This is a genomic window from Streptomyces sp. AC512_CC834, from assembly GCF_019049325.1.
GTDB lineage: Bacteria > Actinomycetota > Actinomycetes > Streptomycetales > Streptomycetaceae > Streptomyces.
On the sequence record NZ_JAGMUO010000016.1, the window covers coordinates 1 to 57372 of the forward strand.

The following is a 57372-nucleotide window of genomic DNA, read 5'->3' on the forward strand; positions in this document are numbered from 1 at the left end:
TCGATCACACCGATCACGGGGTGGACGAGCCGTTTGCGGTCCTCGCGTCGGAAGGCCACCTCGTGGTCGGCCCACAGCGCGGCGAACTCGGGGGAGACTCCTCGCGTAACCCGGCATGGTCCCCGGGGTGGCGGTCCACCGCCTGCACGGCGTCGGCGAGTCGCTCCAGGACCGCCGACATCTGCTCCTCGGTGACGATCAGCGGCGGCAGCAGGCGTACGACGTCCACGATCAGGCCGCGGCGCAGACACTCCCGCCGGACGGCGGCGGCGAGTTCGGCAGCGGAGCCCGGACGGGCACCGTGGGGACGGTCGTCAGGGCCGTCCGGTGCCACCAACTCGACGCCGGCCATCAGGCCCCGCCCCCGCACGTCGCCGACGCACGCGAACTCCCCGGCCAGGGAGCGCAGTCGGGCCAGCATCCGGCCGCCCAGTGCGGCGCGGCGTGCTCGGCGAGGCGGTGCTCGCGGACATGGGCAAGGGTGGCCGCGCCCGCGGCCAGCGCGAGTTGGTTGCCGCGGAAGGCACCGGCCCCGGGTTCCCCTCCGCGCGGGGCGTCCCGGTCGTACAGGTCGTCGCGGTGGACGAGCGCGGCCAGCGGCAGGCTGCCGCCGATCGCCCCGGAGAGAACCAGCACGTCGGGGGTGACTCCGATGTGTTCGACCGCCCAGTAGGCACCGGTCCGCCCGACGCCCGTCTCGGTCTCGGTCTCGGTCTCGGTCTCGGTCTCGTCGACAATGAGCGGGACGGCCCGTTCGGCCGTGCCGCTCCGCATGCGCCGGATCCAGCCGTCCGGCGCGGGAAGCACCCCGCCCTCGCTCCGGACCGGTTCCAGGATCAGGCCGGCGGGCGGCTCCTCACCCGGCCGGTGGTCCTCAATGCCGGAGCCGCTCACGCCGAACGGGCGGTGCCGGTCCGGCGGATACGGCAGACGTACGAGCCGTGGTCCGCCGTCGTCGCCCGGCTCCGCGCACGCCTCGCACGCCTCGCGCGTCGCGCCGGGACAGGCGTCGGTGAAGGAGATCACCCGGGTCCGTCCGGTGGCGGCGCGCACCAGTGCGACGGCGCCGGCGACCGGGTCCGTTCCGGACGGGCCGCAGAACCGCACGCGCGCGTGATCGGCGAGTCCGGGTGGCAGGGTGCGCAGCAGTTCGGCGACGAAGGCGTCCTCGACGGGCGTGGTGAGGTCCATGACCTGCAAGGGGGCGCCCGAGTCGAGGACCCTGCGGATCGCCTCCAGCACGACGGGGTGGTTGTGCCCCAGGGCCAGGGTTCCCGCGCCGGAGACGCAGTCCAGGTAGCGGCGGCCGTCGGCGCCCTCGATGGTGAGTCCCCGGGCCCGGACCGGTACGACCGGTAGGGCGCGCGCGTAGGTGCGCGCAGCCCCCTCACGCGCCGACTGGCGCCTCACGGCGCCCTCCCGCGCGGTGCACGCCCGCGCGGACGTCTCGGCCGTGAGCCCCCTCCCCCCGGCCGGCCCGGCGTTCCCGCCTGCGGACGCACATACCCCGTACGCGGACTCCACCACGGCTCGTCGACCTCCCGCCGCCCGGACGCGATGCGACGTACCGGGCGCTCCCGGCACGGGGGACCGCGTCCGGACAGCAGGCCCCCCACCGCTACCAACCGCGGACCGTTCACCGGGTTACGGCCGGCCGGAAGATCCTTGCCGGAACGGGGATTTCGCCGTCCGGTCCGGCGCCGCGGCCCGGCCTTCCGGAACGTCGGGCGCCGCGTGCCAGGTCAGACGGCTGTATCCGAACCGTTGCCGTTCCGTCGGAACTCCCCCACAGCGAACTAATAGTGTGTGGTGCCGTTCCAGGTCACCGCCGCACGGCGGCTCGGCCGCGGCACCACGTTCGTTCACAGCAGGGGGAATCAACACCATGCGATCCATACGGCCGTCGTTCACCACGCGCGGGAACCGGCGCGGCCGGCGCGGAACCTCCTCCGCGGCCGCCGCCGTGGCGCTCGTCTCGGCGCTCGCGCTCACCGCCACGGCGTGCGAGGACGGCGACCCCGAGGCGGGCGGCGACGCCTCGGCCTCCGCGTCCGCCGCGGACGACGCCAAGGGCGGGATCCAGATCCCGGACCACATCAAGGACAAGCTCAAAGAACACGGGATCGACGTCGACGACTGGAAGAACGGCGCCTGGAAGAACTGGAACAAGGACGACTGGCTGCGTGAGGCGCAGGACTTCGTCAACCCGATCATCGAGGACCTGTGGGACCCGGACCGGATGCGGGATGCCGAGGAACCGGACCAGGAGGTCGACGACAGCGACATCTCGGGTGACCAGGGAGTCACCGACCCGGAGCCTGCGCCCGTCGACGCACAGGCCGTACCGGCGAAGTACCACGACAACGCCGCCACGGCGGGCAAGCTCCTCTTCGACTCCCCCAAGGGCTCGATGGTCTGCTCGGCGACGGTCGTGGCGGACCCGGCCCATCCCGGCAAGTCCAACATGGTGTGGACGGCCGGTCACTGCGTGCACGCCGGCAAGAGCGGCGGCTGGTACCGCAACATCGCCTTCGTCCCGTCGTACAACGACGCGGACATGTCGACCGAGGAACTGCAGAACGCCACCAAGGAGGAGCTCGCTCCCTACGGTGTGTGGTGGGGGGACTGGGCGCAGACCTCGGACCAGTGGATCGAGCAGGGCGGTGCGACGGGCGGTGACGGCGCCTCGTACGACTTCGCCGTGATTCATGTGACGCCGGAGAAGGGCAGCGGCGGCAAGTCGCTGGAGGAGACGGTCGGCTCGGCACTGCCGGTGGACTTCGACGCGCCCGCCGTGCCGGAGATCGAGAGCATGAAGGCGATCGGCTACCCGGCCGCGCCGCCCTACGACGGTCAGAAGCTGTACCAGTGCGACGACAAGCCCGGGCGGCTGTCGATCAACGCCTCCGACCCGACGATGTACCGCATCGGCTGCACCATGACGGGCGGTTCGTCCGGCGGCGGCTGGGTCGCCACCGGTTCCGACGGCAAGCCGGCGCTGGTGTCCAACACGTCGATCGGCCCGGTGACGGCCGGCTGGCTGGCCGGTCCGCGCCTCGGCAAGGAGGCCAAGGGCGTGTTCGACGCGGTGAGCGGCAAGTTCACCGGCCAGTGATCCCGTACCGGGCGCCGCGCTGAATCAGCGGTGAGTGAGGGTGGGGTGCGTCGGTGCAGGGCCGACGCCCCGCCGCACGTTCCGTGACATTCATAGACATTCACGGATTCCCATAGATGCCATAAATACCCATAGATACCCATAGTTGTTCATAGAGATTCATACGTTTCAACGGGGGTCGTCGCACCATGCGTTCCACACCTACGTCCGCCGCGCCACGGCGCCGGCGGCGCACCGTACTCGTCGCCACCGGCCTCGTCACCGTCCTGACGCTCACCGCGACCGCCTGCGGGTCGGAGAAGGACGAGGCGGACGCCAAGCCCAGTGGTGGCACCTCCCAGGCCGCCGACACCGGTGACGCCGGTGCCGGCGGTGGCGACGGTGGCGGGGGCGGGCTCCCGGCCGGCCTCGCGGACCGGCTCAAGGAGCACGGCATCGACGTCGACCGGTGGAAGGACGGCGGCTGGAAGAACTGGGACGAGGACAAGTGGCTCAGTGAGGCCAAGGACTTCATGAACCCGGTGATCGAGGGCCTGTGGAAGCCGGACCGGATGCAGTCCGCGAAGGCGGCCGACAAGACGGTCACGACCAAGGACGCGGCCGCCGACCAGGGGGCCACCGATCCGGAGCCGGCGCCCGTCGAGGCCGTGGCCGAGAAGACGCCGTACCACGAGAACGCCGCCCCGGTGGGCAAGGTCTTCTTCGACTCCCCCGAGGGCTCGATGGTCTGCTCCGGCACCGTCGTCAAGGACGTGAACCACCCGGGCAAGTCCAACCTGGTGTGGACGGCGGGCCACTGCGTGCACGCCGGTGGGGGCGGCGGCTGGTACCGCAACATCGCCTTCGTCCCGTCGTACAACGACTACGGCAAGTCCGAGGCGGGGCTGGCGAACGCGACCACCACCGAGATGGCCCCGTACGGCACCTGGTGGGCCGACTGGGCGTCGACCTCGGACCAGTGGATCCAGGGTGGCTCGGAGAGCGGCGGTGACGGGGCCGCGTACGACTACTCGGTGCTGCACGTGCAGCCGGAGCAGGGCGGCAAGTCGCTGGAGGAGACGGTCGGCGCCGCGCTGGAGGTGGACTTCTCCGCGCCGTCGGCGACGGAGGTGTCCAGCATGGGTGCCTGGGGCTACCCGGCCGCGCCGCCGTACAACGGCCTGGAGATGTTCAAGTGCGTCGACCGGCCCGGCCGGCTGTCGCTGCGCCCGTCGCTGCCGACGATGTACCGCATCGGCTGCACCATGACCGGTGGTTCGTCGGGCGGCGGCTGGTTCCGGGTGGTGGACGGGGAGACGAAGCTGGTCTCCAACACCTCGATCGGCCCGCTGGAGAACACCTGGCTGGCGGGTCCGCAGCTCGGCAGTGCGGCCGAGGCGCTGTACCAGAACATGAGCGAGACGTACGGCGGTCGGTGAAGCGCACGTGACGAGGGTCCGTCCCCTGCCGCGGCAGGGGACGGACCCTCGGTCGTCGGCCCTACGGCCGCGCGGGGCGCCCTCGGTCTCAGGCGAGCGGCGCCGGAACGTACGGCGTGAGCTCCGCCGCCAGTTCCTCGTGCACCCGCACCTTGAGCAGGGTGCCCTCCGGGGTGTGCTCCTCGGAGATCACCTCACCCTCGTCATGGGCGCGGGCGACCAGCTTGCCGTGCGTGTACGGCACGAGCGCCTCGATCTCGACCGAGGGACGCGGCAGCTCGTTGTCGATCAGCGCGAGCAACTGGTCGATGTTCCGGCCGGTGCGTGCCGAGACGGCGATGGCCCGCTTCTCGACCCGCAGCAGCCGCTGGAGCACCAGCGGGTCGGCCATGTCGGCCTTGTTGATCACGACGATCTCGGGTACGCCGGTGGCGCCGACGTCCCTGATCACCTCGCGCACGGCGGCCAACTGCTCCTCCGGGACGGGGTGCGAACCGTCGACCACGTGCAGGATCAGGTCGGACTCGCCGACCTCCTCCATCGTGGAGCGGAACGCCTCGACCAGGTGGTGCGGCAGATGCCGGACGAAGCCGACGGTGTCCGCCAGGGTGTACAGACGGCCGCTCGGCGTCTCCGCGCGGCGCACGGTCGGGTCGAGGGTGGCGAACAGCGCGTTCTCCACCAGCACGCCCGCGCCGGTGAGGCGGTTGAGCAGCGAGGACTTTCCGGCGTTGGTGTAGCCGGCGATGGCGACGGAGGGCACCTTGTGGCGCTTGCGCTCCTGACGCTTGATCTCGCGGCCGGTCTTCATCTCCGCGATCTCCCGGCGCATCTTCGCCATCTTCTCGCGAATCCGGCGCCGGTCCGTCTCGATCTTGGTCTCACCGGGACCACGGGTGGCGAGGCCGCCGCCCTTGCCGCCGCCCATCTGCCGGGACAGGGACTGACCCCAGCCGCGCAGTCGCGGCAGCATGTACTGCATCTGCGCGAGCGCGACCTGCGCCTTGCCCTCTCGGGACTTGGCGTGCTGGGCGAAGATGTCCAGGATCAGGGCGGTGCGGTCGATGACCTTGACCTTGACGACGTCCTCGAGGTGGATGAGCTGACCCGGGCTCAGCTCACCGTCGCAGATGACGGTGTCCGCGCCCGTGTCGAGGACGACCTCCCGCAGCTCCTCGGCCTTGCCGGAGCCGATGTAGGTGGCGGCGTCCGGCTTGTCGCGGCGCTGGACGACGCCGTCGAGCACGAGCGCGCCCGCCGTCTCCGCGAGAGCGGCCAGTTCGGCCAGCGAGTTGTCCGCGTCCTGCACGGTGCCCGAGGTCCACACGCCGACGAGGACGACCCGCTCCAGGCGGAGCTGGCGGTACTCGACCTCGGTGACGTCCTCGAGCTCGGTAGACAGGCCCGCCACCCGGCGCAGAGCGGCACGGTCGGAGCGGTCGAACTGCTCGCCGTCCCACTGCGGGTCGGTCTCGTGGTTCCAGGCGACGTCCTCTTCCATCAGGGCATCGGCCCGGAGGCCCTCGGGATAGGTCTGCGCGAGACTCTTGGTGTCCTGGGAGGGGGAAGAAGAGGAGGTCATTGGATCCTTACGTAGCTGGGAACGGGCCGACGCGGCACTTGTACCGCGACGCTCTGTACAACGTACGAGCCGCCGGGGAGATTCCCGCGGCCCGTACCACGCCGTCCCGAAGATGGTCGCACGGCACGGGCCGTCTCGTCATCGGCTTATTCCCCGTGTGCCTTCTGGGCAGCGGGCGCCTGGTCGGTGGCGGTCGGTTTCCAGTCCGGGTGGCCGGGCATCGGCGGGGTCTTCTCGCCGTACAGCCAGGCCTGGAAGAAGTCGCCCAGGTCGCGGCCGGAGATCTCGGCGGCGAGCCGGACGAAGTCGGAGGTCGTGGCCGTGCCGTCCCGGTGGCGGCCGACCCAGGCCGCCTCGAGGCGCTCGAAGGCCGGGCGGCCGATCTCCTGGCGCAGGGCGTAGAGCACGAGGGCGGCGCCGTCGTAGACGTTGGAGCGGAAGATCCCGGTCTTGCTGCCGTTCTTCGGCGGTTTGGGGGCGGCGGGCGGTCCGCCCGCCGTGCGCCAGCGGTCGGAGGCACCGTAGGCGGCCTTCATGCGCGCCTCCATGGGCTTGTCCGCGGTCTCCTCCGCGTACAGCGCCTCGTACCAGGTGGCGTGTCCCTCGTTGAGCCACAGGTCGGACCAGGTGGCCGGGCTGACGCTGTTGCCGAACCACTGGTGGGCCAGCTCGTGGACCATGATCGACTCGACGTACCACTTGGGGTAGGCGGGCTCGGTGAACAGCTCCCGCTCGAAGAGGGAGAGCGTCTGGGTCTCGAGTTCGAAGCCGGTGGTGGCGTCGGCCATGAGCAGGCCGTACGTCTCGAAGGGGTAGCGCCCGACCTTCTTCTCCATCCAGGCGATCTGGTCGGGGGTCTTCTTCAGCCACGGTTCGAGCGCCGCGCGGTGCTTCGTCGGCACGACGTCCCTCACGGGCAGTCCGTGCGGGCCGGCGCGGTGCAGGACGGTGGAGCGGCCGATGGACACCTGGGCCAGCTCGGTGGCCATGGGGTGCTGGGTCCGGTAGGTCCAGGTGGTCGATCCGCCGGTGCGGTCCACGCCCGTCGGCAGGCCGTTCGCGACGGCCGTGAGCCCTTCGGGGGCGGTGACGCGGAAGGTGAACCGCGCCTTGTCGGAGGGGTGGTCGTTGCAGGGGAACACAAGGTGGGCGACGTCGGCCTGGTTGGCCATGGCCAGGCCGTCGGCGGTGCGCACCCAGCCGCCCTGGCGGTCCTCGGGGTACACGGGGTCGCTGCTGTGCCGCACGGTGATCCGCGTCCACTCGCCCTCGTCGAGCGCGTCCTCGGGCGTGACGACGAGGTCCTCGCCGGCCGTGGCGAAGCCGGCGGGCTCGCCGTCGACCTCGACGGAGTCGACCGTTCCGTGGGCGAAGTCGAGGTTGACCCGGTTCAGGTCGGCCGTGGTCCAGGCGTCGATGGTGGTGACGGCCTTCAGGGGCTTGGTGTTGCTGCCGGAGTAGGTGAAGGAGAGGTCGTACGCCGCCACGTCGTAGCCGGGGTTGCCCAGGTGCGGGAAGAGTCGGTCGCCGACACCCAGCGGGGTGGGCGGGGCGCTCGCGGCGACCAGGCAGACGGAGACGGCCGAGGCGAGCAGCGCCGCGGCCCTGAGCCGGCGCCGGGAGCGCGCACGGGATCGCGGAGTCGGGGGGTGAGGGGTGTGCAGCATCCCTCACGGCTATCAGCGCGCGCGTGCCCCACGGCGACGGCGCGCGCCCGGGGCACCCGAACGGGTACGTCCCCCGGCCCGGGCACCCGAACGGGCACATCCCCTGCCCGGGCACCCGACCGGATACATCCCCTGCCCGGGCACCCGACCAGGCATATCCCCCGCCCGCGCACCCGACCAGGTATGTCCCCCAGCCCGGGCACCCGAACGAGTACGTCCCCCAGCCCCCGCGCCCGACGGGGTGATGCATCCCACGGCTCGGCCGCGGCGCTCCGGTAGCGCTGTCCGCTGCGGCTCTCCCGTAAGGCGTACCGGATCAGGCGCCGGTCGGCTGCGGCTGTGCCCGGCTGACGTCGTACACGCCGGCCACGTCGCGCATCGCGCGCATGAGGGCGGGCAGCCGGGCGGCGTCCGGGAGCAGGACGGTGTAGGTGTGACGGACCCGCTGCCGGTCCGGGGGTTCGACGGTGGCGGAGACGATCTCGGCGCCTTCGACGGCCATGGCCTCGGTGAGGTCGGCCAGCAGGTGCGGGCGGCCGAACGATTCGGCGAGCAGGGTGACCCGGCATTCGGTGCTCTCCCCCCAGCGCACACCGACCTCCGCGCGCCCCGCGCTCTTCATGCGCGCCACCACCGCGCACGGGGCGCGGTGCACGGTCACCACTCCCCCGCGCACGGCGAAGCCGGTGATCTCGTCCGGCGGTACGGGGGTGCAGCAGCCCGCCAGCCGCACGGTCGCGCCCGGCGGGTCGACGAGGACGTCGGCGGAGTCGGGGCGGCCCGCCGGAGCGTCGGCGGCCGGCCGCGGGGCGTGGGAGCGGGCCTCGGGCGCGACGGGGCCCCGGGCCGTCTCCTCCGCTTCGGGCACCGGCTCCGGGTGGGTCGCGAGCCGGCGCTGGATGGCGATCCGCGCGGCCGGCGTGTGAGCGTGCTCCAGCCACTCCCTGGAGGGCTCGGACGCGGGGTCCTGGCCCATCAGGAGCTGCACGGTGTCGCCGTCGCGCAGCACCGTGCTCATGGTCGCCAGCCGGCCGTTGACCCGGGCGCCCATGGTCGCGTGCGCGTCCTCGCCGTACTGGGCGTACGCGGCGTCGACGCAGGTCGCGCCGTCGGGGAGGCCGAGGGTGCCGCCGTCGGGGCGGAAGACGGTGATCTCGCGGTCCTGAGCGAGGTCCTCGCGCAGGGTGGACCAGAAGGTGTCGGGGTCGGGGGCCCCGCGCTGCCAGTCGAGCAGCCGGGAGAGCCAGCCGGGCCGGGTGGGGTCGGCGCGCTCGCCGTCGCCCGCGCCCTGCTCCTCCGCCGGCGGGGCGTAGGGGTTGCCGAGCGCGACGACGCCGGCCTCGGCGACCTTGTGCATCTGGTGGGTGCGGATGAGGACTTCGACGACCTGGCCGTCCTGCGCGCGGGCCACCGCGGTGTGCAGCGACTGGTACAGGTTGAACTTGGGGACGGCGATGAAGTCCTTGAACTCCGAGACGACGGGCGTCAGACAGGTGTGCAGTTCACCGAGGACGGCGTAGCAGTCGGCGTCCTCCTGCACGAGCACCAGGAGGCGGCCGAAGTCCGCGCCGCCGAGCGGGCCGCGCTTGCGGGAGACGCGGTGCACCGAGACGAAGTGGCGGGGGCGGATGAGGACTTCGGCCTGGATGTCGGCCTCGCGCAGCACGCCCCGCACCTCGTCGGAGACCGCGGCGAGCGGGTCGTCCGCGCGTGCGGCGTTCTCGTTGACCAACTCCCGCGTGTGCGCGTACTCCTCGGGGTGCATGACCGCGAAGACGAGGTCCTCCAGCTCCGACTTGAGCGCCTGGACGCCGAGCCGTTCGGCGAGCGGGATGAGGACGTCGCGGGTGACCTTGGCGATGCGCTCCTGTTTCTCGCGGCGCATGACGCCGAGGGTGCGCATGTTGTGGAGCCGGTCGGCGAGTTTGATCGACATCACGCGGACGTCGTTGCCGGTGGCGAGGAGCATCTTGCGGAAGGTCTCGGGTTCGGCGGCGGCGCCGTAGTCGACCTTCTCCAGCTTGGTGACGCCGTCGACGAGGTAGCGGACCTCGGCGCCGAACTGCTCGCCGACCTGATCGAGCGTCACCTCGGTGTCCTCGACGGTGTCGTGGAGGAGCGAGGCGGTCAGTGTGGTGGTCTCCGCGCCGAGTTCGGCGAGGATCAGGGTGACGGCGAGGGGGTGGGTGATGTACGGCTCGCCGCTCTTGCGCATCTGGCCGCGGTGCGAGGACTCGGCCAGGACGTAGGCGCGGCGCAGCGGGTCGATGTCGGCGTCGGGGTGGTGGGCGCGGTGGGCCTCGACGACGTGGCTGATGGCGTCGGGCAGTCGGCTGCGGGTGGCGGAGCCGAGCAGTGCGGCGCGGCCCAGCCGGCGCAGGTCGATCCGGGGGCGGGCCTTTCTGCGGGGCGCCGGCGTGACGGCGCCGGTGGCCGCGGGCGGCACAGGGCCCGGGCTCGCTGGATTCACGGCCTCCGCATTCATGGGCACCTCCGGCTGCGCGGACCGGCGGACGGGGTATCCCAGGGCGGACACGGCTCAGGGGATGGTGTTGGTCCCCCGTCCGGGCCGGTGCTTGATGCTATCGAGCCCACCACGTGCGGCTGACCGCCTCTCGCCGAGCGTGAAACGGATCACCCATTCGAGCGATGGTCCGAGGGTTTACGTTTTCGCACTGAGTGTCATGGTCCGGGCTGTGGTTCACCGGTTCGTGGTTGTCGTTCGTGGTTCATGGTTCGTTCGTGATTCTTGGTTCGTTCGTGGTTCATGGTTCGTTCGTGGTTCAGGCGAGTACCCCTTCCAGCCACGCGGAGTCGAACTCGCCCTCGGCGACGATCACCGCGGGTCCCGTCATCTCGATCTCGCCGTCGGGGTGCTCGGTGATCACCAGGGTGCCGCCGGGCACGTCGACGGTGTACGTCGCCGGGGTGCCGGTGACGGCCGGGTCGGTGCCGTCCCGGCGGGCGGTGGCGACGGCGACGGCGCAGGCGCCGGTGCCGCAGGAGCGGGTCTCCCCGGAGCCGCGTTCGTGCACGCGCATCGCGACGTGGCGGGGGCCCCGGTCGACCACGAACTCGACGTTGACCCCGTCCGGGTACGCCGTGGCGGGCTCGTAGGGCGGCGGGGTGTACAGGTCGCCGGCGTGGGCGAGGTCCGCGACGAAGGCGACCGCGTGCGGGTTGCCCATGTTCACGTTCCGCGCGGGCCAGCCGCGCTCGCCGACACTCACCACGACGTCGCCCTCGGGGAGCCCGGCGCGGCCCATGCCGACGGTGACGTCACCGTTCTTCGCGAGATGGACGTGCTTCACGCCGCCGCGCGTCGCGATGGCGAGGTCGCCCTCGGCGGCGTGCCCGGCGCGCTGGAGGTAGCGGGCGAAGACCCGTACGCCGTTGCCGCACATCTCCGCGACGGAGCCGTCGCCGTTGCGGTAGTCCATGAACCACTCCGCCTCGGCGGCCATGCCCCGGGCCTCGGGGTGCGCCGCGGACCGCACCACGTGCAGCAGTCCGTCACCGCCGACGCCCGCGCGGCGGTCGCACAGGACGGCGACGGCGGCAGGCGGCAGGTCGAGGGCGTTCTCCGGGTCCGGAACAATCACGAAGTCGTTCTCGGTGCCGTGCCCCTTGAGGAAGGCGATCCGCGTGCTCATTCCTCGATCGTACGGGGTGGGTACGGCGTAACGACGAGGGGCGGAGGTGGGCCGGGGCGGAGCCCGCTCAGCCCCGCAGGCGAGCCACCCGCCACACGGCCAGGACGACGACCGCGGCGACCGCCAGGGCGTAGACCAGGATCATCCGCCAGTCGGCACGACGCCCCGACCCGCGCTGCGGCAGTCCGGGCCAGGTGTAGCCGACCCTGCGGGCGGCCATCATGCCCCAGCCGGCCGCGCAGGAGCAGATCAGCAGCCCCAGCATCGCGATCACGGCGCCGCTGTCGCCGAAGTCGAAGGCGAGCGGGAAGGCGAACATCAGGGAGCCGAGCGCGGCCAGGCACACGATGGGTGCGAGCTGCCAGATCCGCAGCCGGCGCTGGGGACGCAGTTCGACCTCGACCTCGTCCCCGTACATCTCGTCGGGCTCGGGGCCGTCGGCGGCGACGCGCTCCGGCGCCTCGTCGGGGCCGTCGGGGCTCAGGGCGGCTCCGTCCGGCTCCGGTCCGCCGTGGTCGGCGGTGCCGTGCTCGGTACTCGGTGCGGTGTCACGAGGGCCGGCCTCCATCGCCACGCGCCCTCCCAACTAGGACTCACTCGGTCGATCGAAGCTCGATGATGGCACGCCGCCGAAGGCCCGGATGACGACCGGGGCGTCCCGATGCCATCACGTGATCAGGCTGTAACCGGTCGTTCGACCAACGACAGGGCGAGCTGCGGAAGTTCCGTGCGATCCGCCACACCCCCACTCAACCAGTGCACCCGCGGATCGCGCCTGAACCACGAATCCTGACGGCGCGCGAAGCGCTTGGTGGCACGGACGGTCTCGGCGCGCGCCTCGTCCAGCGTGCACTCGCCGGCGAGCGCCGCGAGGACCTGCTGGTAGCCGAGCGCGCGCGACGCCGTACGCCCCTCGCGCAACCCCTGCGCTTCGAGTGCGCGCACCTCGTCGACCAGACCCGCCTCCCACATCCGGTCGACGCGCAGGGCGATCCGCTCGCCCAGTTCGGGGCGGGCCACGTCGACGCCGATCTGCACGGTGTCGTAGACGGAGTCGTGACCGGGGAGGTTGGCGGTGAAGGGCCTGCCGGTGATCTCGATCACCTCGAGGGCGCGCACGATGCGACGCCCGTTGCTGGGCAGGATGGCCCGCCCGGCCTCCGGGTCGGCGGCGGTCAGACGGTCGTGCAGCGCACCCGAGCCGCGCAGTGCGAGCTCCTCCTCCAGCCGGGCCCTGACCTCGGGGTCGGTGCCGGGGAACTCCAGGTTGTCGACGGCCCCACGGACGTAGAGGCCGGAGCCGCCGACGAGGACCGGCCAGCGCCCCCGGGCGAGCAGCGCGTCGATCCGCTCCCGCGCCAGCCGCTGGTACTCGGCGACGGACGCCGTGACCGTCACGTCCCAGACGTCCAGCAGATGGTGCGGGACGCCATCGCGTTCGTCGGGCGTCAGCTTGGCGGTGCCGATGTCCATCCCACGGTAGAGCTGCATGGAGTCGGCGTTGACGACCTCGCCGCCGAGCCGTTCGGCCAGGAAAACGCCCAGATCGGACTTTCCGGCCGCGGTAGGTCCGACGACGGCGATGACGCGGGGGGCGGGGGGTGCGCTGCTCACCGCACCAGTCTCGCAAACCCCCCACCTCGCCCTCGAACGAGTTACGTGACGCTCCGCGGCCGGGGTCGTTGCCCGTTGCGAGGTTCCCGCTCCCCGGACCACCGGGTCATGGCCCCGGCCACGCAAACGGACGCACCGGATGCCGCGGGATTTCGCCCGCACGAGTAACGTATGGAGTTGATATGGGCGTTTTTGCACGGCTTTTTCGGAGGTCGAAGACCACCGAGGAGGCGTCGGCCGCAGAGAAGCGGACCGACACCCCGGACACCGGGCTCGCGGCGGAGGAGAACACGGCCGAGGCCGTTGGGACGACCGACGCCGGTCCCCGGAACACGGCGGAGGCCGACGAGGCCCCCGGAGCCGCCGGAGCCGCCGAGGCCGGTGACTCGGACGGCGTCGGCATCCCCAAGCAGCAGTCCGCCGGGGAGGCCGTCGACAACGAGGCCGACAAGGGCGCCCGCACCTGACTGCCCCGTGAGGGAAGGCGAACCATGGGTCTCCTGGACAACTTGAAGGCCAGACTCGAACCGGCTAAGGGCAAGGTCTCCGACCTCGCCCAGCAGCACGGGGACAAGATCGATCGCGGTCTCGACAAGATGGCGCGGACCGTCGACGAGAGGACCAAGGGCAAGTACAGCGACCGGATCCAGACGGGCACGGGCAAGGCCAAGGGTGCCATGGACCGCCTCGCCCACAAGGACGACGAGGTCGGGGACGGAGGCGCCGCCCCGGGCGGAACCCAGGGCGGCGCGCCGGGCGGAACCCCAGGCGGGAATCCCGGCGGGACCCCTCCGGCAGGACCGCCTCCGGCTTCCTGACCCCGGCATCCCGGCATCCCGGCGCACCGGCATCCCGATGCCCCGGCGCACGGACGGGGCACGACGCGTCGGCGGGACGGTCACGGAGCGGATCAACGGATCCGCTCCGGGCCGCCCGGGCGCGTGCCTTGTCCGTGCGCGAGCCCGTCCGTGGGGCGGGCCCGTCCGGGCCCGTGACGCCGGCCGTGGGCCGTGCCGGCTGCTACGACCAGGTGGCCGCGACGTACCCCACCCCGTAGGGCGCGTCCTCGTACAGCAGCGTGCCGGCGAGGTCCGTGCTCTCGGCCGCGCCCGCCAGGACCTGCCAGGGTGCCCGGCCCGACACCTTGAGCTCGCGGGCCAGTGCGACGTCCAACGCGGCGAGGGCGGGTACGTCCGCCGACCCCAGGGCTCGTCCCACCTCCGCGTCGAAGGGCGCCGCCCGCTCGTCGAGGTACCCGGGCGCCTTGAGCGTGCGGCACGCGCTGGCGTCGCCCAGCACCAGCAGCACCGTCCGCCCGGCCCGCGCGGCGACGTCCCGGCCGACGGCGGCACAGCCCTCGGCGGACAGCGCGTCCCCCACACCGACGGCGTCGACGGGCGCGTCGGTCCACCCGGTCCGCCCCAGCAGCCAGGCACCCACGGCGAGCCCGTACGGCAGGCCTGGTCCGCTCTCCGTTCCGCTGCCGGCGCCCAGGCACACGTCCAGGTCCACGCCGAAGCCGCGGAACGAACCCCGCGCGCCCGGCGGGTAGGCCTCGGGCCCGGCGGAGTCCGCGGGCCCGACGACCACGAGCCGGTCGGGCCGGGCCGCGGCGAGCACGCCCAGCGCGTCCACGCACGCGGCGCGTGCCGCGTCCAGCTCGGGTGCGGCGCCCGCGGCGACCTCCGGCACGAGGAGCGGCGGGCAGGGGCAGACGGCGGCGGCGACAAGCATGATCGGCAGCGTAGCCCCGTGCCGCCGCCGACCGCGGCTCCCCCCGCGGTCAGTCGCAGCCGCAGCCGCTCGCCACGACCGGCTGGGGCTCGGGCACCCCGATCTTCGGCAGGCCCAGCAGCACGCCCGCCGGCTTGGCCTGCTCGGCCGCGTTGCGCTTCTCCCAGGCGTCACCCGCGCGCGTGCGGCGCACGCCGAGCACCGCGCCCTCGGCGAGAAGGTGGTGCGGGGCGGCGTAGGTGATCTCGACCGTCACCACGTCACCCGGGCGGACGTCCCGGTCGGGCTTGGTGAAGTGCACCAGTCGGTTGTCGGGGGCGCGGCCGGAGAGGCGGTGGGTGGCGCCGTCCTTGCGGCCCTCGCCCTCCGCGACCATCAGCTCCAGGGTGCGGCCGACCTGCTTCTTGTTCTCATCCCAGGAGATCTCCTCCTGGAGGGCGACCAGTCGCTCGTAGCGCTCCTGGACGACCGCCTTGGGGATCTGGCCGTCCATCTCGGCGGCAGGGGTGCCGGGCCGCTTGGAGTACTGGAAGGTGAAGGCCTGGGCGAAGCGGGCCTCGCGCACCACGTGCAGGGTCTGCTCGAAGTCCTCCTCGGTCTCGCCGGGGAAGCCCACGATGATGTCGGTGGTGATCGCCGCGTGCGGGATGGCGGCCCGCACCTTCTCGATGATCCCCAGGTAGCGCTCCTGGCGGTACGAGCGGCGCATCGCCTTGAGCACCGGGTCGGAGCCGGACTGGAGCGGCATGTGGAGCTGCGGCATCGCGTTGGGTGTCTCGGCCATGGCGGCGATGACGTCGTCGGTGAAGTCGCGCGGGTGCGGGGAGGTGAAGCGGACGCGCTCCAGTCCTTCGATGTTCCCGCAGGCGCGCAGCAGCTTGCCGAACGCCTCGCGGTCGCCGATGTCGGAGCCGTAGGCGTTGACGTTCTGCCCGAGGAGGGTGATCTCGCTGACGCCCTCGGCGACCAGCGCCTCGACCTCGGCGAGGATGTCACCGGGGCGGCGGTCCTTCTCCTTGCCGCGCAGCGCGGGGACGATGCAGAAGGTGCAGGTGTTGTTGCAACCGACGGAGATGGAGACCCAGGCCGCGTACGCGCTCTCGCGCCGGGTCGGCAGCGTGGACGGGAACGCCTCCAGGGACTCGGCGATCTCGACCTGCGCCTCCTCCTGCACGCGGGCGCGCTCCAGCAGCACCGGGAGCTTGCCGATGTTGTGCGTGCCGAAGACGACGTCGACCCAGGGCGCCCGCTTCACGATGGTGTCGCGGTCCTTCTGGGCCAGGCAGCCGCCGACGGCGATCTGCATGCCGGGCCGGCTCGTCTTTCTCGGGGCGAGACGGCCGAGGTTGCCGTACAGCTTGTTGTCGGCGTTCTCCCGCACGGCGCAGGTGTTGAAGACGACGACGTCCGCGTCGCCGTCGGCATCCTCGGGGGCGCGGACGTAACCCGCGCCCTCCAGCAGACCGGACAATCGCTCGGAGTCGTGGACGTTCATCTGGCACCCGTAGGTGCGTACTTCATAGGTGCGCGTGCCGCCCACTGACTGGATCCGGTCGATGCTGCTCATGGCAATAAGGGTAGGCGGTCGGCGACGATGGCCCCGGACGCCTGTGGACAACCGGGGTCGCGGCTGGTCAGGGCTGGTCGGAGCCGGTGGTCAGGGTTCGATGAGGCCCGCGCGGATCGCGTACCGGGTGAGTTCCAGGCGGTCGCGTACGCCCAGCTTCTGCAGGAGGTTCGCGCGGTGGCGTTCGACGGTCTTGGCGCTGATGAACAGCAGCTCGCCTATCTCCTTGGAGGTGTGGCCCTCGGCGACGAGCTTGAGGATCTCCTCCTCACGCTCGGTGATGGGCCGCTCGGGGAGGCCGCCGCCGCCCTGCACGCGGTCCAGGTAGGAGCGGACGAGGGCTCGCTCGGCTCCGGGGTAGATGAACGGCTCGTCGCGCACGGCGGCCCGGCAGGCCTCGACCAGGTCGCGGTCGGCGACGGATTTGAGAACGTATCCGCAGGCGCCGGCCTTGAGGGCCTCGAAGAAGTACTGCTCGTTGTCGTACATGGTCAGGATCAGGATGCGCAGCTCGGGCAGGCGGCGGGAGAGTTCGCGGGCCGCCTGGAGGCCGGTCATGCGGGGCATGGCGACGTCCAGGACGGCCAGGTCGACCTCGTTGGCCCGCGCGGCCGCGACCGCTTCGGCACCGTCACCGGCCTCGGCGACCACCGTCAGGTCCGGTTCGCCGTCCAGGATGAGGCGGACCCCGCGGCGTACGAGGGTGTGGTCGTCGGCGAGCAGGACGCGGATCGGGGGCCGTGCGGACATCAGGGGCTGTCTCCGGTTCGGTCTCCGGTTCGGTCCCCCGGCGGTGCGGGGACGCGCAGGCGTACGTCGGTGCCCCCTCCGGGGGCGGGTGCGAAGTGGATCTCGGCTCCTATCAAGAGGGCCCGCTCACGCATCCCGCGGAGGCCGGCGCCCTCGGCGGCCGCGCCGAGACCGGCGCCGTTGTCGCGGGCGAGCAGTTCGACCCCGCCACCGTCGGGCAGCGGGCGCAGTGTGAGCGTGGCACGGTCGGCGGCGGCGTGCCGGGCGGTGTTGGTGAGGCCTTCCTGGGCGACCCGGTAGATCACCAGTTCGGCCTCCGGGGTGAGCGGGGGCAGGTCGCCGGGGATGTGGTGGTGGACGGTCAGTCCGTGGTGCGTGAACTCGGCGGCGAGCGAGCGCAGGGCGCTGGCGAGGCCGAGTTCCTCGAGGACGCCGGGTCGCAGGCGGCGGGCGATGCGGCGGATCTCGTCGAGTCCCGCACGGGTGGCCTCCTGCGCCAGGGTCACCTCCTCGCGCAGCTCCCCGGGAACCCGGTCGGCGACACGCTTGAGCTGGAGCAGGACGGCGGTGAGGGTCTGGCCGACCTCGTCGTGCAGTTCGCGGGCGATGCGGTGGCGTTCGCGTTCCTGGGCCTGCAACGCCCGGCCGGCGCCGGCGGCGCGTTCGGCCTGGAGCCGGTCCAGCATCGTGTTGTAGGTCGCGATCAACTGTGCCGCCTCGGCCGGTCCGGAGACCCTCGGCCTGGCCCCGGGCACGAGCAGATCGGCGGTCGTCATGGCCCGGCCCAGCCGGTGCAGCGGGGTGAGTCCGATGCGCAGGACGATCGCGTTGCCGGCCAGCAGGACAGCGAGGCCCGCCAGCAGGATCACTGCCTCTCCGGCCAGCACGGGCGTCGACACGGTGACCGGTCCCAGCAGCAGTGCGGTGGCGACGACCAGGCCGGCGGCGTTGAGCGAGAAGATCCGCCAGAACAGCGACACGTTCCTCTTTCCGCTCCTCCCGGCCTTCGCGCACGACACCCCCGCAGCCAGCTTCGTCGCCCGCGACCGGCTGCGTATATCCGTCACGACACCCATATCGCCACCGTACGTGCGGATGGCAGCATGGCGAGGTCGCGAGCACGTCACGCACGTGCCAGAAGCGCGGCCAGAGACGCAGGACGAATGAGGGGAAAGCTCGTGTCAGCTCCACGCCTGAGGGCCACGCCGCTCCCGGGTATCGGGGTCCAGTACGACCTGGTGACCCGCGAACACCGCCACCTGTCGGTGGTGGCACACCGCGACGGCGCCCGCACGGTCAACGTGTACCGGGCCGACGACCCCGATTCCTGCGCCCACTCGCTGCGGCTGAACTCCCCCGAGGCGGGCGCGCTGATAGACGCGCTCAAGCCCTCCCACCATAGCGCGAGCCTCCTCTACACCACCGATCTGGGGCTGGTCGCCGAGCGTATCGAGGTGGCCGCCACGTCCCGCTGGAACGGGCGGCTGCTGGGCGACACCCGGATGCGGACCGACACCGGGGCCTCGATCGTGGCGGTGCTGCGGCGGGCCGAGGCGATTCCCTCACCGGCGCCGGACTTCCGGCTCGTGGGTGGTGACACCTTGATCGTCATCGGCACCCGTGAGGGCGTCGACGCCGCCGCGGCGATACTCGGGCAGGAGTGAGCCGGTGCACTCCGCGGTTCTGCTGATCGAGTTCGGTTCCATCATCCTGGGGCTCGGACTGCTCGGCCGGTTCGCCGGCCGTTACCGGCTGTCCCCCATCCCGCTGTACCTGCTGGCCGGGCTGGCCTTCGGCGAGGGCGGGCTGCTCCCGCTCGGCGCGAGCGAGGAGTTCGTCGCGACCGGCGCCGAGATCGGTGTCATCCTCCTGCTGCTGATGCTGGGCCTGGAGTACACGGCCAGTGACCTGGTCACCAACCTCAAGTCCCACTATCCGGCCGGTCTCGTCGACTGCGCGCTCAACGCCGTGCCGGGCGCGGTGGCCGCACTGCTGATGGGCTGGGGACCGGTGGCCGCCGTGGTCCTCGCCGGCGTGACGTGGATCTCGTCGTCCGGTGTCATCGCCAAGGTGCTCGGCGATCTGGGCAGGGTCGGCAACCGCGAGACCCCGGTGATCCTGAGCGTGCTGGTCCTGGAGGACCTGGCGATGGCGGTGTACCTGCCGATCGTCACGGCACTGGTGGCCGGGGCCGGGCTGATGACCGGCAGCATCACGCTGGCGGTCGCGCTGGCCGCGGCGGGCCTCGTGCTGTTCGTGGCGGTGCGCTACGGCCGGGTCATCTCGCGGTTCGTCTCCAGCGACGACCCGGAGAAGCTGCTTCTCGTGGTGCTGGGCCTGACGATCCTGGTCGCCGGTGTCGCGCAGCAGCTCCAGGTGTCGGCCGCGGTGGGCGCCTTCCTGGTGGGCATCGCACTGTCCGGGGAGGTCGCGGAGGGTGCGCACACGCTGCTGAGCCCGCTGCGGGACCTGTTCGCGGCGGTCTTCTTCGTCTTCTTCGGGCTGCACACGGATCCGGCCAGCATTCCGCCGGTCCTGCTGCCCGCCCTCGCGCTGGCCCTGCTCACCGCCGTGACGAAGATCGCCACCGGTTACTGGGCGTCGAAGCGTGCCGGGATCTCCGTCAAGGGCCGCTGGCGCGCGGGCGGCGCGCTGGTGGCGCGCGGCGAGTTCTCGATCGTCATCGCGGGCTTGGCAGTCTCGGCCGGCATCGAGCCGTCCCTGGGCCCGCTGGCCACGGCGTACGTCCTCATCCTGGTCGTCCTCGGCCCCCTCACCGCCCGCTTCACCGAACCGCTGGCCTCCCGCCTCTTCCGCCGCCGCCACGACAACCCCGACCGTCCCAGCGGCCCCACGGAGGGGACGCCCCGGACGACGGCTGCGGAGGCGGAAGCGGAAGCGGAGGCAGAAGCCTCGGTGGGCGACTGACCCCGGCACCACTCCCGGCACGACCCCGGTACGCAGGTGCCGGGGTCGTCGTACGGACGGGGTCAGTCGCCGGGCTGCTTCTCCGGGGCCTGCGGCGTCCGCGGTGTCCACCCCTGTCGGCGCAGTACGCCGGACACGTCCGGTGCCTCGTAGTGGTCGCCCTTGAGTACCTTGCCGTCGGCTCGACGGCTCACGCGGCCGTCGGGGCCCAGCTTGGTCATGTTGGAGCGGTGCACCTCGGCGATCACCGCGTCCAGATCGATGCCGTGGACGAGGGCCGTGCCGTACGCGACGTAGACCACGTCGGCCAGTTCGTGCGCGAGCAGGTCGAGCGGGCCCCGCACCGACACCTCGGCGACCTCGGCGGCTTCCTCGGCGAGCAGCTCGCCTCTGTGCGCGGCCAGGCCGGGCGAGACCTCGGTCGGGGTACTTCGGGCGTCCAGCCCGAAGGCCAGGTGAAAGGCGTGCACCAGGTCGGCGGGGGACGTCTTGCCCTCGACGGGCGAGGTCCTGCCTTCGACGGGCGGGGTCCGGCCTTCGACGGGCGGGGGCCTGCCCTGGACGGGCGACGTGTTGCCTTCGGCGGGCGAGGTGTTGCTCATGCCGACGACTGTAATGACCGCCACTGACAGTGGGCCCGCACCGGTGCCGAAGCCGTCGGCCCACGTCCGCGCACCCGGTGCGGCACCCCGCCGTGTGAGCCCGGCCCTGGTCAGTGCGGGTGCGGACTGGCAGGATCGCCCACATGTCCACGCTGCTCTCCCGTATCGGCAGGCGCCGGACCGCCCAGGTCGCGGTCGCCGGTGCCGTCGTGCTCGGGCTGCTGCTGTGGTGGCTGCTGCCGCTGGGCGAGAAGCCGCCGAGCGGGACGATCACGTTCAGCACGGGCACCCGCGCGGGGGTCTACCAGAAGTACGGCGAGCTGCTGCGCATCGAGCTGCGCAAGGACATGCCGGACCTGGACGTGCGGCTGATGACCAGCGCCGGCTCACAGGAGAACGTCGAGCGGGTGGCGACCGGGAAGGCCGACTTCACGATCGCCGCGGCCGACGCGGTCGAGACGTACAAGCTCGCCGGCCGTCCCGGTGCCGAGGGGCTGCGCGGTGTCACCCGCCTCTACGACGACTACGTGCAGCTTGTGGTGCCGAGCGACTCGGACATCCAGTCGGTCGCCGACCTGCGCGGCAAGCGGGTGGCCATCGGGCTGCCCGACTCGGGTGTACGGCTGATCGCCACCCGGGTACTGAAGGCCGTGGGCATCGACCCGGAGAAGGACATCACGCCCAGTGCGGACGGGATCGACACCGGGCCCGGACGGCTGGGCGACGAGCTCGACGCGTTCTTCTGGTCGGGCGGCGTGCCGACGGACGGCCTCAAGCAGATAGCGAAGACCTCCGCCTTCCGGTTCGTGCCGATAGGCGACGACATCGTCACCAAGCTGCACGAATCCGGCGGCGCGACCCGCTACTACCGCACCACCAACATGCCGGAATCGGCCTACCCCACCGTGCAGAACGGTGCCGTGGTGCCCACCATGGCCGTGTCCAACCTGCTGGTGACCCGCGCGGACGTCGATCCGCGGCTGACCGAGTGGCTGACCCGGACCGTGCTCGACAGCCGCGACGGCATCGGGGCGCACGTGCACTCCGCGCAGTTGGTGGACCTGCGTACCGCGATCTACACCGACCCGCTGGAGCTGCACGAGGGCGCCCGGCGTTACTACCGGTCGGTCAAGCCGTAGCGCCGCTCCCGCCGAAGCCCGGCCCCGGCCCCGACTCGAAGCTCGACCCCGATCCCGACCGCGTGCCCGTACCCGTGCCCGATCTCGGCACCGTGACCGTCACCTTCAGGCCGTGCGGCTCATGGTGGCCGAAGGAGATCGAACCGTCGCCCGCCGCGAGCAGCGCCCGGCAGATGGACAGGCCCAGGCCCGACCCCTTGATGTTCTGGTGCCGCCCGCTGCGCCAGAAACGGTCGCCCACGCGCGCGAGCTCCTCGTCGGTGAGCCCGGGTCCGTTGTCGGTGACGACGACCGTGGTGACGTCCCCGGTGGAGGCGACCTCGACGCGCACCGTCTCGTCCCGTGGCGTGAACTTCACGGCGTTGTCGATGACCGCGTCCAGGGCGCTGGACAGCGACACCGGGTCGGCCCAGCCCGTGGTCGGCGGGCACTCCCCCACCAGGCGTACGCCCTTGGCGTCGGCCGTCGGTGACCAGGCCGCCACCCGCTCGGCGGCCAGCGCGCCGATGTCGGTGACCTTGAGGTCGGCCTGGCTGTGCTCGGCAAGCGCCAGGTCGAGCAGATCGTCCAGGACCCGGGCCAGGCGTTTGCCCTCGGTCTGGACGGAGGCGATCTCCTCGTTGCCGTCGGGCAGTTCGAGGGCGAGCAGTTCGATGCGCAGCAGGAGCGCGGCGAGCGGATTGCGCAGTTGGTGCGAGGCGTCGGCGACGAAGGCGCGCTGCTGCTCCAGCACGTCCTCCACGTGGTCGGCCATCTCGTTGAACGACCCGGCCAGGCGTCTGAGCTCCGGCGGCCCCCCGGACGGCGCGACCCGGGACTTGAGCCGCCCGGTGGCGATGTCGTGGGTGGTGGCGTCGAGCACCCGCACCGGCCTGAGCACCCAGCCGGTCAGCCGGAGCGCGGCGCCGACGGCGAGCAGCATCGCGGCGAACTCCCCGGCGCCGATGAACAGCCAGCCGCGCACGGTGCTCGCCCGCATCGAGTCGGTGGGCGACTCCGTGACCACGACCGCGACCACGTCACCGTCCCGGATGACCGGCGAGGCGACCACGAGCCGGCCGTCCTGCCAGGGCCACACCTGCCGCGGGTCGTGGCTGCGGCGGCTGAGCAGCGCCTCGTCGAAGGAGTCGCGGACCTCGCCGGTCTGGGGCAGGAACCACGTCGTCGGGGCGTTGGCCATCGGGATGTGATTGCGGTAGAAGACGCCGGCCTTGATGCCGTAGACCTCGTAGTAGCTGGTCAGCTCGGTCTGCAGGGTCTCCAGGCGCTCGTCCTTGTTCGTCGGGCGGGAGCCGCCCGGCACGTCCTCGGTGACGAACTGGGCGAGCGCGGCGAAGCGTGCCGTGTCGTCTATGCGGTCGATGACGACCTTCTGCTGCTCCGCGCGGGCGACGCTGACTCCGAGCGGCACGCCGAGCGCGAGCAGTACGGCCGCCATCAGGACGATGAGCAGCGGGAGCAGGCGTGTGCTCACCCGGGCCCGCTACGCGGTGGGGGCGACTAGGCGGTAGCCCACGCCGCGCACGGTCTCGATCAGCGCGGGCATGTGCAGCTTGGAGCGCAGGGAAGCGACGTGCACCTCCAGGGTGCGCCCGGTCCCCTCCCAGCTCGTGCGCCAGACCTCGCTGATGATCTGCTCGCGCCGGAAGACCACGCCGGGGCGCTGGGCGAGCAGGGCGAGCAGATCGAACTCCTTGCGGGTCAGTTGGACAACCGAACCGTCCACGCTCACCTGGCGTGTCGGCAGCTCGATCCGCACCGCGCCGAGACGCACCACGGTCTCGGTGGAACCCGTGGCGTCCTCGTGGGCGGTGCGCCGGCTGACGGCGTGGATCCGGGCGAGCAGCTCCCCGGTGTCGTACGGCTTGACCACGTAGTCGTCGGCACCGAGGTGGAGGCCGTGGATGCGGGAGCGGACGTCGGCGCGGGCGGTGACCATGATGACCGGGGTGCTGGTGCGCTTGCGGATCTTGCCGCAGACCTCGTAGCCGTCCTGGTCGGGCAGGCCCAGGTCGAGCAGGACGACGCCGAAGCCGTCGACCTCGGGGACCAGCGCCTGGAGCGCCTCCTCGCCGCTGCGCGCGTGGGTGACGTCGAAGCCGTGCCGTGCCAGGATCGCGGACAGGGCGGCGGCCACGTGGTTGTCGTCCTCGACGAGCAGCAGTCTCATCCGGGCTCCCTTCGGTTCATCGGCCGTACGCCCGGGACGGGTAGAAAAACGGGACGGGCGGAAAGTCAGGCACGCGCGCGTGCGTCCTGTGCAGTGACGCCGATGGAGGGGGACGGCGTCAAGAGCGTTCCGGTTGCGGCCGCTCGAAGTTATCCGGCCGATATGCGCCCAGCTCACAAGTGCTACGACTCGTGTCCGATTGCTATCGGATCGTGATGCTCAGATCTCGCTCAGATGTAGAGACGCGACGTGTCCCGGGTCACTAATGTCCTGCGAAACCCAGCAGGACGGAGCCCGAGAGCGATGACCGAAGTATCGGTGGCCAAGGAAGACAAGGCTGCGACCGGCGAACTGGTCGTCCTGAAGAGTGTCAACAAGCACTTCGGCGCGTTGCACGTGCTCCAGGACATTGACCTGACGATCACCCGCGGCGAAGTCGTCGTGGTCATCGGACCCTCCGGGTCCGGCAAGTCCACTCTGTGCCGCACCGTCAACCGTCTGGAGACCATCGACGACGGCTCGATCACGATTGACGGCAAGCCGCTGCCCGCCGAGGGCAAGGAGCTGGCCAGGCTGCGGGCCGACGTCGGCATGGTCTTCCAGTCCTTCAACCTCTTCGCGCACAAGACGGTGCTCGAGAACGTGACCCTGGGCCAGGTCAAGGTCCGCAAGGTCGACGCCAAGAAGGCCGAGGAGAAGGCCCGCGCCCTGCTCGACCGGGTCGGGGTGAGCGCCCAGGCGGACAAGTACCCCGCGCAGCTCTCCGGCGGTCAGCAGCAGCGCGTCGCCATCGCGCGGGCGCTGGCCATGGACCCGAAGGTCATGCTCTTCGACGAGCCGACGTCGGCTCTCGACCCCGAGATGATCAACGAGGTGCTCGAGGTGATGAAGCAGCTCGCGCAGGACGGCATGACCATGGTCGTGGTCACGCACGAGATGGGCTTCGCCCGCTCGGCGGCCAACCGTGTGGTGTTCATGGCGGACGGCCGCATCGTCGAAGAGGCCACGCCGGACCAGTTCTTCAGCAATCCGCGCAGCGACCGTGCCAAGGACTTCCTGTCGAAGATCCTGCACCACTGAGACTCCGGAGCGGCTCCGACGTCCCGCGTCGGCCGGCCGCCCCGGCGGCCCCTCGCGAGGGCCGCATCCGATCGTCTGATCGCCCGATCCTCTGATCGTCCGATCGCAGCTCGATCTCAGCTCGATCACAGCCAAAGGATGTTCACCATGAAGCTCCGCAAGGTCACCGCCGCCTCGGCCGCCGTCTTCGCCCTCGCCCTGACCGCCACCGCGTGCGGTTCCGACGACGGGGGCGACAGCGGCTCCTCCGGCGGCGACGACAAGAAGGTCACCATCGGCATCAAGTTCGACCAGCCCGGCCTCGGCCAGAAGACCCCGGACGGCTACGAGGGCTTCGACGTGGACGTCGCCACGTACGTCGCCAAGAAGCTCGGCTACACCGAGGACCAGATCGAGTGGAAGGAGTCGAAGAGCGCCGACCGCGAGACCATGCTGCAGCGCGGCGACGTCGACTTCATCGCCGCCACCTACTCGATCACCCCCGAGCGGTCCGAGAAGGTCGACTTCGCCGGCCCCTACCTGCTCGCCCACCAGGACGTGCTGGTCCGCGCAGACGACGACAAGATCAAGTCGCCGGAGGACCTGAACGACGCGAAGCTCTGCTCGGTCACGGGTTCGACCTCGGCGCAGAACGTCAAGAAGGACCTGGCGCCCAAGGCCCAGCTCCAGAACTACCCGACGTACTCCGCCTGCCTCACCGGTCTCCAGAACGGCGCCATCGACGCGCTGACCACGGACGACTCGATCCTCGCCGGTTACGCCTCCCAGGAGCAGTTCAAGGGCAAGTTCAAGCTGGGCGGCTTCAAGATGACCAACGAGAACTACGGCATCGGCGTCAAGAAGGGCAGCGACCTCAAGGCCAAGATCAACGACGCCCTTGAGGCCATGGTCTCCGACGGCGCCTGGGACAAGGCCGTGAAGGACAACTTCGGCCCGGCCAACTACAAGAACGAGCCGGCGCCGAAGATCGGCGACGTCAAGAGCTGAGGCCGGGCCTGACAGGGAGCGCCGCCCCAATGCAGGGGCGGCGCACCGGGGCGGGCGTTCCTACACGCGGAAGCGCGGGAGATCGTGTTCGACTTTCTTGACAAATACGACCTGTTGGGAGCCTTCTGGACGACAGTGCAGCTCGCTGTGCTGTCGGCCGTCGGCTCCCTGATCTGGGGCACCATACTCGCCGCCATGCGGGTCGGCCCGGTGCCGTTGATGCGCGGCTTCGGGACCGCGTACGTGAACATCGTGCGGAACATCCCGCTGACGGTGATCATCCTGTTCGCGTCGCTGGGTCTGAACCAGACGCTGCGCATCACGCTCGGCGCCGAGGGCGACTTCGAGGCGATCAACTTCCGGCTCGCCGTCCTCGGTCTGATCCTCTACACCTCGGCCTTCGTATGCGAGGCGCTGCGTTCCGGCATCAACACGGTGCCGGTCGGGCAGGCGGAGGCGGCCCGTGCGATCGGACTCAGCTTCAGCCAGGTGCTGCGGCACGTGGTGCTCCCCCAGGCGTTCCGGTCCTCCGTCGTCCCCCTCGCGAACGTTCTGATCGCGCTCATCAAGAACACGACGGTGGCCGCCGCCATCGGTGTCGCCGAGACGGCGCTGCTGATGAAGGAGATGATCGAGAACGAGGCACAACTGCTGCTGATCTCGTCGATCATCGCCCTCGTGTTCGTGGTTCTGACGCTGCCGACCGGCCTGCTCCTCGGCTGGGTGGGCAAGAAGGTGGCGGTGAAGCGATGAGCTCCGTTCTCTACGACGCCCAGGGCCCCCGTGCCAAGCGGCGCAACATCCTGTTCACCGTCGTCTTCTTCGCCGCGTTCGCGGCCGTGCTGTGGTGGGTCATCGGCACGCTCTCCGACAAGGGCCAGCTCGACTGGGTCAAGTGGGAGATGTTCTTCACCAGCAGCGAGCCCTGGTCGACGTACATCTGGCCGGGCCTGCAGAACACGCTGAAGGCGGCGGCTCTCGCGGTGGTCATCGCGCTGCCGCTCGGTGCCGTCCTGGGTATCGCCCGGCTGTCGGACCACGTCTGGGTCCGTGTCCCGGCCTCCGTCCTGGTCGAGTTCTTCCGGTCCATCCCCGTGCTGGTCCTGATGATCTTCGGTCTCGCCCTGTTCTCCGAGTACACGAACGTCAGCTCGGACGACCGTCCGCTGTACGCGGTCGTCACGGGCCTGGTGCTGTACAACGCCTCGGTGCTCGCGGAGATCGTCCGGTCCGGCATCCTGGCGCTGCCCAAGGGCCAGGGCGAGGGCGCGATGGCGATCGGTCTGCGCAAGGGCCAGGTCATGCGGCTCATCCTGCTGCCGCAGGCGGTCACCGCGATGCTGCCGGCCATCGTCAGTCAGCTCGTGGTGATCCTTAAGGACACCGCCCTCGGTGGCGCGGTCCTGACCTTCCCCGAACTGCTCGCCTCCGCCAACACGATGAGTGCGTACTACGGCGCCAACACGATCGCCAGTTTCACCGTTGTGGCCGTCATCTACATCGCTCTCAACTTCGCCCTCACGAGCTTCGCGAGCTGGCTGGAGCGCAGGTTGCGGCGGGCCAAGAAGTCGAGCGGTGCGGTACTCAAGGCGGACGACGTGGAGACCGCCGAGGCCGGAGCCGGCGGCAAGATCTAGCACTCCTGACACTCAGTCACCTCGTATGACCATCAACGGAGGCCGTGGCATGATCGCCACGGCCTCCGTCACTTGACGCAAGCAGCGGCAATAGGTTGCATACGTTCTGTGACCGTGCACCCTGCTCAAACGTCCTGTTCACCCACGTCCCCCGGGACACCGCCACGGGCAGGGGGCGCCGCACCGTGGACCCGGTGATCATCACCGGAGCGGGGCCCGTCGGGCTCACGCTCGCCCTGGCGCTGGCGCGGCAGGAGGTGCCCTGTGTCGTCCTCGACGAGGGGCCGGGGAAGGACGAGCCGCGTCCCGCACGCACCGCTGTTCTGCGCGAGGGCGCCGTCGCGCTCGTCGAGCGGCTGACCGGCACACCGTTGACGGGGCTGGGTACGCGTTGGGCCGGATGGCGGTCGATGCGGCGCAAGCAGGTGATGCGCGAGGTCGAATTCGGCGACGCCGACCCGGCGCCCCTGCACATCGCCCAGCACGAGCTGACCGGTGTCCTGCGCAGGGCACTCGCCCGTGAGTCGCTCGTCAAGGTCGCGGTGGACAGCCGCCTGGACGGCATCGAGCAGGAGACGTCGGGCGTCACGGCCCACACCCGCGGCCCGGCCGGGACCTGGTGGCGCGGCAGTTACCTGGTCGGCTGCGACGGTCCTCGCTCGACCGTCCGCAAGCTCCAGGACATCCGCTTCCCCGGCCGTACGGCGGTGGAACGATACGCCGTAGCCGCACTGCGCGCCGAACTCCCGTGGGCCGACGAGGCGTTGCTCCACCGGATGCCGTCGTGGCGGACGACCGGCCCGTCGGCCGGCGAGATCGTCGGCCGTCCGCTGCCGGACGGCGTGTGGCGCCTTGACTGGCTGCTGCCGCCCGGCAAGGACCTGGTCACGCCGGAACTCCTGGTGAACCGGGTCCGCGAGACCCTCACCGGATGGGCGGCGGACGGTTCGACCCCGGCGTACGAACTCCTCGACACCGGCGTGCACACGGTCCACCACCGCCTCGCCCGGCGCTGGCGGGTGGGTCGCGTGCTGCTCGCCGGGGACGCGGCGCACCTGCTGGGTGCGCTGGGCACGCAGGGCCTTGAGGAGGGGCTGACGGACGCCGACAACCTCGCCTGGAAACTGGCCCTGGCCTGGCACAGCGGCCCTCGCGAGGCGCTGCTCGACAGCTACCAGGAGGAGCGGCGCGCGGCGATCGCCGCGCGGCTGCGCGCCGCCGACCAACTGCTCCCGCTGCTGCGCGGGGGCGGTGGACTGCGTTCCTACGTCCCCGGCTCGGCCCGCGGCAACGACGCGCTGCTGGCCGACGGTCACCTGGGGCGCGGAGCACTGGGCGCGCCGGGCACGTACGCCGACTCGCCCCTCGCGCCCGAGGACCTCGCCGGGGAGGTGTCCGTCGGCACACCGCCCGGGGCGCTCGTCACCGATGTGCGGGTCACGGCGGAGGACGGCACCTTCGTGGCGCTGAGCGACCGGCTCGGGCGCGGGGCGCTGCTGGTCGTGCTGATCGCGCCGGGCACGGGGGTGTGGGACCGCAAGCACTGGGTGACGGCCGGAATCATGCCCCGGCTGGCGGCGGCGGTGACGGCGCTGCCCCACCACGCCGAGTTGCTGGTCGCCGAGAGCTATCCGGGTGCCGCGGCGCACACGGTGCTGCTGGTACGCCCCGACGGTCACCTGGTCACGGCACTGAACGGGGTACGCCCGGCCGACCTCTACGCGGCCGCGGAGAGCGCGCTGGGTGGGGCGAAGGCCTCGGTGGCGGCGGAGGCCGAGGAGGGTGCGGGAGCTACGGCCGGGTCCCGTTGAGCGGGCCGTTTCGACCGTACGTTCGCCGGTGGCGTGGCTTCCGGCCACCGGCGGCGTTTCCCTGCGCGCGCTCGCTGTCCGCATGGTGACAGCGAGTTGACCGGCCGACACCGCCATGGTCTACTCCGGACCGTGACCGACACCTGTGTGCGCCTGTGGCGGAGGGTCCATATGGACCTCGTCCGCTATGCGGGCTGCGTGTGTCGTCCGTCCTGCTGAATTCGCCTCATTCTCCTTCGCGCACGCCACTGCGACGTGTCGCCGCGCACTCCCTCGCGAAACTCCCAGGACGGTACCCGTGTCTGTTTCCTCCCCAGCCTCCCCTGTCCCTGTCTCCCCGGCCTCCTCCTCGTCCGCGGCTGCGGCTGCGGCCGGACCGACGCAGGCCGAACTCCTCGACTTCGTACGGCGTGCGGCCGCCGACGCCGAACTGATCGCCTCCCTGCCGCTCGACCCCGAGGGCCGCACCTGGGTGCGGCTGGCCGGACCGGGCGGCAGCGAGGCCTGGCTGATCGGCTGGCCGCCGGGCACGGGCACCGGCTGGCACGACCACACCGACTCTGTGGGCGCCTTCGTGACCGCCGCGGGCGAACTCAAGGAGAACGCGCTCGCCGCCCGCCTGCCCACCGACGGCTGGAAGACCCTGGAACTCAGCGACGGTGTGGACCGTGAACGCCGGCTGAGCGTCGGCAAGGGGCGCGCCTTCGGCCGGCACCATGTGCACGAGGTCCTCAACGAGTCGTCCGACCGGCACGCGGTGTCCGTGCACGCCTACCACCCGCCCCTGCCGCAGATCCGCCGCTACAGCCGCAGCGGGCAGACCCTGCGCCTGGAGCAGGTCGAGCGCCCGCAGGACTGGCAGTGAGCGAGCCGACCGGGATCGACGCCCTGCTGGAGCGGGTGCGCGGCGGATACCGGCGGACAGCACCGGGCGAGGCGTACGACGCCGCCGAGGCCGGCACGGCGCTGCTGGTCGACATCCGTTACGCCGCTCTGCGTGAGCGGGACGGTGTGATTCCCGGCGCCCTGGTGGTCGAACGCAACGAGCTGGAGTGGCGTCTGGATCCGCGGGGCAGCCACCGTCTCCCCGAGGCCACGAGCCATGACGTGCGGGTCGTCGTGGTGTGCGACGAGGGTTACGCCTCCACCCTGGCGGCGGAGTCCCTGCACCGTCTGGGTCTGCACCGGGCCACCGATCTGATCGGTGGCTTCCAGGCCTGGCGGGCGGCGGGTCTGCCGGTGGCCGCACCGGATCAGTAGTCGGCGGGGCAGTACAGCGGTGCCGTGTCCGCGTTGCCCTTGGTGACCAGGCGGATCGGGGTGTGGTCGATCTTCTCCGTCTTCCTGTCGCGCAACAGGGCGATGGTGTTGCGGACGGCCAGTTCGCCGGTGTTTCCGGCCGAGTTGGACACGGTCGCGGAGAAGCGTCCGTCCTTCAGCGCGGCGAGGGCCTCGTCGGTTCCGTTGACCGTCACGATCCTGACCTGGTCGGCACCGGCCGCGTCGAAGGCCTCTCGGGCGGCGAAGGCCATCTGCTCGTTGGCGACGAAGGCGTAGCCCAGGTCGGGGTGGGCCCGGGCCATGGTGCCGGCGACCTTTCCGGCTGTGTCGGCATCGAACATGCCCGGCTGGTTGGCGACCACCTCGGCGTTGGCGGGCAGGGCCTCGGTGAAGCCGCCGACGAGCAGGTCGGAGGCGGCGCCCGGCGCCCCCGCGATGACAGCCACCTCCACGTCCCGGTCCGCGGCGTCGTCGGCGACCCACTGGGCGTCCAGCCGCCCGACGGCCTCGAGGTCGACGACCACCGCGCCCAGGATGTCGTCCGGGTCGGCGCTCACAGAGGTCAGGAAGACGGGGATGTCCGCCTTGCCGGCCTTCTCGATGTCGCGCTTCAGGGCGTCGGTGTCGACGGTCTGCAGGATGATCGCGTCGACCTCGCGCGCGATCATGTCCTCGATGTTGGCCAGCTCGGTCGCGGGATCCTGCTTCGAGTTGGCGGTGACCAGCCTCGCGAAGTTGTTCTTGGCGGCGATCTCCACGGACCGCTGGAGGCAGGTGTGGAACTGGCTGTCGCCGCCGTTGACGAACCCGAGGGTCAGCGGGTCGTCGTCCGCGGAACCGGAGTCGGCCGGGTAGAGGCCGCAGCCGCTCAGAAGCAGGCCGGCGCCGAGGAGCAGAACGTGCGTGGCTCTTCGGCGGCGCGCGGGCGTGGGCATGGCTGGGCCGCCTTTCGGGGGCATGCGGGAGGAGCGTCCGTGCGGGTCCGTTCACCGCCGGCGTTCCAGGGCCGGCGTACGCGCGCGGTGGCCGCGACTCGTGCGGTCACGCGACGGCGCAGACGGTACAGCCGTACGGAGGCTGTTCACCCTTCCGGGAGCGCAAGGTAATCCTGCGCGGCCCCCGCCTCTCGGGGCGGGCGCGGTATCGCGCCGTATGCGCCGGTCCGGGCGTCTTCCGTCGCGTGGCCCGGCCGACGTGACGTCGGGTCAGAAGCCCTCGTCGCCGAGGTACTCCGTGTCCTCGCCCTCCTCCTCCAGCGCCCGGCGGACCACCCGCAGGGCCATGCCCTCGGGGTAGCCCTTGCGGGCCAGCATGCCCGCGAGGCGGCGCAGCCTCTTGTCGCGGTCGAGGCCCCGGGTGGCGCGCAGCTTCCGGGCGACCAGCTCGCGCGCGGTCTCCTCCTCCTGCTCGGAGTCCAGTCGGGACACCGCCGCGTCGATGAGCGTGGCGTCGACGCCCTTGGTCCGCAGCTCTCTGGCGAGGGCACGTCTGGCCAGCCCGCGGCCGTGGTGCCGTGATTCCACCCAGGCTTCCGCGAAGGCACTGTCGTTGATCAGGCCGACCTCCTCGAACCTGGACAGCACCTCCTCGGCGGCCTCGTCGGGGATCTCCCGCTTGCGCAGGGCGTCGGCCAGTTGGCTGCGGGTGCGCGGGGTCCCGGTGAGCAGGCGCAGGCAGATCGCCCGTGCCTGCTCGACCGGGTCCCGCGGAGGCTCCCCCTTCTCGGCCCTCGACGAGGAAGTGGCACCTCCGTCCTCGGTGGACGGCTCCGTACGCTCGCGCCGCCTGCGACCGCGCGCGCCGCCCGTGCCACGGCCCCATCCGCCGCCGCCTCTGCCTCCGCGGCGCGCCTCGCCGTCACCGTGACGCGTATCGCCGCCGTCACCGTCGCGGGAGCCTACGGCGGACGGGCCCGGCTGGTACGGGTCCATCCGGTACGGGGCCGCAGCCGCCCCGTACGCGTCGTCGCCCGTCCCGGCGGAGCCGCCCGCGTACTCGGCCCAGTCGGTTCGTCGTGTCACGGGTCAGCTCTTGGCTGCCGCGGCCTTGGACTTGGTGGCCTTGGCGGTCGCGGGAGCGGGGGTGGTGGCGGGGGCGGGAACCGCCGGTGCTGCGTCGGCGGCGGAGACGGCGGTGTCCGCGCCCGGCTCGGTGGCCGGCTCCTCGGGACGCACTCCGACGCCCAGCTTCTCCTTGATCTTCCTCTCGATCTCGTTGGCCAGGTCGGGGTTGTCCTTGAGGAAGTTGCGCGCGTTCTCCTTGCCCTGGCCGAGCTGGTCGCCCTCGTACGTGTACCAGGCGCCGGCCTTGCGGACGAAGCCGTTCTCCACGCCCATGTCGATCAGGCCGCCCTCGCGGCTGATGCCGTGGCCGTAGAGGATGTCGAACTCGGCCTGCTTGAACGGCGGCGCGACCTTGTTCTTGACGACCTTGACGCGGGTGCGGTTTCCGACCGCGTCGGTGCCGTCCTTCAGCGTCTCGATGCGCCGGATGTCGAGCCGCACCGAGGCGTAGAACTTCAGCGCCCGGCCACCGGTCGTGGTCTCCGGGGAGCCGAACATCACACCGATCTTCTCGCGGAGCTGGTTGATGAAGATCGCGGTGGTCTTGGACTGGTTCAGCGCGCTGGTGATCTTCCGCAGGGCCTGGCTCATCAGGCGGGCCTGCAGACCGACGTGGCTGTCGCCCATCTCGCCCTCGATCTCCGCGCGCGGGACGAGTGCGGCGACGGAGTCGATGACGATGAGGTCGAGGGCGCCGGAGCGGACCAGCATGTCCACGATCTCCAGGGCCTGCTCGCCGTTGTCCGGCTGGGACAGGATCAGGTTGTCGATGTCGACACCGAGCTTCTTCGCGTACTCGGGGTCGAGGGCGTGCTCGGCGTCCACGAAGGCGACCTGGCCGCCGGCCTTCTGCGCGTTCGCCACGGCGTGCAGGGTCAGGGTCGTCTTGCCCGAGGACTCTGGGCCGTATACCTCCACGACACGGCCACGCGGGATGCCTCCGACGCCGAGGGCCACGTCGAGCGCGGTCGACCCGGTCGGGATGACCTCGATGGGCTCGTTGACCCGGTCGCCCATGCGCATGACCGCGCCCTTGCCGAATTGCCGTTCAATCTGTGCGAGCGCGGCGTCGAGGGCCTTCTCGCGGTCGGTTCCTGCCATGGGTTCCACCCGGTTTGCTTGATTCGATCGCTTCACGTCAAAGACGCTAATGCCTGCCACTGACAATGGGCCCCGATGCGGGTCCGGCCTGTGGACAACTCGGGCGCTTCTCCCCCCGAACCCACTCGAATCACCCGTCACGAGCCCTGCCGGAACCTCCATAAGAATGGATGTTCGATTTTCGTGTCAAGCGCACCACACGGCACTTCCGAGAGTACGTCCGCCGGCCCGGCGGACCGTGGGACGGACCGGTGTCCTGGCGGAAACCGTGACGTCCGGGCCGGCCTTCGAGGTGACGCCCATCGCGATCACCGGCGCCGCGTGTGGGCCGCTCTCACGTACTGAACCGGCCTCAGGAGGCGCCGCCGTCTCCGGTTCTCCCCGTATCGGGGCGGCCGGGTTCCGGCCGGCGGGCCCACAGAGCGCGTATGCGGGTGGCGCCGGCCGGTCCCGACGGGCGGTTCCGGTGCCCGTGAACGCGCGGATCGTCCGTGACGTCGTAGCGCTTGACGTACGCCCCGAGGAACGCCTGAAGCGTGGCGATCGCCGGGATGGCGATCAGCGCGCCGACGGCGCCGAGCAGGGCGGTGCCCGCGATGACCGAGCCGAAGGCGACCGCGGGGTGGATGTCCACGGTCTTGGACGTCAGCTTGGGCTGAAGCACGTAGTTCTCGAACTGCTGGTAGATCACCACAAAGATCAGCACCCACAGCGCGTACCAGGGGTTGACCGTGAAGGCGATCAGCATGGGCAGGGCGCCCGCGAGATAGGTGCCGATGGTGGGGATGAACTGCGACACCAGGCCGACCCATACGGCGAGCGCGGGGGCGTACGGCACCTCCAGTACTTCCAGGAGGATGTAGTGGGCGACGCCGGAGATCAGCGCCATCAGCCCGCGTGAGTACAGGTAGCCGCCGGTCTTGTCCACGGCGATCTCCAACGCGCGCAGGACCTCGGCCTGGCGAGCGGGCGGCAGGACGGAGCAGAGCCCGCGCCGCAGCCGGGGGCCGTCGGCGGCGAAGTAGAACGAGAACAGCAGGACCGTCAGCAGTTGGAAGAGGCCGCCGAGGACCTGGGCCGACACGTCCAGGACGCCGGTCGCGCTGTTCTGCACGTAGTTGCGCAGCCAGTCGGAGCGGAGCAGGCCCTCCTGGATGTCGACCCGTCTCAGCTCGGTGTGGAAGTGGCCGTTGACCCAGTTGATGACGGAGTCGAGGTACTCCGGGAAGTCCTCGACCATCTTGACGATCTGGCCCGCGAGCATCGAGCCGAGCAGGGTGACGAATCCCGCGGCGGCGATCAGCACGGCGAGGAAGACGAGGAAGGTGGCAAACCCCCGGCGCATGCCGCGCCCGGCCATCCAGCTCACCGCGGGCTCGATGGCCAGGGCCAGGAAGAACGCGATGAGAACGTTGATCAGCAGCCCGGTGAGCTGGTGGAAGGCCCAGCTCCCGAGCTGGAAGGCGGCGATGAGCGCCAGGGCCAGCACCATGGCGCGCGGCAGCCAGCGCGGCATGCGGGCGCCCGGCCCGGCGGCGGCGCCGTCAGCCGGGGGTTCGCCGGGCGGCATGGTGCCTGTCGGGGATGCGTGCCGGGCGGCCTGCCCGGTCTCGTCAGTGGATGCCACGGGCCAAGTCTCGCCCACGCCGCCACGGGCAGAGCCCCGTCCGGTGATCTTCGTGGACCGTCACCGCTGCTCCCGCGGCACGTTCATGACGGTGCAGACCGCCCGCCACACGTCCTTGGCGTCCCAGCCGGCGTCCAACGCCTCGTGCACCGTACGCCCGCCCAGCTCCGCCATCACGTGATCGCGCGCGAAGGTGTCGGCGTACCCCGGACCGAAGTGATCCGTCATCCGCTCCCAGAAGACCGTCAACCGCATGCCCCCAGTATCCCGCCCCTGAGAGTGGGCCCTGAGCCGGGACCACCTGCCGGTGCCGCTTCCCGGCCTACGGTCTGTCCCATGGCCGAAACCGGAGCTTCCCCACTCCCCCCGACCCCGCTCTCCCAGACCCCGCTTCCCCCGCCCCCGCTCCCCCAGACCGCACTTCCCCCGACCCCACGCCCCCCGGCCCCTCGCTCCTCCGACGCGTGCTCACCGCTCGCGCGCGCGGAGCACTTCGTCTGGCTCACCGCGCGCGTGCTGGAGCAGCGTCTCTTCGCGTACCACTTCCGCGGCGGGGACCCGGAGCCGGTGGAGACCGCGCTGGACGCCTACCGCAACGAGGACGGCGGGTACGGCCACGCGCTGGAGCCCGATCTGCGCGGCCCGGTCAGCCTGCCGCCGCACACCGCGCGTGCCCTGCGCGTCCTGGACGCCGTCGGGCGCTGCGGCGGGCAGCGGGTAGAGCGGGTGTGCCGCTATCTGACCTCCGTGTCCACCTCGGACGGTGCCCTGCCGGCGATCCGTCCGAGCCTGCCCGGGTATCCGGCCGCACCCTTCGCGCCGGCCGCACCCTTCGCGCCGGTCGTGGACGACTCTCAGGGCGAGTTGCTCGCCACCGGCCCGGTGGTCGGCCTGCTGCACCGCAACGAGGTCTGGCACGCCTGGCTGTTTCGCGCCACGGACTTCTGCTGGCAGGCGGTCGAGTCGCTGGGGACCTCGCATCCGTACGAGGTCGAGGCCGCCGTGGCCTTCCTGGACACCGCCCCCGACCGGCCGCGCGCGGAGGCCGCGGCCGACCGGCTGGGACGCCTGGTGCGCGAGCGGCGCCTCGCGGTGCTGGACCCGGACGATCTCGACGCGTACCCGGTCTCCCCCGGCTACGCACCGGGCGAGCACCACTTCCCGCACGACTACGCGAGAAGCCCGCGCTCGCGCGCGCGTGGTTCACGGACGACGAGATGGTCCGCTCCCTGGACTTCCTCGCCGCGGAGCAGGAGGACGACGGGGGCTGGCCCGTCCGCCGGCGCCGCCGGGCGCCTGCCACGGCGCTGGAGGCGCGCCCCGGGGTGACACTCGATGCCCTGCGCACGCTCCGGGCGTACGGACGCTCCCTCGGCTGACCGGTTCAGCCGCCCATGGCCCGTACGCCCGCGGTGACCAGCACGGCCGCCGCGACGACGAGCAGGAACGGGGCGCGCAGCAGCAGCGCCACGGCGGCCGCGGCGACTCCCGCGGCCCGTGCGTCCAGCACGAGCGCCTGCCCGTCGGCGAAGGTCTGCTGGGCGGTGAGCGCGGCGAGGAGGGCGACGGGCAGGAGTGCGGCGAGCCGCCGGACCAGGGGCCGTTCCAGGGTGCCCGCGGGCACCAGCAGCCCGAGGAGCTTGACGGCGTAGCAGCCCACCGCGGTCGCGCCGATGGCGATCCAGACGCTCAACGCTCTCCCTCCCCCGCGGACTGCCCCGCGGAGCCCGCGTGGTCCGCACCGTCCTCGGCACCGCCCGCGCGGCGTCCGCGCGCCCACAGGACGAGCGGTGCCGCCAGCGCTGCCACCAGGACGGGCACGCCGGCGGGCAGCACAGGCAGCAGGCCGAGGCCCAGGAGGACGGCCAGGGCGGCCACCGTGCGCTCGGCGGTGGTCTTCAGCATGGGCGCGAGCAGCGCGAGGAAGACGGCGGGGCCGGCCGCGTCGAGCCCCCACGCGTCGGTGTCCCCGATGGCCTCCGCGCCCAGCGCGCCGAGCAGTGTGGTGAGGTTCCACAGGACGTACAGGGTGAGTCCGGTGACGGTGAACCCGATCCGGACACTGCGCCGCGTGGGCTGCGCGAGGGCCACCGCCGTCGTCTCGTCGATGACCCACTGCGCGGCGAACGGCCGCACCGCGCGCGGGAGGGCCAGCAACTGCGACAGCCGCAGCCCGTAGAAGGCGTTGCGCACGCCCAGGAAGAAGGCCCCGGCCGCCGCGGTGAGCGGGTTGCCGCCGGCCGCCAGCGCCCCGACGAGCGCGAACTGGGACGCCCCGGTGAACACCAGGAGGCTGAGCGCGCAGGTCTGGGCCAGGGTGAGTCCGCTGCCGGCCGAGGTCACGCCGAAGGCGAACCCGGACAGTCCGACGGCGACTCCGACTCCGAGGGCGTCCCGTACGACGGCGGCGTCCGGCTTGCCGTCGGCGGCGCCCGCGTCGGGAGCGTCGGGAAGGGCTGTCTGTTCTGTCACGCCTCGAACGGTAGGAGCAGTCTGGGCCGCGCGTCTTGTACGTTCTTGCGCTCCCGCTGGTAGGCGCCGGGCGGCACGCCCACGATCCGCGCGAAGTGCCGGTTCAGGTGCGGCTGGTCGGTGAACCCCACGGCGACGGCGGCCTCGGCCGGTGACGTGCCGGTGTCCAGCAGCCCCCGCGCCCGACGCACCCGGGCGTCCGTCAGCCAGGTGTGGGGCGGCATCCCGTAGGCGTCCCGGAAGGCCCGCAGCAGCGCGAACGGACTGCTCCCGAGCTCCCCGGCGAGCCGCTCCAGGCTCGGCGGGTCGGCCATCCGCTCCTCCAGCACGGCACGCGCGCGTGTCGCCGTCCGGGCCCCGGCGGTGCGCACCTGACGTCGTGGCAGCGGGCCGCCGTTCAGCCGCAGCAGCCGGGTCACGGCCACCCGCAGCAGGGTGTCGGCGGCGAGCGCGTTCCCGTCGTCGGCGGCCCGCAGCACGCGGTGCACCAGTTCGACGGTGTAGGGGTCGTCGAGCACCGGACGGACGAACCCGGGCGTCCCGCGCAGCGACGTCGTCTCCGCGGCGATCCGGGCCACCAGCTCGGGCGCCGGATAGACGGCTCCGTACCGCCATCCCTCCGGGACGCCGGCCCGCCCCGTGTGCGGGGTGTCCGGGTTGACCAGGGCGAGCGATCCCGCCCCGGCGTACTGATCGCTCCCGCCGTGGTGGAAGACCTCGACGCCGTCGGCGATGGCGGCGATGACGAAGTGCTCGTGCGTGTGGCGTACGAAGGTCTTCCGGACGTACTGGGCGCGCAGCAGGTCGACGTCGGGCAGCTCCTCGTACCGCCAGTGCCGTGCCCGCTCGTCCGATCCCGCCATGCCCCCATTCTCCGTCAGCCGCCCTCCGCCCACTGCCGCGGCCCGGCCCGGTCCGACCGCCCGGGCCGGTCCGACCGCCCGGCTCGGCGCCCCGGCTCGGCGCCCCCCGGCTCGACCGTCCGGCTCAGCGCCCGGCCGGAGCCGGCTCGGGCCGATTGTCAGTGCCCGGGTGCACGATGGATCCATGGTCAGCTCCGCACACCGAGCCCTGGACGGCTTCTCCCCCGCGACCCGCGGCTGGTTCACGGGGGCCTTCTCCGCGCCCACCTCCGCCCAGGCCGGCGCGTGGCAGGCCATCTCGGAGGGCTCGGACGTGCTGGTGGTCGCCCCCACCGGCTCCGGCAAGACGCTGGCCGCCTTCCTCGCCGCCCTGGACCAACTGACCTCGACGCCCCCGCCCGCCGACCCCAAAAAACGCTGCCGCGTCCTGTACGTCTCCCCGCTCAAGGCCCTGGCCGTCGACGTCGAGCGCAATCTCCGCAGCCCGCTGACCGGCATCCGCCAGGAGTCCGTGCGCCTCGGCCTGCCCGAGCCCGAGGTCAAGGTCGGCATCCGCTCCGGCGACACCCCGCCCGCCGAGCGCCGCGCCCTGTCCACGCGGCCGCCGGACATCCTGATCACCACGCCGGAATCCCTGTTCCTGATGCTGACGTCGGCCACGCGCGACGCGCTGACCGGCATCGAGACGGTGATCCTGGACGAGGTGCACGCGGTCGCGGGGACCAAGCGCGGCGCCCATCTCGCGCTGACCCTGGAGCGGCTGGACGAGCTGCTGCCGAAGCCGGCCCGTCGCATCGGGCTGTCGGCGACGGTCCGCCCGGTGGACGAGGTCGCCCGGTTCCTCGCCCCGCGCGGAAAGGTCGAGATCGTCCAGCCGGACTCGGGCAAGGAGTTCGACCTGTCCGTCGTCGTCCCGGTCGAGGACCTGGCCGAGCTGGGCGGCTCCCCGGTCGCGGACGGCAACGAGGGCGCGGAGCGCCCGTCGATCTGGCCGCACGTCGAGGAGCGGATCACCGACCTCGTCCAGTCGCACCGGTCCACAATCGTCTTCGCCAACTCCCGGCGTCTGGCCGAGCGCCTGTGCAACCGGCTCAACGAGATCGCGTACGAGCGGGCCACCGGCGAGCCCCTGGACGAGCACCACTCCCCCGCCGAGCTGATGGGCGGCTCGGGCGCCGCCCAGGGCGCCCCGCCCGTGATCGCCCGCGCCCACCACGGCTCGGTCTCCAAGGAGCAGCGCGCCCTGGTCGAGGAGGACCTCAAAGCGGGCCGCCTGCCCGCCGTGGTGGCCACCTCCAGCCTGGAGCTGGGCATCGACATGGGCGCCGTCGACCTGGTCGTCCAGGTCGAGTCACCGCCCTCCGTCGCCTCCGGCCTCCAGCGCGTCGGCCGCGCGGGCCATCAGGTCGGCGCGGTCTCCACGGGCGTGGTCTTCCCCAAGTACCGCGGCGACCTGGTGCAGGCGGCCGTGGTCACCGAGCGGATGCGCAGCGGCGCCATCGAGGCGCTCAGGGTCCCGGCCAATCCCCTGGACGTCCTGGCCCAGCAGCTCGTGGCGATGACCGCGCTGGACACCTGGCAGGTCGACGACCTCCTCGCCACCGTCCGCCGCGCCGCCCCCTTCGCCTCGCTCCCGGAGTCGGCCTTCACGGCCGTCCTGGACATGCTCGCGGGCCGCTATCCGTCCGACGCCTTCGCCGAGCTGCGCCCGCGTGTGGTGTGGGACCGGGTGGCCGGCACGGTCACCGGCCGACCGGGTGCGCAGCGCCTCGCCGTCACGTCCGGGGGCACGATCCCCGACCGCGGGCTCTTCGGGGTGTTCCTCGCCGGCGCCGACCCGAAGAAGGGCGGCGGCCGGGTCGGCGAGCTGGACGAGGAGATGGTGTACGAGTCCCGGGTGGGCGACGTCTTCACGCTCGGCACCAGCTCCTGGCGGATCGAGGACATCACGCGCGACCGGGTCCTTGTCTCGCCCGCGCCGGGTGTGCCGGGAAGACTGCCGTTCTGGAAGGGCGACCAGTTGGGACGCCCCCTGGAGCTGGGCCGTGCGCTGGGCGCCTTCCTCCGCGAGGTCGGTTCCCTCTCCAAGGAGGACGCCCGGCTGCGCCTGGTCACCGCGGGCCTGGACGCCTGGGCCGCGGACAACGTGCTGTCGTACCTCGACGAGCAGCGCGAGGCCTGCGGCCACGTCCCGGACGACCGCACCATCGTCGTCGAGCGCTTCCGGGACGAGCTGGGCGACTGGCGGGTCGTCGTCCACTCCCCCTTCGGCGCCCAGGTCCACGCCCCCTGGGCGCTCGCCCTCGCCGCCCGCCTGTCCGAGCGGTGCGGCATGGACGCCCAGGTCATGCACGCCGACGACGGCATCGTGCTGCGCCTGCCGGACGCCGACCTGATGAGCCTGGACTTCCTCGACCAGGACCCCGCGAAGCCGGGGCTGGAGTACGACGCCGAGCAGGCGCCCGTCGGTGCGGCCGACGTCGTCTTCGACAAGGGCGAGGTCGACCGGGTCGTCACCGACCAGGTGGGCGGCTCGGCCCTGTTCGCGTCCCGCTTCCGCGAGTGCGCCGCCCGCGCGCTGCTGCTGCCGCGCCGCAGCCCCGGCAGGCGGACCCCGCTCTGGCAGCAGCGTCAGCGCGCCGCGCAACTGCTGGAGGTGGCGAGCGAGTACGGCTCGTTCCCCATCGTCCTGGAGGCCGTCCGCGAGTGCCTCCAGGACGTCTTCGACGTACCCGGCCTGGTCGAGCTGATGGGCGACGTGGAGGGCCGCAAGGTGCGCCTGGTCGAGGTCACCACCGCGGAGCCGTCCCCGTTCGCCCGCTCCCTGCTCTTCGGTTACGTCGCCCAGTTCCTGTACGAGGGCGACTCGCCGCTCGCCGAGCGGCGGGCCGCCGCCCTGTCGCTGGACTCGCGGCTGCTGGCCGAGCTGCTCGGCCAGGCGGAGCTGCGCGAGCTGCTCGACGCGGAGGTGCTCACCGAGCTGGAGCGCGAGCTGCGGTGGCTCACCGAGGACCGCCGGATCAAGGACCCCGAGGGCGTCGCGGACCTGCTGCGGATGCTCGGTCCGCTGACCGACGCCGAGCTGGCCGAGCGGGGCGCCGAGCCGCAGTGGGCGCCGGAGCTGGCCGCGGCCCGCCGCGCGATCAGGGTGCGTGTCGCCGGGGCCGAGCACTGGGCGGCGATCGAGGACGCGGGCCGGCTGCGCGACGCGCTGGGCACGGCGCTGCCCGTCGGTGTGCCCGAGGCCTTCACCGAGCCGGTCAAGGACCCCCTCGGCGACCTCCTCGCCCGCCACGCCCGCACCCACGGCCCTTTCACGTCGGTCACCGCGGCGGCCCGCTTCGGTCTGGGCGTGGCCGTCACCGAGGGCGCCCTGCAGCGGCTCGCCGGGACGGGGCGGGTCGTGCAGGGCGAGTTCCATCCGGCCGGCATCGGCCAGGAGTGGTGCGACGCGACCGTACTGCGCAGGCTGCGACGCCGTTCCCTGGCCGCGCTCCGGCACGAGCTGGAGCCGGTGCCGCCGGCCGCGCTCGGCCAGTTCCTCCCCCAGTGGCAGCACATCGGCAAGGGGCACACGCTGCGCGGTGTCGACGGGCTGGTGCGCGCGGTCGAGCAGTTGCAGGGCGCCTCCGTGCCCGCGTCCGCCCTCGAGAAGCTGGTCCTGCCCTCCCGGGTGGCGCACTACAGCCCCGCGATGCTGGACGAGCTGACGGCCGCCGGTGAGGTGGTGTGGGCGGGAGCGGGTTCTCTGCCCGGCAAGGACGGCTGGGTCTCCCTCTACCTGGCGGACGCGGCCCCGCTGCTCCTGCCGCCCCCGCATCCGCTGGAGACGACCGCCCTGCACGAGTCCGTGCTGACCACCCTCTCGGGCGGGTACGGCCTGTTCTTCCGGCAGATCGCCGACCAGGTCCGCGCCACCACCCACCCGGACGCCACCGATCCGCAGCTCGCCGACGCCCTGTGGGACCTGGCCTGGTCCGGACGGCTGACGAACGACACGCTCGCGCCCCTGCGCTCCCTGCTGGGCTCCGGCCGCACCGCGGGCTCCACCGCCCACCGTGCCAAGCGCGCGGTGCCCAGGGGGCGGTACGGCTCGCTGACGGCCGCCGCCCGCCCGGTGTCCCGCACCGGTCCGCCGACGGTCGCGGGCCGCTGGTCGCTGCTTCCGGCCCGCGAGGCCGACGGGACGGTGCGTGCCCATGCCCTGGCCCGCACGCTCCTCGACCGGCACGGCGTGGTGACCCGTGGCGCCGTCGCCGCGGAGGGCGTCGAGGGCGGCTTCTCGGCGGTGTACCGAATCCTGGCCGCGTTCGAGGAGAGCGGGCAGGCCCGGCGCGGCTATGTCGTGGAGGGGCTCGGCGCGGCGCAGTTCGCCATGGAGGGCGCCGTGGACCGGTTGCGCGCGGTGGCGGGCGCCCGCGAGGGCGGTGACGGCCCACCCCGGCAGGCGCGGTCCACCGGCGCCTCGGAGAACCTCCCCGCGTCCACCGGCTCCGACTCGCCCTTCGACGACTTCCCGTCCGGCGGTCCGGCGGGCTCCGGCGGTACGGCGGGCTCCGGCGGCCCGGGCCCGTTCGACGACGTCTTCGCCGACCCCGACCACCTGGGCCGTTCGCCCTCCCGGGGCGACTACATCTCGCCACGCGACTATGCCGAGCCGGGCGCCGGGGGGCCGCGCGGGGGCGGTGTGCAGGGCGGGGGCGGCTTCGGTGGCCCGCGCGGCCCGTACGACACCGGATTCCCCGGCCGTCGCGGCCGTCCCGTCGGACCGCGGGCCGTCGTCCTGGCGGCCGCCGATCCGGCGAACGCGTACGGCGCGGCCCTCGCCTGGCCCGAGCCGCCGGCCGGTGCCACGCACAAACCCGGCCGCAAGGCGGGCTCCCTGATGGTGCTCGTCGAGGGCGAACCGGCGCTCTACATGGAGCGCGGCGGCAAGACACTCCTGCTGTGGCCCGCCGACCCCGACGCGCCGCCCACGGACGACGTACGTCTGCGAGCCGCCACGGAGGCGCTCGCGGAGGCCGCTCGCGCCGGTTCCCTCGGCACGGTCACGGTGGAGCGGGTCAACGGCGCCGCGGCCCTGACGTCCCCCTTCGGCCCGGTCCTGGAGGAGGCGGGGTTCATCGCCACCCCGCGTGGTCTGCGCATCAGGGCGTGATCCTGTCACCCTTGACCCGTGCCCGAAGGAGACACGGTCCGGCAGGTGGCGCGGCGGCTGCACGACGCCCTCGCGGGCAAGGTGCTGACCCGCAGCGACTTCCGCGTCCCCCGGTACGCCACGGTCGACCTCACCGGGCGCACCGTCCTGGACGTCACCCCGCGAGGCAAGCACCTGCTCACGCACGTCGAGGGCGGGCTGACGCTGCACACGCATCTGCGGATGGACGGTTCCTGGAGGGTCTTCGCGGCCGGTCAGCGCTGGAGCGGAGGTCCGGCGCACCAGATCCGGGTGATCCTCGCCACAGCCGACCGCACGGCCGTCGGCTACCGCCTCCCCGTGGTGGAGCTGCTGCGCACCGCCGACGACGAGCGCGCCGTCGGCCATCTCGGCCCGGACCTGCTGGGCCCGGACTGGGACGCCGAGCAGGCCCTCGCCAACCTGCGCGCGGACCCGGCACGCCCACTCGGCGAGGCACTGCTCGACCAGCGCAATCTCGCCGGTATCGGCAACGTCTACAAGAGTGAGCTCTGCTTCCTGCTCGGCGTCACACCGTGGCTCGCGGTCGGCGAACTGCCCGCCGACCGGGCCGCAAAGCTGCCGATCCTCGCGAAGAAGCTCCTGGAGGCCAACCGCGACCGCCCGGTCCGCCGTACGACGGGCGTGCGCGGCCAGGACCTGTTCGTGTACGGCCGGGCGCCCCGTCCCTGCCTGCGCTGCGGCACGTCGGTGCGCGTCGCCGACCAGGGCGACGGCTCCCGTGAGCGCCCCACGTACTGGTGCCCCGCCTGCCAGCGCGGCCCCGCGCCGCGGCCGGGCCGCCCGGCAGGTGGCGGACCACGGCGCGGGAGAGCGTGACCCGGCCGGGCTCGGCGGTGGATCAGCCGGCGAGGAGGACGTCCATCTGGCCGGCCGCCTCCCGCAGCCCGTCCTCCATACCCATCGTCGTGAGCTGATCCATCTGCTCCCGGGTGTCGAAGACCGCCCGCATCTCCATGCGGGTGCCGCCGTCGCGCTCCGTGAGCGTCACGCGGTTCGTGGTCGTCGGCATGGCGGCGTTGGGCACCCCTTCAGCGTCGGCGAACCCGTCGGTGAACTCCAGCGACCTCGGTGCGTCGACGGTGGCCACCCGCCACCAGCCGCGGAACTTGTCACCCTCCGGACCGGTCATGAAGTAGGTGACGTCCCCACCCGGCGTCAGATCGTGCTCCTCCACCGTCGCCGGGTAGGCCGGCGGTCCCCACCAGCGCTCCAGCAGCCGGGGGTCGGACCACAGTTTCCACACCCGTTCCACGGGGGCGGAGAAGTCGGCGATCAGCGTGAGGGTCAGGTTGTCGGGATCCTTGTCCAAGGCGGTGACGCTCATCAGCTCTGTCCTTCCGTCGAGGCCTGCCCGGTGAGCTTCGCCGCGGTGCGCAAACACGTCGCGGTACTGGAGCGGGCCGGGCTGGTGGTCAAGCGGCGTCGCGGGCACACAGCGCGCTCACGATCCGTTCCCCGTCCACAGTCCGTCCGGGCCGTCCGGGCCGTCCGAGCCGTCCGGGCCGTCCGGGCCGTCTGGGCCGTCCAGGCCGTACGGACCCGCCGCAGCGTCCTCCCCGGGGCGACGGGGGCCACGCCCAGGGGTCGGCCCAGGGGCATCCACCGCCGCCCGCAGGGCCCGCCGCCAACGGCCCGCCCCCAGCGCGCCCGCGGCACTGCGCCGTGGCACACAGTGCACCGGCAGCACGCTCAGCCCCCAGCCGCCGACCGCGACCGTCCCTTCGAGCACACCGGCGCCGGGCGCCAGCACCAGACGCAGCACGGCCCACCACCACAGCACGCCGAGGCCCAGCGCGGCCGCCCGGCGAGCCGCCCGCGCCGAAGCCATGCCGCGTCATCCGTTTTCGGCCTGGAACATCCAATGCTGCTTCTCGAGGTCGGCCGTGATCTGGATGAAGATGTCCTGGCTCACGGGATCGGGGTCCCCGGTCGCCGTGATCCGCTCGCGCATCCGCCCGATCACCGCGCCCAGCGCGTCCACGATCGTCTGTACGGCGGTGTTGTCGTCGACCCAGCCTTCGGGGGTCACGTCGATGCCACTGCCGACGGCCACCGTCGCGGCACGGCCGTCCGGGGACACCCCGAGCGCCGAGGCACGCTCCGCCACGGTGTCCGAGTGCGTGCGGGCGGTGCCCACGAGTTCGTCGAGCTGGAGGTGTACGGAGCGGAAGCGCGGGCCGACCACGTTCCAGTGGATCTGCTTCGCCACCAGGGCCAGGTCCACCAGGTCGACGAGGCCGCCCTGGAGCGCCTCGGAAACGGTTTTCAGGTCCGCGTCGGACAACGGGCTCTTCACGACGTACATCCACACCTCCGTCGGTTCGCCCCCCGGCCATCTCCCTCCACGATGACCGCACCCGCACGGACCGGCAAACCGACGGACGCACCGCCGGCGGCGCTCACGGACGCGCAGGCGCCCGTGCCGGACATGCGAAAACCCCGACCACGTCTCTCCGGTCTCCCGGAGGGACCCCGGCCGGGGTCTCACACGCACACGTTCTCGGGCACTCAGGCGGCGACGACGTCCACTGCCTCGGCGGGCGCCTTGATGGTCACCCGTTCCGGTGGCACACCGGCCACCGAGACGGAACCCAGCATCGGGCGCACCGGTGCCGGAACGGTCTCGCTGGGCGTTGCCGCAGCCGACCTGGCCAGCTCGGCGAGGGCAAGTTCGTCGCTCACTTCCCGCATGAGCTCGGACATCCGTACGTCCAGCGCGTCGCAGATGGCGGAGAGCAGTTCGGAAGAAGCCTCCTTCTGCCCCCGCTCCACCTCGGAGAGATAGCCGAGCGAGACTCGGGCGGACGAGGAGACTTCGCGCAGAGTACGGCCCTGGCGCTGGCGCTGCCGACGCAGCACGTCACCCAGCAGGCGACGGAGCAGAATCATCGGTGGCTCCCTCCTCGGACCGTGTAACCGCATCCTTCACGCCCCACCGTACCGCCTCGCGCCGCGGCCGTGCGGGGAGCGATGTCGTGTTCACTCAGGGCTGCAAACATCAAAACCCCCCGTTCCGTTCCGTATCCTGTGCCCGCTCATTCCCGGTCTGTTCGCCCGCAAGCTCCCTCAAAAGGAGTGCGAGTACGCTCCGTACACTCTCCATACGAATTTCCGCGCGGTCGCCGTTCAACCGCAGCGCCTCCACTTTTCCGCCAGGGGCGCAACCCTCGTCGGTCCCGAAGGGCCCGTCCACGGCCACGAAGACCGTTCCCACGGGCTGCCCGTCCTGCGGGTCCGGGCCGGCGACGCCCGTCGTCGCGATGCCCCAGTCGGCGCCGAGCGCCACGCGCACTCCTGCCGCCATCTGGGCGGCGACCTGCGGGTCCACCGCTCCCCGGGTCGCGAGGAGGGTGGCGTCGACGCCGAGCAGTTCCTGCTTCAGTTCCGTCGCGTAGGCGGTGACGGAACCCCGGAAGGCCTTGGAGGCCCCGGGGACCGCCGTGAGCGCGGACGCCACCATTCCACCGGTCAGTGACTCGGCGACCGCGAGGGTCTGGCCCTTGACCGTGAGTAGTCGCACCACGTCGGTGGCGGTGGAACTCAAGCTTCCGTCCCCTTCAACGCCGCCTTGCGCTCGGCGATTCCCTGGCGGCGCAGCACAATGGCCTGCTTCACATAGTCCAGCCCGGTCACCACGGTCAGGACGACCGCCGCAGCCATCACCCAGAACCTCAGGGTCGCCAGCGGCCCCGTCAGCGCCAGGACGTACATCCCGACGGCGATGCCCTGGGTGAGGGTCTTGAGCTTGCCGCCGCGGCTGGCGGGGATGACGCCGTACCGGATGACCACGAAACGCAGCACGGTGATCCCGAGTTCCCGGCCGAGGATGACGGCCGTGACCCACCACGGCAGGTCGCCGAGCGCGGAGAGGCAGATGAGCGCCGCGCCCATGATCGCCTTGTCGGCGATGGGGTCGGCGATCTTCCCGAAGTCGGTGACGAGGTTGTAGGTGCGCGCCAGGTGCCCGTCGAAGAGATCGGTGATCATGGCGACGGCGAAGGAGGCCCAGGCGAACGACCGCCAGGCCGGGTCGTACCCGCCGTTGCCGAGCATCAGCGCGACGAAGGCCGGCACGAGGAGCAGCCGGAGCATCGTCAGGAGGTTCGCGACGTTCCAGACACTCGCCTGGTTGACGGCGGCGGCCGTGATCTTGCCTCCGCGCCCGGCGGCACCGCCCTCGGTCGCACCCCGTTCCGTGCCACCCCGTTCCGCGCCGCCCCGCCCCGTTCCGCCCCGCCCTTTCCCGCCCCGTTCCGTCGAGCCTCGTCCCGCCCTGCCCCGCTCCGTCGGACCCCGTTCCACGGCACCCCCCGGAATCGCGCGCTCGGCCGGTTCGTGCGCCGCGCCCGGGGCTCCACGCGGGCCGGTCCTGCGCGCACTGGAGGAGCCGCCCGCCGCGGACGCCGGGACTCCGGTCATCTGCCGGCCTCCTCACTCCACTCGGGCGAACCCGGCAGCGGTTCGGCCACCAGGTCGACACCCTCGGTACCGACCACCTTCGCGTCGACCATACGACCGACACTCAGGCCTTCGCCGCTCGTGAGCAGCACCTGGCCGTCCGTCTCCGGCGCCTGATGCTCCGCGCGGCCGCGGACGCCGTCCCCCTCGTCGGCGGACTCCACGGACTCGACGAGCACCCGGACGGTCGCGCCCACGCGCTCATCGGCCCGCTGCGAGACGAGTTCCTCGGCCAGGCGGGATACACGTGCCAGCCGGTCGGCGACGACGTCCTCGTCCAGCTTGTCGCCGTAGGTCGCCGCTTCGGTGCCCTCCTCGTCGGAGTAGCCGAAGACGCCGATGGCGTCCAGCCGCGCGTGGTTCAGGAACCGCTCCAGCTCGGCGAGGTCGGACTCGGACTCGCCGGGGAAGCCCACGATGAAGTTGGAGCGCACGCCCGCCTCGGGGGCCTTGCTCCGGATGGTGTCGAGGAGCTCCAGGAAGCGGTCGGTGTCGCCGAAGCGGCGCATCGCGCGCAGCACGTTCGGGGCGGAGTGCTGGAAGGACAGGTCGAAGTAGGGCACGACCTTGGGGGTGGAGGTGAGCACGTCGATGAGACCCGGGCGCATCTCGGCCGGCTGGAGGTAGCTGACGCGCACGCGCTCGATGCCGTCGACGTCGGCGAGGTTCGGCAGCAGCGACTCCAGCAGGCGGATGTCGCCGAGGTCCTTGCCGTAGGAGGTGTTGTTCTCGGAGACCAGCATGATCTCCTTGACGCCCTGCCCGGCCAGCCACCGCGTCTCGTTCAGCACGTCGCTCGGGCGGCGCGAGATGAAGGAGCCGCGGAAGGACGGGATGGCGCAGAAGGAGCAGCGCCGGTCGCAGCCGGAGGCCAGCTTCACCGAGGCGACCGGGGAGCCGTCCAGGCGACGGCGCAGGGGCGCGCGGGGCCCGGAGGACGGGGCGACGCCCTCGGGGAGGTCGGCCGGGCCGTGCCCCGGCAGGGCGACGGAGGCGCCGGCCTCCTGGCGCTCGGCGGGGCTGATGGGCAGCAGCTTGCGCCGGTCGCGCGGGGTGTGGGCGGCGTGGATTCCGCCGTTCAGGATGGTCTGCAGGCGGTCGGAGATGTCGGCGTAGTCGTCGAAGCCGAGGACGCCGTCGGCCTCGGGGAGGGACTCGGCCAGCTCCTTGCCGTACCGCTCGGCCATGCAGCCCACCGCCACGACGGCCTGCGTTCTTCCGTGGCCCTTGAGGTCGTTGGCCTCAAGGAGGGCGTCCACGGAGTCCTTCTTGGCGGCCTCGACGAAGCCGCACGTGTTCACGACGGCGACGTCCGCTTTCTCGGCGTCCTCGACGAGCTTCCAGCCGTCCGCCTCCAGACGGCCTGCGAGCTCCTCCGAGTCCACCTCGTTACGGGCGCAGCCAAGGGTGACGAGTGCGACGGTACGGCTTTCAGGCATGGGCTCAAGACTACTTCGTCCCGCCGACAGCCCACGTCGACGGGGTTGGCCGATCCCGGCCAACCCCGTGGTGACTCGTCCCCGTGTCCCCTTGTCCGACCTGCGGGTCGCCCTATCCGACCTGCGGGTCGCCCTTCGTGTACGTCAGGCGTTCCACGGCGCCCGGCTGGAAGTCGTCCTCGATCTTCTTGCCGTTGACGTAGAGCTGGATGGCGCCGGCGTCGCCGAGGACGAGCTTGACCTTCTCGTTGTCCTGGAAGGTCTTGGAGTCGCCCTGCTTGAGCAGGCCGTCGAAGAGCAGCCGGCCGTTGTGGTCCTGGGCGGAGATCCAGCTTCGGCCGTCGGTGGCGGTGACCTTGACGGTGACCTTGTCCGCCGGGGCCGCGGCGATGGCGCTGTCGCTCGGCTCCGGCTTGGGGTCGGCGGGCTTCTTCGGCTCGGCGCTCGCCGAGGCTGACTCGCCGGACGTCGGCTGGGAGCCCTCGGCGACGCTCGCCTCGTTGCCGCCGTCGTCGCCGCCCTTGACGAACGTGAACCCCACGAAGCCGATCACGGCGACGATCGCGGCGACCATGGCGGCGGTCCAGTTGGGTCCGCGTCGCTCGGGACGGATGCGTTCCGCCTCGAACAGGGGCGCGGCGGGGGTCGGCGCCGGGCGTCCGCCGTGCTCGGCGTCGAACCGGGCGAGCAGTTCGGCGGGGTCGAGTCCGACGGCCTTGGCCAGGGTGCGGATGTGGCCGCGCGCGTAGACGTCGCCGCCGCAGGGCGCGAAGTCGTCCGCCTCGATGGCGTGCACGATGGCGATCCGGACCCGGGTGGCGGTGGTGATGTCGTCGACGGTCAGCCCGGCGGCGATCCGAGCCTGGTGCAGGGCACGGCCGACGGAGGGGCGGGCTTCCTCGGAAACGTCTTCGGAAACGTCTTCAGAGACGTCCTCGGACACGTCTTGGGACACGTCTTCGATCGGACGCTCGTCTTCAGGGGAGTTGCCGATGGACACGGGGGCGCCTTTCGAGCGGTTGGCCGCCTGTGCTGGACGTTCAGTCTAGGGGGGGTACAAACGGGTGGGGCAACCGGGCGGTACGACTTTGTACGCCATCGGAATGGCCCGGCACCCCGATGGTGGACTACCTGTTTGTCACTTCCCTCAACTTGACGTAGGCCGTGGGGAAACGGTTGCTCAATGATCCCTAACGGGTGAGTCACGATCGGCCGTCCGGCCTCGTGCCCCTCCGTCGCACGATCCTCGCGCGTACCGTTCCTACCCTTCAGACTCCCCCCGGATCAGCGCGAGCACGCCGTCCAGCTCATCAGGCTTCACAAGAACGTCACGAGCCTTTGAGCCTTCGCTCGGCCCGACGATGCTCCGCGACTCCATCAGGTCCATCAGCCGCCCGGCCTTGGCGAAGCCGACGCGCAGCTTGCGCTGGAGCATGGAGGTCGACCCGAACTGCGTGGAGACGACCAGCTCGGCCGCCTGGCACAGCAGGTCGAGGTCGTCGCCGATGTCCTCGTCGATCTCCTTCTTCTGCTTGGTGCCGACGGTGACGTCCTCGCGGAAGACGGGCGCCATCTGGTCCTTGCAGTGCTGGACGACGACCGCGACCTCCTCCTCGGTCACGAAGGCGCCCTGCATACGGGTCGGCTTGTTCGCGCCCATCGGCAGGAAGAGGCCGTCGCCCTTGCCGATCAGCTTCTCGGCGCCCGGCTGGTCGAGGATGACCCGCGAGTCCGCCAGCGAGGACGTGGCGAACGCCAGCCGCGAGGGCACGTTGGCCTTGATCAGACCGGTGACGACATCCACGGACGGCCGCTGGGTGGCGAGCACCAGGTGGATACCGGCCGCCCGCGCGAGCTGCGTGATCCGCACGATCGAGTCTTCGACGTCGCGCGGAGCGACCATCATCAGGTCGGCCAGCTCGTCCACGATCACCAGCAGGTACGGATACGGCGAGAGTTCGCGCTCGCTGCCCTCGGGCGCCTTGGCCTTGCCCTCGCGCACCGCACGGTTGAAGTCGTCGATGTGCCGGTAGCCGTAGGCCGCGAGGTCGTCGTAGCGCAGGTCCATCTCGCGCACGACCCACTGGAGCGCCTCGGCGGCCCGCTTCGGGTTGGTGATGATCGGCGTGATCAGGTGCGGGATGCCCTCGTACGCGGTCAGCTCGACGCGCTTGGGGTCGACCAGGATCATCCGGACGTCCTCGGGGGTCGCCCGCATCATGATCGAGGTGATCAGGCAGTTGATGCAGGACGACTTGCCGGAGCCGGTGGCGCCGGCGACCAGTATGTGCGGCATCTTCGCCAGCGAGTGCATGACGTAGCCGCCCTCGACGTCCTTGCCGAAGGCGACCAGCATCGGGTCGTCGTCCTCGGCGGACTCCGCGAGGCGCAGCACGTCGCCGAGGTTGACCATCTCCCGGTCGGTGTTGGGGATCTCGATGCCGACCGCGGACTTGCCGGGGATCGGGCTGATGATCCGCACGTCGGGGCTGGCGACGGCGTACGCAATGTTCTTGGTCAGCGCGGTGATCCGCTCGACCTTCACGGCGGGGCCCAGCTCGACCTCGTAGCGGGTGACCGTCGGGCCGCGGGTGAAGCCGGTGACGGCGGCGTCGACCTTGAACTCGGTGAAGACGGTGGTCAGCGAGGTGACTATGGCGTCGTTGGCGGCGCTGCGCACCTTGCCGGGGCCGCCGCGCGTGAGGAGGTCGAGGGCCGGCAGCGAGTAGGTGATGTCGCCGGAGAGCTGGAGCTGCTCGGCGCGCGGCGGCAGATCCCGTTCCTTGGGCAGCGGGGTCTTCGTGAGGTCGGGGACCTCGCCGTCCGCCGAGTCGGCCTCGCGCGTCTTGGCGGCGTCCTTCTTGAGCTTGCCCGGCTGCGGGCGCGCGGCCGGCACCGGCGTGGGGGTCGGCGTCGACGACTCGCGGTCCCCGGTGCTCACGCCCTGGGTGAGGTCGGCGACCAGCGGCGAGGGCGGCATCCCGTGCAGCACGGCTCCGTCGAGCGCGGCGGCGGCCGCGGCGGCGACGTCCACGGCGTCCATCGGGCGGTTCATCTCGGGCTGCGGCACGGCGGACCTGCGGCGCCTGCCGCGGCGCCGGGTGAGCGCCTCCTGCTCGGCCGCGTCGGGGTCGTACGGCTCGGCGGCGGCCGGTTCCCCGCGCCCGCGGGACCGGGCGGGCAGCGCCTCGCGCCACTGGTCGTCGTAGCGCTCGTCGTCGTCGGTGAACGCGTCCGCCTCCGGTTCGCCGACCACGCCGAGCCGCACCCCGAGCTGCCGCAGCCGCTGCGGAATCGCGTTGACCGGGGTGGCCGTGACGACCAGCAGCCCGAAGAGCGTGAGCAGCACGAGCAGCGGCACGGCCAGCACGTCGGTCATCGAGTACGACAACGGGGTCGCCGCGCCCCAGCCGATGAGGCCGCCGGCGTCCCTTATGGACTGCATACCCTCGCCGCGGGCGGGTGAGCCGCAGGCGATGTGCACCTGGCCGAGCACGCCGATGACGAGGGCGGACAGGCCGATCACGATCCGCCCGTTGGCCTCGGGCTTCTCGGGGTGCCGGATCAGGCGCCCGGCGATGGCTCCGAGCAGGATCGGCACGAGCAGGTCGAGGCGGCCGAAGGCGCCGGTCACGAGGATCTCGACAAGGTCGCCGACGGGACCCTTGAGGTCGGCCCAGGTGCCCGCGGCGACGATCAGGGCGACGCCGAGCAGCAGCAGGGCGACGCCGTCCTTGCGGTGGGCCGGGTCGAGGTTCTTGGCGCCCTGCCCTATGCCGCGGAAGACGGCCCCGACTCCGTGCGCGAGGCCCAGCCAGAGCGCGCGCACCAGCCGGTAGACGCCTCCGGTGGGACTCGGAGCCGGTTTGGGCGCGGGCTTCTTCGCCGCGGCCTTCTTGGCCGGAGCCTTTTTCGCGGGCGCCTTTTTCGCGGCGGCCTTCTTCGCCGGACCCTTCGCGGGAGCGGCAGCCTTCTTCGCGGGCTGCTTCTTGGCTGCGGCGGGACGTGAGGCCATAGGTGTGAGGTTACCGGTGGAGACGCCAGTCGACACGTGTGCCTACCGCTTCACCCGTTCGTGTCGCTCACACGAGGCACCGGAACTGACGCTTCCGGTACAGCCCCTGACAAGCCCTCACAAACCGCCTCACCGGCCGTCGCACGGGTCGTCGCACGGGTCGTCGCACAGGTCGTGGTCGTGGCACGGGTCTCGTCCCACCGGCCTCGCGGCCCGTCAGTTGACGGCGGCCTGGCCTCCGGAGGCGCCCGGCTCCAGGGCGTCGAGTGCCCGTCGCAGCCCGGTGAGCTTGCGCTCCAGATGGGCGGCCGTCGCCACCGCCGCCGCGTCCGTCGATTCGTCGCCCAGTTGCTTGGAGAGCGCCTCCGCCTGCTCCTCCACGGCCGCCAGCCGTGCCGAAAGCTCGGCGAGCAGCCCCGCGGGCTCCTTGGCCTCGCCGGCTGCCGCGGCCTTGTCGTTGCCCTCCAACTGGAGCCGGAGCAGCGCCGCCTGCTCGCGGAGCTGGCAGTTCTTCATGTACAGCTCGACGAAGACCGAGACCTTGGCGCGCAGCACCCAGGGGTCGAACGGCTTGGAGATGTAGTCCACCGCACCCGCCGCGTACCCGCGGAACGTGTGGTGCGGCCCGTGGTTGATCGCGGTGAGGAAGATGATCGGGATGTCCCGGGTCCGCTCCCGCCGCTTGATGTGCGCGGCGGTCTCGAAACCGTCCATGCCCGGCATCTGGACGTCCAGCAGAATGACCGCGAAGTCGTCCGTGAGCAGCGCTTTGAGCGCTTCCTCCCCGGACGATGCCCGCACCAGCGTCTGATCGAGCGCCGAGAGGATCGCCTCCAGCGCAAGCAGATTCTCCGGCCGGTCATCGACCAGGAGGATCTTGGCCTTCTGCACCATGGCCCGCCCTCCTCGCCCCGGCGTGGGGCCTCCCCTGTCCGCAGGACTTGGCGCGGCACCGGCGGGTGCCGCCCCGGGGGACGACTCCCTTGCGCCGCCCGTCCTTGTGCCGGTCATCGTAGCCGCACCCCGCCTGTCGCCACACCCTGTCACCGCGATGTCACTGTGCACGTAGCAGAAACGTGGCGGGGGACCAGAAGGTTCCCCGAATCCCGTACTTCTACACGGCTCCGGGCACGCCCAGTCAGCGACCGCGCGTGGACTCCGAAGGTTCCCGCCGTTTACGCACACCCCACGTTCGCACACTGCCGGAGCGAGCCGCACGGGAGGTGCCCGTAGGTACCCGCAGACCGTGCCCGAACGTACTCCGGGCGCGGTCTCCGGCCGTACCGACCACGCCCCTCCACGTCCCTCCGCTTCCCATCCCTCCGCTTCCCTTCTCTCCGGCTCCCGGCGCTCACTCCTCGCGCATCCACTGCTGCATCACCGTCAGCAGGTGGTCGGGGTCGACCGGTTTCGTCACGTAGTCGGACGCGCCCGACTCGATCGCCTTCTCCCGGTCGCCCTTCATCGCCTTCGCGGTCAGCGCGATGATCGGCAGGCCGGCGAACTGGGGCATCCGGCGGATCGCCGTGGTCGTCGCGTATCCATCCATCTCGGGCATCATGATGTCCATCAGGACGACCGCGACGTCCTCGTGCTGCTCCAGGACCTCGATGCCCTCACGCCCGTTCTCGGCGTACAGCACGGACAGGCCGTGCTGCTCCAGGACACTGGTGAGCGCGAAGACGTTACGGATGTCGTCGTCGACGATCAGCACCTTCTGCCCGCCGAACCGGATCCCGCGGGTCGGCTGCGGCACCGTCTCCTGCCCGGTGCCCGTCTCCTGCCCGATGCCCGGCTGCCGCTCCTGGGCCGCGGGCCGGTCCTCGGTCTCGGCGACCGACTTGCGCCGACGCCGGAAGAGCGCCGCCGCGCCGCTCTGCGAGTCCTGGTACGACCTCACCTCGGCCGGCGTCTCGATCTCCCCGCCCGGCAGCTCGGCCGTGGCGCCCGAGGACACCGGCAGCTCACCGGCCGCCACGGACGGCAGGGCCTGCTGGAAGCCGTGCGGGGGCAACTCGCTGGGGCGCAGCGGCAGGTAGAGCGTGAACGTCGAGCCGCGGCCCGGCTCGCTCTGCGCGTGGATCTCGCCGCCCAGCAGTTGCGCGATCTCCCGCGAGATGGACAGCCCCAGGCCCGTACCGCCGTACTTGCGGCTGGTGGTGCCGTCGGCCTGCTTGAACGCCTCGAAGATCACCTGCATCTTGCTGGCCGCGATCCCGATGCCCGTGTCGCTCACGGAGAACGCGATCAGCTCGGTGTCCGCGTCGTTCATCGAACCGGCCTCCAGCAACTGCTCCCGGATCCTCAGCGGAACGTCGTCCCGGGCCGGCCGGATGACCAGCTCGACGGCGCCCGAGTCGGTGAACTTCACCGCGTTGGACAGCAGGTTGCGCAGCACCTGGAGGAGCCGCTGCTCGTCGGTGTGCAGCGTGGCGGGCAGCTCGGGCGACACCCGCACCGACAGGTCCAGGCCCTTCTCCGCGGTCAGCGGCCGGAAGGTGGCCTCCACGTAGTCGACGAGCTGGACGAGCGCGATGCGCGTCGGAGAGACGTCCATCTTGCCCGCGTCGACCTTGGACAGGTCGAGGATGTCGTTGATGAGCTGGAGCAGGTCGGACCCGGCGCCGTGGATCGTCTCGGCGAACTCGACCTGCTTCGGGGTCAGGTTCGCGTCGGCGTTGTCGGCGAGCAGCTTGGCCAGGATCAGCAGTGAGTTGAGCGGCGTACGCAACTCGTGCGACATGTTGGCCAAAAACTCGCTCTTGTAGCGCATGGAGACCGCGAGCTGCTCGGCCCGCTCCTCCAGGACCTGCCGCGCCTCCTCGATCTCGGTGTTCTTCACCTCGATGTCGCGGTTCTGCTGCGCCAGCAGCTCGGCCTTCTCCTCCAGTTCGGCGTTGGACGACTGGAGCGCCTTCTGCCGCTGCTCCAACTCCTCCGACCGCTCCCGAAGCTGCTCGGTCAGCTCCTGCGACTGACTCAGCAGCACCTCCGTCTTGGTGTTGACGGAGATGGTGTTGACGCTGGTCGCGATCATCTCGGCGATCTGGTTGAGGAAGTCCTTCTGGATGTGCGTGAACGGCGTGAAGGACGCCAGCTCGATGACGCCGAGCACCTGCCCCTCGAACAGCACCGGCAGCACGATCACCTGGGCGGGCGGGGCCTCACCGAGCCCGGAGGAGATCTTCAGGTAGCCGCTGGGCGCGTTCTCCACGAGGATCGTGCGCTTCTCCTGGGCGGCCGTGCCGACCAGCGCCTCCCCCGGCCGGAACGAGGTGGGCATGGAACCCATCGAGTAGCCGTACGACCCGAGCATGCGCAGCTCGTAGCGGTCCTCCTCGGCCCCCGCCTGATCCTGGCCGTCGACCAGCGGCATCGCGAGGAAGAACGCGCCGTGCT

50 protein-coding genes and 2 pseudogenes (1 of these 52 only partly in view) are annotated in these 57372 nt (G+C 71.8%); 18 read left to right on the forward strand and 34 right to left on the reverse strand.

Translation table 11 applies throughout. The features are described from left to right. Both KUM40_RS42600 and KUM40_RS06380 read right to left on the reverse strand, forming a co-directional pair. Positions 1–59, reverse strand: a 59-nt coding sequence (locus tag KUM40_RS42600; RefSeq protein ID WP_374227350.1) for a hypothetical protein, incomplete at its 3' end; no start/stop codon positions are given. Between the two features lie 29 nt (positions 60–88). Continuing rightward, positions 89–1524, reverse strand: a pseudogene (locus KUM40_RS06380) (aminotransferase class III-fold pyridoxal phosphate-dependent enzyme); the annotation flags it as partial. Positions 1525–1885: 361 nt separating this feature from the next. Between KUM40_RS06380 and KUM40_RS06385 the strand changes: the two are divergent. After that, on the forward strand, positions 1886–3115 hold the full coding sequence (locus KUM40_RS06385; RefSeq protein WP_217163753.1) for a serine protease: 1230 nt from the start codon (positions 1886–1888) through the stop codon (positions 3113–3115). 188 nt (positions 3116–3303) lie between these two features. Beyond that, entirely contained in the window at positions 3304–4533 is a 1230-nt protein-coding gene (locus KUM40_RS06390) for a serine protease (protein WP_217163755.1), read from the forward strand. An 88-nt stretch (positions 4534–4621) separates the two neighbouring features. Here KUM40_RS06390 and hflX read toward each other — a convergent pair whose 3' ends face one another. From hflX to miaA, 6 genes are all read right to left on the reverse strand, one after another. Next, positions 4622–6115: a GTPase HflX gene (hflX, locus tag KUM40_RS06395; RefSeq protein WP_217163759.1), complete on the reverse strand. Its 1494-nt coding sequence runs from the start codon at positions 6113–6115 to the stop codon at positions 4622–4624. Positions 6116–6261: 146 nt separating this feature from the next. Beyond that, entirely contained in the window at positions 6262–7782 is a 1521-nt protein-coding gene (locus KUM40_RS06400; protein WP_217163762.1) for a M1 family metallopeptidase, read from the reverse strand. Between the two features lie 316 nt (positions 7783–8098). Further along, complete coding sequence (locus KUM40_RS06405) at positions 8099–10267, reverse strand: bifunctional (p)ppGpp synthetase/guanosine-3',5'-bis(diphosphate) 3'-pyrophosphohydrolase (protein ID WP_217163764.1); 2169 nt, start codon at positions 10265–10267, stop codon at positions 8099–8101. 298 nt (positions 10268–10565) lie between these two features. Beyond that, the gene (gene dapF, locus KUM40_RS06410; RefSeq protein ID WP_217163766.1) at positions 10566–11435 is read right to left on the reverse strand and encodes a diaminopimelate epimerase; all 870 of its coding nucleotides are present in this window, start codon (positions 11433–11435) and stop codon (positions 10566–10568) included. Between the two features lie 67 nt (positions 11436–11502). Next, positions 11503–12003, reverse strand: a complete 501-nt coding sequence (locus tag KUM40_RS06415) for a hypothetical protein (RefSeq protein WP_217163846.1) — start codon at positions 12001–12003, stop codon at positions 11503–11505. 107 nt (positions 12004–12110) lie between these two features. Next, positions 12111–13049 (reverse strand): tRNA (adenosine(37)-N6)-dimethylallyltransferase MiaA, encoded by a 939-nt coding sequence (gene miaA / locus KUM40_RS06420; protein WP_217163768.1) that lies wholly within the window; start codon positions 13047–13049, stop codon positions 12111–12113. A gap of 182 nt (positions 13050–13231) precedes the next feature. On the opposite strand from miaA, the gene KUM40_RS06425 reads away from it, so the two are divergent. Both KUM40_RS06425 and KUM40_RS06430 read left to right on the forward strand, forming a co-directional pair. After that, positions 13232–13516 carry a hypothetical protein gene (locus KUM40_RS06425; protein WP_217163770.1) on the forward strand — a complete coding sequence of 95 codons (285 nt, stop codon included), beginning with the start codon at positions 13232–13234 and terminating at the stop codon, positions 13514–13516. A 24-nt stretch (positions 13517–13540) separates the two neighbouring features. Beyond that, positions 13541–13867 carry an antitoxin gene (locus KUM40_RS06430; RefSeq protein WP_217163772.1) on the forward strand — a complete coding sequence of 109 codons (327 nt, stop codon included), beginning with the start codon at positions 13541–13543 and terminating at the stop codon, positions 13865–13867. A gap of 202 nt (positions 13868–14069) precedes the next feature. Here KUM40_RS06430 and KUM40_RS06435 read toward each other — a convergent pair whose 3' ends face one another. From KUM40_RS06435 to KUM40_RS06450, 4 genes are all read right to left on the reverse strand, one after another. Further along, positions 14070–14783 carry a class III extradiol dioxygenase subunit B-like domain-containing protein gene (locus KUM40_RS06435; protein ID WP_217163774.1) on the reverse strand — a complete coding sequence of 238 codons (714 nt, stop codon included), beginning with the start codon at positions 14781–14783 and terminating at the stop codon, positions 14070–14072. Between the two features lie 49 nt (positions 14784–14832). After that, complete coding sequence (gene miaB, locus KUM40_RS06440) at positions 14833–16350, reverse strand: tRNA (N6-isopentenyl adenosine(37)-C2)-methylthiotransferase MiaB (protein ID WP_217163776.1); 1518 nt, start codon at positions 16348–16350, stop codon at positions 14833–14835. A 90-nt stretch (positions 16351–16440) separates the two neighbouring features. Then, entirely contained in the window at positions 16441–17100 is a 660-nt protein-coding gene (locus KUM40_RS06445) for a response regulator transcription factor (protein WP_217163778.1), read from the reverse strand. Continuing rightward, the gene (locus KUM40_RS06450) at positions 17100–18176 is read right to left on the reverse strand and encodes a HAMP domain-containing sensor histidine kinase (RefSeq protein WP_217163780.1); all 1077 of its coding nucleotides are present in this window, start codon (positions 18174–18176) and stop codon (positions 17100–17102) included. The genes KUM40_RS06445 and KUM40_RS06450 overlap by 1 nt, the downstream gene beginning before the upstream one ends. A 102-nt stretch (positions 18177–18278) precedes the next feature. Between KUM40_RS06450 and KUM40_RS06455 the strand changes: the two genes are divergently transcribed. Next, positions 18279–18764 carry a TrkA C-terminal domain-containing protein gene (locus KUM40_RS06455; protein ID WP_217163782.1) on the forward strand — a complete coding sequence of 162 codons (486 nt, stop codon included), beginning with the start codon at positions 18279–18281 and terminating at the stop codon, positions 18762–18764. A gap of 4 nt (positions 18765–18768) precedes the next feature. Next, positions 18769–20028, forward strand: coding sequence for a cation:proton antiporter (locus KUM40_RS06460; RefSeq protein WP_217163784.1), 1260 nt, complete (start codon positions 18769–18771; stop codon positions 20026–20028). 62 nt (positions 20029–20090) lie between these two features. Here the strand turns inward: KUM40_RS06460 and KUM40_RS06465 are convergent, their stop codons facing one another. Beyond that, a complete protein-coding gene (locus KUM40_RS06465) occupies positions 20091–20630 on the reverse strand; it encodes a MazG nucleotide pyrophosphohydrolase domain-containing protein (RefSeq protein WP_217163786.1) in 540 nt (179 codons plus the stop codon). A 143-nt stretch (positions 20631–20773) separates the two neighbouring features. On the opposite strand from KUM40_RS06465, the gene KUM40_RS06470 reads away from it, so the two are divergent. Continuing rightward, complete coding sequence (locus KUM40_RS06470) at positions 20774–21769, forward strand: TAXI family TRAP transporter solute-binding subunit (protein ID WP_217163788.1); 996 nt, start codon at positions 20774–20776, stop codon at positions 21767–21769. On the opposite strand, the gene KUM40_RS06475 is transcribed toward KUM40_RS06470, so the two are convergent. Both KUM40_RS06475 and KUM40_RS06480 read right to left on the reverse strand, forming a co-directional pair. Further along, positions 21759–23243: a HAMP domain-containing sensor histidine kinase gene (locus KUM40_RS06475; protein WP_308401070.1), complete on the reverse strand. Its 1485-nt coding sequence runs from the start codon at positions 23241–23243 to the stop codon at positions 21759–21761. The two genes, KUM40_RS06470 and KUM40_RS06475, sit on opposite strands and share 11 nt — an antisense overlap. Before the next feature lie 9 nt (positions 23244–23252). Further along, positions 23253–23939, reverse strand: coding sequence for a response regulator transcription factor (locus KUM40_RS06480; RefSeq protein WP_217163790.1), 687 nt, complete (start codon positions 23937–23939; stop codon positions 23253–23255). 303 nt (positions 23940–24242) lie between these two features. Between KUM40_RS06480 and KUM40_RS06485 the strand changes: the two genes are divergently transcribed. The 8 genes from KUM40_RS06485 (at position 24243) to KUM40_RS06515 (ending at position 30714) form a co-directional block, all read left to right on the forward strand. Next, complete coding sequence (locus KUM40_RS06485; protein ID WP_217163792.1) at positions 24243–25019, forward strand: amino acid ABC transporter ATP-binding protein; 777 nt, start codon at positions 24243–24245, stop codon at positions 25017–25019. Between the two features lie 147 nt (positions 25020–25166). Beyond that, a complete protein-coding gene (locus KUM40_RS06490) occupies positions 25167–26006 on the forward strand; it encodes a glutamate ABC transporter substrate-binding protein (protein WP_217163794.1) in 840 nt (279 codons plus the stop codon). Between the two features lie 84 nt (positions 26007–26090). Next, positions 26091–26759, forward strand: a complete 669-nt coding sequence (locus tag KUM40_RS06495; protein ID WP_217163796.1) for an amino acid ABC transporter permease — start codon at positions 26091–26093, stop codon at positions 26757–26759. Next, positions 26756–27643, forward strand: coding sequence for an amino acid ABC transporter permease (locus KUM40_RS06500; protein WP_217163798.1), 888 nt, complete (start codon positions 26756–26758; stop codon positions 27641–27643). The genes KUM40_RS06495 and KUM40_RS06500 overlap by 4 nt, the downstream gene beginning before the upstream one ends. Positions 27644–27828: 185 nt before the next feature. Then, the gene (locus KUM40_RS06505) at positions 27829–29454 is read left to right on the forward strand and encodes an FAD-dependent monooxygenase (RefSeq protein WP_217163800.1); all 1626 of its coding nucleotides are present in this window, start codon (positions 27829–27831) and stop codon (positions 29452–29454) included. Between the two features lie 147 nt (positions 29455–29601). Beyond that, positions 29602–29673 (forward strand): putative leader peptide, encoded by a 72-nt coding sequence (locus KUM40_RS42605; protein ID WP_309544753.1) that lies wholly within the window; start codon positions 29602–29604, stop codon positions 29671–29673. A 79-nt stretch (positions 29674–29752) separates the two neighbouring features. Next, positions 29753–30319 (forward strand): cysteine dioxygenase, encoded by a 567-nt coding sequence (locus KUM40_RS06510; RefSeq protein WP_217163802.1) that lies wholly within the window; start codon positions 29753–29755, stop codon positions 30317–30319. Beyond that, positions 30316–30714 (forward strand): rhodanese-like domain-containing protein, encoded by a 399-nt coding sequence (locus KUM40_RS06515; protein WP_217163804.1) that lies wholly within the window; start codon positions 30316–30318, stop codon positions 30712–30714. The genes KUM40_RS06510 and KUM40_RS06515 overlap by 4 nt, the downstream gene beginning before the upstream one ends. On the opposite strand, the gene KUM40_RS06520 is transcribed toward KUM40_RS06515, so the two are convergent. The 5 genes from KUM40_RS06520 to KUM40_RS06540 form a co-directional block, all read right to left on the reverse strand. Continuing rightward, positions 30708–31670, reverse strand: a complete 963-nt coding sequence (locus KUM40_RS06520; protein WP_217163806.1) for a sugar ABC transporter substrate-binding protein — start codon at positions 31668–31670, stop codon at positions 30708–30710. The genes KUM40_RS06515 and KUM40_RS06520 overlap by 7 nt on opposite strands. Before the next feature lie 270 nt (positions 31671–31940). Further along, entirely contained in the window at positions 31941–32756 is an 816-nt protein-coding gene (gene recX, locus KUM40_RS06525; RefSeq protein WP_217163808.1) for a recombination regulator RecX, read from the reverse strand. 3 nt (positions 32757–32759) lie between these two features. After that, on the reverse strand, positions 32760–33899 hold the full coding sequence (gene recA / locus KUM40_RS06530) for a recombinase RecA (protein WP_217163810.1): 1140 nt from the start codon (positions 33897–33899) through the stop codon (positions 32760–32762). Between the two features lie 352 nt (positions 33900–34251). Then, the gene (locus tag KUM40_RS06535) at positions 34252–35526 is read right to left on the reverse strand and encodes an AI-2E family transporter (protein WP_217163812.1); all 1275 of its coding nucleotides are present in this window, start codon (positions 35524–35526) and stop codon (positions 34252–34254) included. A gap of 60 nt (positions 35527–35586) precedes the next feature. Next, entirely contained in the window at positions 35587–35781 is a 195-nt protein-coding gene (locus KUM40_RS06540) for a DUF3046 domain-containing protein (RefSeq protein WP_217163814.1), read from the reverse strand. Between the two features lie 81 nt (positions 35782–35862). Between KUM40_RS06540 and KUM40_RS06545 the strand changes: the two are divergent. After that, a pseudogene (locus tag KUM40_RS06545) lies at positions 35863–36905 on the forward strand (hypothetical protein). A gap of 5 nt (positions 36906–36910) precedes the next feature. Here KUM40_RS06545 and KUM40_RS06550 read toward each other — a convergent pair. The 3 genes from KUM40_RS06550 to KUM40_RS06560 are packed head-to-tail and all read right to left on the reverse strand — an operon-like array spanning position 36911 to position 38861. Next, positions 36911–37219, reverse strand: a complete 309-nt coding sequence (locus KUM40_RS06550; protein WP_217163816.1) for an AzlD domain-containing protein — start codon at positions 37217–37219, stop codon at positions 36911–36913. After that, complete coding sequence (locus KUM40_RS06555) at positions 37216–37998, reverse strand: AzlC family ABC transporter permease (protein ID WP_217163818.1); 783 nt, start codon at positions 37996–37998, stop codon at positions 37216–37218. The genes KUM40_RS06550 and KUM40_RS06555 overlap by 4 nt, the downstream gene beginning before the upstream one ends. Continuing rightward, positions 37995–38861: an AraC family transcriptional regulator gene (locus tag KUM40_RS06560; RefSeq protein WP_217163819.1), complete on the reverse strand. Its 867-nt coding sequence runs from the start codon at positions 38859–38861 to the stop codon at positions 37995–37997. The genes KUM40_RS06555 and KUM40_RS06560 overlap by 4 nt, the downstream gene beginning before the upstream one ends. A 184-nt stretch (positions 38862–39045) precedes the next feature. Here KUM40_RS06560 and KUM40_RS06565 point away from each other — a divergent pair, with 184 nt between their 5' ends. Both KUM40_RS06565 and KUM40_RS06570 read left to right on the forward strand, forming a co-directional pair. Further along, positions 39046–44019 carry an ATP-dependent helicase gene (locus KUM40_RS06565; RefSeq protein ID WP_217163821.1) on the forward strand — a complete coding sequence of 1658 codons (4974 nt, stop codon included), beginning with the start codon at positions 39046–39048 and terminating at the stop codon, positions 44017–44019. Between the two features lie 18 nt (positions 44020–44037). Further along, positions 44038–44877 carry a DNA-formamidopyrimidine glycosylase family protein gene (locus KUM40_RS06570; RefSeq protein WP_217163823.1) on the forward strand — a complete coding sequence of 280 codons (840 nt, stop codon included), beginning with the start codon at positions 44038–44040 and terminating at the stop codon, positions 44875–44877. A gap of 22 nt (positions 44878–44899) precedes the next feature. Here the strand turns inward: KUM40_RS06570 and KUM40_RS06575 are convergent, their stop codons facing one another. The 11 genes from KUM40_RS06575 to KUM40_RS06625 form a co-directional block, all read right to left on the reverse strand. Then, the gene (locus KUM40_RS06575) at positions 44900–45385 is read right to left on the reverse strand and encodes an SRPBCC domain-containing protein (RefSeq protein WP_217163825.1); all 486 of its coding nucleotides are present in this window, start codon (positions 45383–45385) and stop codon (positions 44900–44902) included. A gap of 117 nt (positions 45386–45502) precedes the next feature. Beyond that, complete coding sequence (locus KUM40_RS41055; RefSeq protein ID WP_254394668.1) at positions 45503–45889, reverse strand: hypothetical protein; 387 nt, start codon at positions 45887–45889, stop codon at positions 45503–45505. Between the two features lie 6 nt (positions 45890–45895). Further along, complete coding sequence (locus KUM40_RS06585; protein WP_217163827.1) at positions 45896–46366, reverse strand: Dps family protein; 471 nt, start codon at positions 46364–46366, stop codon at positions 45896–45898. Positions 46367–46569: 203 nt separating this feature from the next. Beyond that, the gene (locus tag KUM40_RS06590) at positions 46570–46950 is read right to left on the reverse strand and encodes a helix-turn-helix domain-containing protein (protein WP_217163829.1); all 381 of its coding nucleotides are present in this window, start codon (positions 46948–46950) and stop codon (positions 46570–46572) included. A gap of 109 nt (positions 46951–47059) precedes the next feature. Next, positions 47060–47605, reverse strand: coding sequence for a CinA family protein (locus KUM40_RS06595; protein ID WP_217163831.1), 546 nt, complete (start codon positions 47603–47605; stop codon positions 47060–47062). Continuing rightward, positions 47602–48480 carry a CDP-diacylglycerol--glycerol-3-phosphate 3-phosphatidyltransferase gene (gene pgsA, locus KUM40_RS06600; RefSeq protein ID WP_217163833.1) on the reverse strand — a complete coding sequence of 293 codons (879 nt, stop codon included), beginning with the start codon at positions 48478–48480 and terminating at the stop codon, positions 47602–47604. Before pgsA ends, KUM40_RS06595 begins: the two co-directional genes overlap by 4 nt. Further along, entirely contained in the window at positions 48477–49958 is a 1482-nt protein-coding gene (gene rimO / locus KUM40_RS06605) for a 30S ribosomal protein S12 methylthiotransferase RimO (protein WP_217163835.1), read from the reverse strand. Before rimO ends, pgsA begins: the two co-directional genes overlap by 4 nt. Positions 49959–50070: 112 nt before the next feature. Beyond that, complete coding sequence (locus tag KUM40_RS06610) at positions 50071–50958, reverse strand: helix-turn-helix domain-containing protein (RefSeq protein ID WP_217163837.1); 888 nt, start codon at positions 50956–50958, stop codon at positions 50071–50073. Between the two features lie 261 nt (positions 50959–51219). Beyond that, on the reverse strand, positions 51220–53973 hold the full coding sequence (locus tag KUM40_RS06615) for a DNA translocase FtsK (RefSeq protein WP_217163839.1): 2754 nt from the start codon (positions 53971–53973) through the stop codon (positions 51220–51222). Positions 53974–54189: 216 nt separating this feature from the next. Continuing rightward, complete coding sequence (locus KUM40_RS06620) at positions 54190–54867, reverse strand: two-component system response regulator (protein ID WP_217163842.1); 678 nt, start codon at positions 54865–54867, stop codon at positions 54190–54192. 457 nt (positions 54868–55324) lie between these two features. After that, positions 55325–57372: the end of a HAMP domain-containing protein gene (locus KUM40_RS06625; RefSeq protein WP_217163843.1), read on the reverse strand. It continues 3463 nt past the right edge of the window; only the last 2048 of its 5511 coding nucleotides appear in the window; the start codon falls outside the window, past its right edge; its stop codon occupies positions 55325–55327.

Coding starts and splice junctions, on each gene's coding strand:
- KUM40_RS06405 (WP_217163764.1), bottom strand. CDS start 10,267: ATGAATGCGGAGGCCGTGAATCCAGCGAGCCCGGGCCCTGTGCCGCCC.
- KUM40_RS06445 (WP_217163778.1), bottom strand. CDS start 17,100: ATGTCCGCACGGCCCCCGATCCGCGTCCTGCTCGCCGACGACCACACC.
- KUM40_RS06560 (WP_217163819.1), bottom strand. CDS start 38,861: ATGGCGGGATCGGACGAGCGGGCACGGCACTGGCGGTACGAGGAGCTG.
- KUM40_RS06615 (WP_217163839.1), bottom strand. CDS start 53,973: ATGGCCTCACGTCCCGCCGCAGCCAAGAAGCAGCCCGCGAAGAAGGCT.
- dapF (WP_217163766.1), bottom strand. CDS start 11,435: ATGAGCACGCGGATCGCCTTCCTCAAGGGGCACGGCACCGAGAACGAC.
- KUM40_RS06520 (WP_217163806.1), bottom strand. CDS start 31,670: ATGCCCACGCCCGCGCGCCGCCGAAGAGCCACGCACGTTCTGCTCCTC.
- recA (WP_217163810.1), bottom strand. CDS start 33,899: ATGGCAGGAACCGACCGCGAGAAGGCCCTCGACGCCGCGCTCGCACAG.
- KUM40_RS06390 (WP_217163755.1), top strand. CDS start 3,304: ATGCGTTCCACACCTACGTCCGCCGCGCCACGGCGCCGGCGGCGCACC.
- hflX (WP_217163759.1), bottom strand. CDS start 6,115: ATGACCTCCTCTTCTTCCCCCTCCCAGGACACCAAGAGTCTCGCGCAG.
- KUM40_RS06575 (WP_217163825.1), bottom strand. CDS start 45,385: ATGAGCGTCACCGCCTTGGACAAGGATCCCGACAACCTGACCCTCACG.
- KUM40_RS06430 (WP_217163772.1), top strand. CDS start 13,541: ATGGGTCTCCTGGACAACTTGAAGGCCAGACTCGAACCGGCTAAGGGC.
- KUM40_RS06590 (WP_217163829.1), bottom strand. CDS start 46,950: ATGATTCTGCTCCGTCGCCTGCTGGGTGACGTGCTGCGTCGGCAGCGC.
- KUM40_RS41055 (WP_254394668.1), bottom strand. CDS start 45,889: ATGGCTTCGGCGCGGGCGGCTCGCCGGGCGGCCGCGCTGGGCCTCGGC.
- KUM40_RS06620 (WP_217163842.1), bottom strand. CDS start 54,867: ATGGTGCAGAAGGCCAAGATCCTCCTGGTCGATGACCGGCCGGAGAAT.
- miaB (WP_217163776.1), bottom strand. CDS start 16,350: ATGAGCAGCATCGACCGGATCCAGTCAGTGGGCGGCACGCGCACCTAT.
- KUM40_RS06500 (WP_217163798.1), top strand. CDS start 26,756: ATGAGCTCCGTTCTCTACGACGCCCAGGGCCCCCGTGCCAAGCGGCGC.
- KUM40_RS06585 (WP_217163827.1), bottom strand. CDS start 46,366: ATGTACGTCGTGAAGAGCCCGTTGTCCGACGCGGACCTGAAAACCGTT.
- KUM40_RS06425 (WP_217163770.1), top strand. CDS start 13,232: ATGGGCGTTTTTGCACGGCTTTTTCGGAGGTCGAAGACCACCGAGGAG.
- KUM40_RS06385 (WP_217163753.1), top strand. CDS start 1,886: ATGCGATCCATACGGCCGTCGTTCACCACGCGCGGGAACCGGCGCGGC.
- rimO (WP_217163835.1), bottom strand. CDS start 49,958: ATGCCTGAAAGCCGTACCGTCGCACTCGTCACCCTTGGCTGCGCCCGT.
- KUM40_RS06485 (WP_217163792.1), top strand. CDS start 24,243: ATGACCGAAGTATCGGTGGCCAAGGAAGACAAGGCTGCGACCGGCGAA.
- pgsA (WP_217163833.1), bottom strand. CDS start 48,480: ATGACCGGAGTCCCGGCGTCCGCGGCGGGCGGCTCCTCCAGTGCGCGC.
- KUM40_RS06415 (WP_217163846.1), bottom strand. CDS start 12,003: ATGGAGGCCGGCCCTCGTGACACCGCACCGAGTACCGAGCACGGCACC.
- KUM40_RS06565 (WP_217163821.1), top strand. CDS start 39,046: ATGGTCAGCTCCGCACACCGAGCCCTGGACGGCTTCTCCCCCGCGACC.
- KUM40_RS06540 (WP_217163814.1), bottom strand. CDS start 35,781: ATGCGGTTGACGGTCTTCTGGGAGCGGATGACGGATCACTTCGGTCCG.
- KUM40_RS06480 (WP_217163790.1), bottom strand. CDS start 23,939: ATGAGACTGCTGCTCGTCGAGGACGACAACCACGTGGCCGCCGCCCTG.
- KUM40_RS06450 (WP_217163780.1), bottom strand. CDS start 18,176: ATGGGTGTCGTGACGGATATACGCAGCCGGTCGCGGGCGACGAAGCTG.
- KUM40_RS06435 (WP_217163774.1), bottom strand. CDS start 14,783: ATGCTTGTCGCCGCCGCCGTCTGCCCCTGCCCGCCGCTCCTCGTGCCG.
- KUM40_RS06465 (WP_217163786.1), bottom strand. CDS start 20,630: ATGAGCAACACCTCGCCCGCCGAAGGCAACACGTCGCCCGTCCAGGGC.
- KUM40_RS06400 (WP_217163762.1), bottom strand. CDS start 7,782: ATGCTGCACACCCCTCACCCCCCGACTCCGCGATCCCGTGCGCGCTCC.
- KUM40_RS06470 (WP_217163788.1), top strand. CDS start 20,774: ATGTCCACGCTGCTCTCCCGTATCGGCAGGCGCCGGACCGCCCAGGTC.
- KUM40_RS06490 (WP_217163794.1), top strand. CDS start 25,167: ATGAAGCTCCGCAAGGTCACCGCCGCCTCGGCCGCCGTCTTCGCCCTC.